Below are 57,671 nucleotides of genomic sequence, written 5' to 3' on the forward strand. Positions count from 1 at the left end.
GTTACTTGGCTAATTTAGAGAGTCGTCTTCTCTAGTAAGTTTTACCACACTAGCTAAAAATGAACCGGTTAAAAGCGAAATAAAATTATTCCAATAAATACTACCAAATCGTCTACGTGTACGGTTAACACTAGATACACCAGCTATCACAGTCATGCTCAAAGCTAAAAGTATTATCAATACAGGGTTGCTGAGAGTAAATACCCACTGCAATATATACCCCACTAGTAACAACTGCACCACCATTCGGAGCGAGGCTATCCCTAGACTTTGCTCTAGCCCCAACTGTAAGCCCAAGGAAAGCCCTATATTGATCACAATAAACAAAGTCGCTAAAGCCAGTTGTCCGTAACTAATCTGGATATAATTAGTTTCCATCAATCTTTTTCCTTCAAGGTAATTTGGCGGTTGGTAATGCGTGACAACTGGGTTGGGTCATGACTTGTCCAGAGATATGCCCGTTGTGGGTCTTCATTTTGCCAAGCTGCAACTAAAGCTTCTAAATTTTGGGCAGTTCCAGCATCCAGTGAGGCAGTAGGTTCATCCAGTAGTAGTACTTTTGGTGAAAGTTGCAAAGCTCGTAAAAAGGCGACAATCTGCGCCTCACCACCAGAAATAGCACTAATCGGACGCTGCAAAAAGTCAGCCGTTTTATGCAAAAGATGCAGATAGTCTAAAATCAACTTGCGGTTGTAAACTTGATGGTGGTGAACTGCTAATCGGTAAACTAGCTGGAGATTTGACTCTACAGTTCCTTCCAAAAGAGCTGGTCGTTGGTGCAAATAAATAACTTGAGAACGATAGCTGGGCATAAACCAGGAATTCATCAGCTGTCCCTGAAAAATGATTTGTCCTGCTTGTACTGGTTCAAGACCAGCTAAGGCTCGTAGCAGTAAGCTTTTCCCAGAGCCAGAAGCACCTACCACCGCTACTCGCTCCCCTGGAAATAATTGAAAACTCAGGTGACTCCAAACCCAGTATTTTTCAACGCTTCGACCCAAGTTTTGTACACAGAGAATCGGGTTATGGGAAGATAATTCTAGTTTATTATTTTGGCTTTGGGTAAATTGCTCTTTCATTTATGCAGGTTGCTTGGTTTGTAACCAACGAATTACTAGAAAACTGATCGTTCCATAAAAAGTTATCAATATTAAAAGCGTTATTTCTCCAAAGAACCATTTGAAATTTAATCCCTCACCTATCCAAAAAGTACCAAATGCCATTAGCATGATACCTGCACTTAGCTTAATTAAGATTTCTGGAACTTGAAGCAATTGTCCATGTAACAAAGTTACTACAGCAATTGTTAAGAAAAATGCTAAAATTGCTCCTAATAAAGATTCATTCCAAGCACTTGATGCTAAACCAAGAGTGGTGACAATAATGGCTACTTCTAATGCTTCAAGAGCAGCACTTTTAGTCATTAAAATAAAATTCAGGAAGTTGAAACCAGTTGTTTCCGTCTCTAAAAAAATACCTTCAGAGGTGAGTGGGTCACTAACCCATCCAGCACGTTTACCCTCAACTTGTCGCCAAACGGACTTTTTCACCCACCCGAAACCGAACCATAGTAGCAACAAGCCAATAAAAATTTGCAGTAATTCTAGGGGAATAGCTTGTAATTGAGTTCCTAATATTATCGCTGCTAGACTAACAACAGACAAACCTACGATTACTCCTAAACTCGCTTCTCGTGGATAACCAGAACGAGCGATCGCATAAGCAATTGCTGCTGTTTCGATAAATTCTACACTGGCACTGCCTAAAGCACTAACAAATACACCAATATTCATACTGCTTTTTTCCTAATCCTTGAATTTTGAGTGACATAATTCCAAATCAAACAGCCTGTAATTTACCCTTACGTCCTACTGGTACACACATTGGCGTTCCCAGAATCGGGTCAGGAATAATACGGCACTCTAACTCGAAAACCTCCTGAACCATTTGCTCACTCATCACTAGCTTTGGTTCTCCAGCAGCAAAAATTCGACCATCTTTGACAGCAATCAGATAATCAGCATAACGGCACGCCTGATTCAAGTCATGCAATACCATCACAATTGTCCTTCCCTGACTTTGGTTCAACTCATACAACAAATCTAAAACTTCTATCTGGTGCGCCAAATCCAAAAAAGTAGTCGGCTCATCCAAAAGCAAAATATCTGTATCTTGTGCTAATGCCATTGCAATCCAAGCACGTTGTCGTTGTCCACCAGACAAAGTATCTAATCCTCTATCTGCCAACTCCAGTAAATCTGTAATTAAGAGTGCCTGTTGCACTATTTTTTCATCTTTGGCTGACCATTGCTGCAACCAATTTTGATAAGGATAACGCCCTTGTGCTACCAAATCTCTGACTGTTAACCCTTCCGGCGCTACTGGTCCTTGGGGCAAAATACCCAACTGCTGCGCTACTTCCTTGGTGGAAAGCTTCAAAATTGAGGTGCCGTCAAGATATACTGTACCGTGATTTGGCTTGAGAAGTCTGGCCAGACCTCTTAACAAAGTTGATTTACCACAACCATTAGCACCAACTAAAGCACTAATTTGTCCGGCAGGAATGGCCAAATTTAAATCTTTAATAATTGGCACACCACCATAAGCTAAAGACAGACTTTTGGTTGATAATCCTTTCATAGTTGATACCATTTTGAATCTTGAAGAACACAGATCGCGTAGCATATCGTAGACAAGGCAGAAGGCAGGAGTGAGAAAATCTTTAATTTTGAATTTTGAATTTTGAATTGATTCGTCCCTTATTTTTTCTGGTTACGAATTAACAAATACAGAAAATAAGGCGCACCAATAGCAGCAGTTACGATCCCACAAGGAAGTTCGATAGATCCAAACAACGTTCTTCCTAGCAAGTCTGCGACCACAACAATCACACCCCCTAACAATGCAGAAGTAGGAATTAACCCTTCATGATTTGTACCTACCAACTGTCTGCCTAAATGAGGTGCAATTAAACCGACAAAACCAATCATTCCGGCAGTAGCGACTCCTGCACCTGCTAAAGCTACACCCACCAGCACTAGCAAACCACGTTGCCATTCCACGCGAGTACCTAAACCTTTAGCGACATCATCTCCTAAATTTAAGACGTTCAAATGTCTTGCCAATGTCAACGCCATTGGTACGAAAACAATCAACCAAGGTAAGAAGGAGAAGACTTGCTCCCAAGTGCGTCCGTAGACACTACCAGCCAACCAAACCAAAGCATTACTAACGTCATAAATATCCCCAAAGGTAATCATCAAGCTGGTGAATGCACTGGCGATCGCAGACAGCCCCACACCCATTAAAATTAGTAAAATCGGCGAACTACCGTTATTCCAAGCTAGGGAGTAAATTAAAACAGCCATTAATAAAGCACCTGCAAAGGCTGAAACAGGCAATGTATAAATCGGTGCTGATGGAAATAGGACAATTACTGTCACTGCTGCTAAACTCGCCCCAGCATTGATGCCAATAATACCAGGGTCAGCTAAGGGATTGCGTGTTAAACCTTGAAAGATAGTGCCAGAAATAGCAAAGGCCACTCCCACCATAAAAGCGACAAGGGTGCGGGGTAGCCGTAGGTTGTGAATCACGAATGTATGGTCTGGGTTGCCCGTATCTAAACCAAGTACAGTTTTGACGATATCCAAGGGCGAAATGGGATATTCTCCTCTGCCTACATTCATCACCATCGCCACTATAATCACCACTGCCAAACATAACAGCATTAGTGGCACACGTCTGTCTATGCGAAAAGATATCGCCTCGAAACGGATGACGAGCCAATCCAACTTCATTTCTTCACCTTTGACTTAGCCAAGTAGACAAAAAAGGGCGCACCAACCAGTGCTGTCATTACTCCCACAGGTAATTCCTGGGGCTTAAGTAATACACGCGCCGTAATATCTGCAACCAAAAGTAAAGTTGCACCTACCACTGCGGAGTAAGGCAAAATCCAACGGTAATCGGCTTTGATGAAAAATCTCACAATATGGGGAACAACTAAGCCGATAAAGCCGATTGGCCCGGCAATAGATACGGAACTTCCCGCCAGTAAAACAACGCTAATAGCCGTGATGATTTTCACCCAAGCTGTCTGTTGACCTAAGCCTTTTGCTATATCTTCACCGAGACTCATGGTAGTAATTTGTCTACCAAGGGCAAAAGCAACGATTAATCCAAGGGCGACGAAGGGCAGTGCTTGCAAGAACATATTGATATCGCGCCCAGCCAGTGACCCAGCTAACCAAAATCTAATTTCTTCTAAGGTGCGTTGACTGACGATCAGGATAGCAGTGGTGAGGGAAGAAATCAGAGCCGTGAGCGCAGCGCCTGCTACTGTGAGATTCAATGGTGTAGCCCCTCCTTTTCCTAGAGAACCAAGGAAGTAGACTAACATCGCTGTGGCTCCTGCACCCAAAAAGGCCACAATGGTTAAAACACTCAAAGACGAGCTGCCAAAAACAAAAATTGTGCCAACTACAGCCAATGCAGCCCCCGACTGAATACCCAAAATCCCTGGATCTGCTAAGGGGTTGCGCGTTAAACCTTGCATTAACGCCCCTGATACTGCCAAGGCTGATCCTACAAGGATAGCAATGAGCGATCGCGGTAATCTCACAGTTTGAATTACTAGATGTTCATAAGAACCATCAAAGGCTATAAAAGATGTCAAAACCTTGTCTAGAGATATTTCTGCTGCACCAAGCGTGACACTGTATACCAAGCAAATCAAAAGGATAACCAGTGCCAAAACCAGACCAGCAAAGAGTGATAATTGTGGCTTTTTCCATCCTCTAGGCGACATTGTGGACGCTTTTGTCATTCTATTTGTGTATTCTCTCAACAGTTAATTGTTTCTTAGCCATCAGATTGATAATTTTGATAAAATTAGGACTTACGCATTGACAAGAAATACCAAATATGGGGAAGTTTAAAAACTACATCTTTATCCTTTGTGTCGTCTAGTTTTACTAGGGCTATCAATACTTGGGGGTATCTCTGACTGTTCGACATCTTTACTAGGGTTATTTTTACTAGGGGTTATTTTTACTGTTCGACATCGTTACTAGGGCTGTTTTCGATATCCCCCAATAATGTGTTTTAGGCAGTCACTACCTTGGGTTGAGGTTTAGTGAATAACTCAGCTAAATGATGAGGTTGGCGATCGCGCCAGTTCCCCTTATGATACGCATACCCCGCGATTAACGGGAACGCCACAGTCGCCTCAGAAAATACCATCTGTTCAGTAGCTTTATCTACCTTCCCCCAAGAATGAGCCTCTTTGAGAGTAGAACCAGATAAAGCCCCATCCCGCTCATCGGCGACAGTGACTTGAATTGTATACTTGTGCATACTCGTATCAAATCCCAGCATTTCCGCAGCTACCACCGTATCCTGAGCGAAATTTTTTGGTACACCACCACCAATCATCACCAATCCAGTGTAGTTGGAAGCCAGTTTGCACTGCGTCAACTCCCGAAAGTCTCGCACTGAGTCAATGCTTAAATGCGATTCTGGAGAATTCCATTGGTGATGCACTAAGCCAAACCCAGCCGAACAGTCACTAAAAGCGGGGACAAAAATTGGTACAAGGTGTTGATAAGCAGCTTGCACTACAGATTGACCATAATTACCCCGGCGTTCTAAATAAACCGCCATCTGCTCAATAAATTCCCGTGAAGAATAGGGACGCTTCTCTAAATTCTCGGCGATTTCTGCAATGGTCATATCACACACCCGCAGTTGATCTTCATCAATGTAAGTGTCATATATGCGGTCTATCCGTTGCTGACGCAGTATCTCATCATCAGCAAAGGGGTCGCCGACATAATGACGATAACCCAACGCTTCAAAGAAATCTTGGTCAACAATATTTGCACCGGTAGATACAATCGCATCTACCATATTGTGAGTAATTAAATCGTGGACTATTCCCTTGAGTCCAGCACTAAATAAAGACCCAGCTAGACACAGAATAATCGTACATTCTTTGTCTTGCAGCATTGCGTCATAAATTTTTGCTGCCCGTCCCAAATTTCGACCTTGGAAAGCTGTTTTACCCATAGCTTCCACCAAGCCAACAACATCGAAAGCTTTGATGTCAATTGGTTGAACGGTCTGTTGCAAAAGTTCTTCACGATTCATGGTAGATTGTCCTTTTTATTGAAAATAAAAGTTATACGGTCTGCATAGCGACTACAAGGCAAGTCTTGCCAATGTACTAGGCGCTTCGCAGTGGTCGTACCAGGACAAACCAGGATCAGATTGCCGTCTTTTATTTAACTTGACGTGCAAATCCCAGATACTCATGAGTTGGATGAAACGATTGTTCAATTTTGCTATTAATAACTTCTCAAACACTACAAGCCACCCATGATACTCAATTTACGCCAAACTAACAAGTGGTTGTCAAAACTAGCTCAATTCTTTCCAATGCCCAATCTATTTCATCTTGGGAAATAACCAAGGGTGGAGCAAAGCGAATGACATTATCTCTAGTTTCTTTAGCTAATAACCCCTCTTTAGCTAAGGCTTTACAAAACCGTCTAGCACCACCAGCTTCGGGGTGCAATTCCATCCCAATTAATAAACCTTTGCCACGCACTTCCTTAATATGTGAACTCTCAATTGATTGTAATTTATCTAGAAAATATTCTCCCAGTTGTAAGGCTTTTTCTGGCAAATTTTCTTCTATAAGAACATCAAGTGCTGCAATTCCAATAGCAGCAGCTAAAGGATTTCCACCAAAGGTACTACCATGATCTCCTGGTTGAAATACACCCATCACTTCGTCAGTAGAAATAAACGCAGAAATGGGATAAAATCCACCAGACAAAGCTTTACCTACAGTTATACCATCTGGCTTAACATTCTCATATTGATGAGCAAACATTTTACCTGTTCTTCCCAACCCAGTTTGAATTTCATCAAAAACCAGTAATACATTATGATGGCGACAGATTTGTTCTGCTTGCTTTAAAAACCCGTTGGGAGGAACGATAATACCTCCCTCACCCTGAATTGGTTCTACCAAAAATGCAGCAGTGTTAGGAGTAATCGCTTTTTCTAATGCTTGGGCATCACCAAAAGGGATAACTTTAAACCCAGTAGTTAAAGGACCAAATCCATCTTGATATTGTTCTTCTGTAGAGAAACTGATTAAACTAATAGTGCGTCCAGAAAAATTATTACTACAAACAATAATTTCTGCTTGATTTTCTGGTACACCTTTTATTTTATAAGCCCATTTACGAATGGCTTTGATAGCCGTTTCCACAGCTTCGGCTCCCGAATTCATGGGTAGCACTTTTGGTAAACCAGAAATCTCAGAAAGCTTCTCATAAAATCTTCCCAATTGGTCATTGCGAAAAGCCCTGGAAGTTAGTGTAACTTTCTCGGCTTGCTCAATCATGGCTGCAAGGATTTTGGGATGACAATGACCTTGATTTAATGCTGAGTAAGCTGAAAGAAAATCTAGGTATTTTTTACCTTCTATATCCCATATCCACACTCCTTGCCCTTTAGTAATGACTACATCTAAAGGATGGTAATTATCAGCACCATATTGTTGTTCTATTTCAATATAATCCTGGGTATTCATAGTGTTGAGGTTGGGAATTCCCAGAGTTACGTTTGTTGCTTGCATATTTACTCCTGATAGCTTTGAGGGGTTGAAATAAAACTAGAAAATATCTGAAAGACTACCAATTGAATGAGACATTCAACAGGTATGAGCATAATTTGAAAAAATCCCGATCAGTTCTTCGTTTTATAGTTCCCAATTTCAGGGCGCTATTTACAATGAGAGCAATACTGCAACTCACTTTTCTTCGGTCTGCATATCAAAGATATACGCAACTTTGATACTGATGGATTTTTTCTAAATATCTAAATAGCCGATAATTATTGACCAGGCATTCCCTTTTTTCCAGATACGCAACTTGTGTAGGACTTCTGCCTACTTTTAGTGAAGAAAACCAGTTGCCCACTCTGTCTGAATGTAAAATTTTGCTGGCATAACAACCAAGGGTGTAAACTACAATCTTTTTAATAATACTTTTATTTATATCCGCAATTCACAGATAAAAAATAAAAGTTGATAAACAGGCGCTGGGTATTCTAACTTAGAGACTTTTGTCTCATTCACAGTTGTACCAAAGTGCCAGATTTATACTCTTATTTTTACCTTACTTCTGATAGATAGCCTACAGAAGTTAAAGGCATAACTTAGTATATCACTGTTTGACATGAGAGCAATTATAAAATCCATTCTTTGTCCAACTTTTTAGACAAATACCTGTTTTTTCCCACAAACTCATTTTGCTGTGTACTTTTCCATCTGGCATAATAGCATCAGTTATAATAACCCGATCAAGGTTGGTTGAAATTAGATATTTGGCTCCGTTCAAATTGGCTTTTGTGAGGTTAGCTTTAGTGAAATTCGTCTGATTTAGATTGGTCTGACTCAAATTAGCTAAAGTTAAATAAGCCGATGTGAAGTTAGCATAACTCAAATCTGCCTGAGTTAGATTTGCTAATATCAGAAAAGATTCTTTGAAGCAAGTTCCACGCAGATCAGCTTCATTCAAATTAACATCCATCAAAGAAGCCTTACTTAAGTCAGCCCAACTAAGGTTTACTCCTCTCAAATTCACCCCTCTCATGTATATTCCTTGAAGGTTTACCCCACAGAAATTACGTTGTCCTGCTGCATACCTCTGCAATACTTCTTCTGCTTCCATGCTTATATTCTCCTTTGTTAACTTTCTTTAGGTAGCAGAATGCTAACAAAGACATCTGAAATTAAACAATTTTAGATAAATTATAATAACGGTTTTGTAAGATTTTTACTTAGGGTTAATTTACTTAATTTCATAAATAAATTTTCCTCTAACTATCTCAGTTCTAATTATCCGATGACTTCTGTTTATTGAGATTTTTAGTAAGTTGTACAATCCAGTTTGGAGTCTCTGCATTTTCCCAACCAGCAGGCCGTTTTGAAATATACCAACCAATTGAACCAACAATTGTAGCTAGTAGAAAGCCACCAAGTATTATTGCCAGCAAAGAAATTTGGATATATCTTGTATATGTAGGATTAGTTGCTATCTCGATCAAGACTAACATTTAAGATTTCATCTCCTGTAAATACACTCACTCTAGCGATATCAAATTAAGAAATGCTGGTTAGTCTTCATTAGTAATGACTAAAAAGAAATTTCTTTTTTAATTCAAAATATTTGAGTAAAAAATCATGATTAATATTTTTTTTAATATTCTTAACTAGCTATAAAAAATTATCTTTTTACATTACTATCCAAACTATCAAATACAGATTAGCATTGAATTCCCAAACTCTCAATGCTGGGGTGGGGGATGAAAAGGTGAAAGATTATTTCAGCGCCTATGCCAGCAAAAAAATAAACAACCAGAAAAACCCAGCTATCACGTCTCACCTTCTTGAAACGCCAACTCCAACGAAAACGGTAGACACCCAGGATTAGTAGCTGCCCACTCGTTGGCTTCTGCAATTAAGGTTTTGTTACCTGAATCGAGATAAAATTGCATTTTTGCACTCTGCTCCAATCTTTCGCGTTCTTTGCCCCGAATTAGGCATCGCGCAATTAGGCAGTACTCTCTAGCTACACGCTTGGCGTGAGATGCTGCTTGGAGTCGCAACTTAGTCAGATTCTTCAGTTCTGACAAAGCGAGAGTTGCTGCTGAGTCGCCTGAAGATGTACTTTGATCGCTAACTTCAGCTTTTTGTGACGTTTCAGACAGCACAATTGCAGGTGTAGGCGCAGTCAGCGGAATACTGGCAGAATTGATTAATAAGTTTTTGTTATTGTAATTTTCAGCCGCGCTGGGGTTAGAAAGGTATTTAGAATACTTATCTGAATTACTTTGATTAACATTTTGAGTAAGTTGTATAATATTTGAAGAAACTGATGAATTATCAGAATTATTGAGAGATAAAGTTAACGACAAATCTTCTGGTTGTAATAAATTCAATTCTTCAGAATTAATATTAATTTCCTCACATTCATCTTGTACCTGTAGTACAAAAAATTCTCCTTCAGACTCAGCAACTTCTTCAAAACTTACGGCTGCCAACTGCCCTGTAGGGGCATCGGCAGCCGGAGGTAAACAGTTACAAAAAACCTTCATATAGTAAAAATGACCGTCACTTTGCTTTTGGCAAGGGTTTTCAACACTCTGTTTTGCAAATGAGTTTTCAAAACTATCAAATTGCCCGTCATTACTTGATTGATAAGGGTTTGAGCTATTTTCTGCCCACGGGTCTAAGATGTAGCGCGTGGGATGCCACAAATGCAAGTGCTTTTGTAGTGTCTCTTGTGAGATAGTTTTGTAAAAGCGGCGCTTGTACTCAGCACGTATTGCTTTACCCCGTTCAGTAGCCCCTACTGGCAACCCTCTATCCCACTCTATTGCCCTTACCACTAACTGGATGCGTTTTTGGGCTTGTTGGCTGCGTTCCCAGTTCTGTTGCTTACGACGGTCAAATGGGATTACGTTGTCTTTGGGTTTATCAATGCTGTTAATGCCTGCTATGGCTTCTGCAAATGTGTTGGCGAATGTACTCAATAGCCGTTCGGGATAACTAATATAGGCGCTGTACCATTTGTTGCGAATTGTGGATTCTACCCAATGCCGCACTCTAGCTTCGATTTCGTGTTGGTGTTGGCAATATTGGCTGTAGCCTGGGGCGTTAATTGCGGTAGTAAGGCAAAATTCGACTAACTTATCACTCTCTAAGTCTAAAAAGACGATTCCGTAGCCTACGAAGATTTGTAGGAGGGTGTTTGTTTGTCCTTTTCCTGTCCAGCCTGTGGTAATGATTTCTTCCCAGTTGGCACGCCACTGTACAACGTCAGCAGATTCTTGCTTGCGATATCTCTCTCGTGAAATTTGTTTTTTGGCTTTGTTCGCTACCCGTTTTAGTTTGGTTAAATCTTGCCGACTTGCCGCGCGATCGCAATAATCGAGGAAGATAGAAACTGAGTCACTAATTGGTTGTAGGTCATCATTAAGTAAAAATGACCCGCTACCCGGTTGCATGGGGCAGCGGATGGCTTTGTAGTTGGTTATTTGTTTGGCACTATATGGTTTGGTATTGGGGAAGATTTCTAGGTGTCCTTGGCGGAGGATAAAGCCTGCGTTTCTTAAGGTAATCTCTAAGGCGCAGGCTAGGGGAAAGGTGGGCAGGGGGGATGCGAAGCTTAGGATTAGGTGATAACCGCCACTAAAGCTGGACTGGAGGATGATGATATCGACTATACCGATGTCTTCTAGCGCTGCTTCGATGCGATTTATGGATTCAATGTTATGGTAGTCGCCTAAGAAATCTAAATCAATTGTGGCGTAACGGGTTGTGTTGTCAAAGCGCAGACCTACTAGTTTTGACTTGTCTTGGTGCAAGTTCCACAGTTGGGAAGGTTGGAGGTAATAATCGATGGTACGCCATGCTGGTTTTACACCTTCTACTAAAGAAGGGGCAACTATCGCCCCAAATGGATGCCAAAAGCGCTCTACGTAGCGTTTGCCCACGGATTCGGCAGGCAGGTGGGGTTTGATTTTCTTTTTTGAAGGCTGTGAAAGGCTTAATTGGGGCTTGTTCTCGACATCTGAAGAGAAATTTTCTTGGTACATGAGTGACTGTCCTGATGATTTTTGTGCATCAGGTAGTCTCGCTGTTGGTCAAAATGTGTTAGCCTAAATTTGAAATTTTATTTTGAATTAAGCGGTTGGTTATCCGCTTGTTGGAGGCGACTGGTAATCGTCTCGTGGTTGAAAGCAAACAGAGGTTTATACTTGTTTAGGCTTAGACATACGTAGGCTTAGGCTAAGATTTAGTCCAACACGCTTCACCAACAACAATGCGACTACCCAACTTTTTTTTGGTAATTATTTAAATGAGGCAGTTCGAGCGAAGTTGTCACTAAATCGACAAAATAGTTTTGGGATGACAATGCAAAGCTAGTAACACCCACCAGTGTCACCCCACATTGGCTCTTGTTAGTACAACTGGTGAAGATGAAATTACTCATACTCCACCACCGAGTTAAAAAACAAAAAACAGTCAAATATCTTGATACAAGTTCAGCACCCACAATAGTGAACTCGTATTGCAATTAGTATTGAGATGCTAATTTAGTAAGTAATGTTAAATTGTGGGACAAATTCTCTACTAAATTAGCAGCCCACAGCTACCTATGCAGCACAAATTTTATCCTTTTTTCTATTTGTAGATACTTCCATTGCTTTCATTTGGGTCTTATAATCTTCCCACGTTTTTTCAAATACGTCAGACTCATACATCCGCAATAAAACCTCTTCTTTATCAGTTAAATTTGGGAGTTTTAACAACTCCGCTAAAGATACCTGAACTGGGAAAACATCACTAAACTTTTGCATTAAGTGAAATATTCTCTTCCTCTGTGATGCAGATGGTTCATCCTGCAATTCTGCATCAATTTGTCGCGGACGTAGATTCACAATTTCTAAGCTCATATTCACTAAATTCCTCAATCCAAACACAACAAACTCATTAGTTATATCAATAACCCGTCCCACAATTTCCAATTCGGGCCGCAGTCTCTTCTTGAATTGATATACTTGGTCAAGCTGGAAACGTCGAAACGGATTGCGATCGCCATTCAGCATCCAAGCAATACCATCGCCTATACTACCTATCTCCGAAGCCTCCAGAAGGTCTATTACCTGGTTACAAATATCTTGATTGCAAACAAACTTGTATGCTGCATCAATACTTCGGTTAAATTCCATCTCCAGTGCAACAACTGCCTTAAATTTTTCCAGTTCTCGTAATTGAGAAATTAATTCAAAAACTTTCTTGCCCTTGTGATAACTACCAACACTTATATTTAGATTCTCCGAAACCTCCCGAATCACGGGTTTACCCTTCTTTAATTGAGACTTACTCTCATTTATCGAATGATTCAAATTTGAACACTTCGATTCATTCAAACGACGAGCGCTCTCCCTTTGTCTTTCTTTCGCTTGTGGACGAAGTACGCTCTCCCAGTACTGCCCCTCATGAAATTTCTGGTAATGAGTCTTCCCGCCTTCTCGGTGCAGATTAAAGTCAAGCACTAGTTTCAAATCTTCTTCAGGCGAAGCAGACTCAACAAATTCCACTTTCACAGAGGAAATTAAGAGCTTGCGAGCTATTTGCAATCGACACTTACCTGCCAAGACTACATTGACACCAGTACGTGCAGATACCTTCAAAGATTCAAGAATCCCTTTTTCCGAGATACTTTTTTCCAAAGCTGGACGTTCCTCATTCTCACCATATATTTCTATCAGCTTCGGATGAATAACCAACTCCGCAGGAGAAATATATACAATTGCCGGATTATGCACCTCAAACATTATTGATACTCCGGGTCACAAATTGTCAAAAAGATAAGTTCAATTTTGAAAAGTCTAAGTAGAAAGCAGACAAAGCTTAATCAGCAAAACTTGTAGCACTTTCATCCGTTGGGAAAAGTAACAAGTTGAAAAAATAATTAATTCTTGTAAATAGCAAAGGATTACCTACCAGAAAACCTCTCAAAGAGAATTTTCTCCCGCAGTAACTATTATTCCCAACCCATTGACAACTAATACGACTGAAGAGATATTTAACGGACTGGTATTCAGAAAAAAAGCATCTATCTAAAGAAAGATTTGTAAAACTGTGTAAACTCATGATATGATGGCTCTAGATAACTAAAATTGACAAAACAAAACTCCGTCCTGTTCTAGTAACAGGTGGGCTTGTTTTTTCCTCAAGGCCCTGTTTGCACCAGGGCCTTGAGTGAATCTTTAGGAAAAATGAACTCTACAAAAAAAGTATATCAGGCTTCATTCCATTTGGCAAAATTGTACAGTAAAGAGGGGTAAATTTTTAGATGCCTCGTCTTCAGATATTAAATCCTATTGAAAAACAAGCACTAGAGCACATAGCAGCGACCAGCAGCGATGAAGTTAGCATAAGAGCGAAAATTCTGCTGGGACTAAACGAAGGCACAAAATATGTAGCCTTAGCCCAAGAGATTGGCGTAACCGAAAACTCAATAGCAAAATGGAAAAAAAGATGGACATCAAGTACCATCTTGTCAGAAACCCAGGAGTCGGCGATCGCAAAAGCTAACGAGGTATTAGGTGTCAACGTCGGTAGACCTAAGAAGTGCAAAAGTACAGAAGCAAGCAAAATCGTCGAAATCAGCGAATGGAGCAAGAACCGAAAACCCAGTCGTTCAAAGCACCATTACCATACGCAGATAGCTGAGGAAGCTACTCGGAGGGGATTACCGACATTATCGCCAAGAAGTATAGGACGCATCTTAGAAGCCCAAACTTAATAAAAGGGATTATCAAGCAAGTACCATCCTATCTCAAAGAAGTACCCTCAAAATTTATTACCGTATAGGTGTAAATAAAAGGCACATCATTAGATTTTTAAAAGCTCTCAGGTTTTGTAAATACAAGCGGTTTTATGTCAGTTATTTTTGCAGGTTCTATACCCGAATTAGTTTCCTCCAATTCTTCAACAACACTTAAGAAAGCACCGCCCAAGGAAGCAAAAATAATTCCGGGAAAGCCCAATACAATAGCACCAATGCCGGTAGAGGCAATTTGTTCGGAGCGTTCTTTCTCAACAATTGGGAATCCGCCCCTAGCTAAGTACAATAAACCCAAACCAGAAAAAGTTGCTATAGCGCCCAAACCAATAGCAGTCAAAGACACCATTCCAAAAGCAGCATTAAAGTTCCTCAAGCAATTAAACGCAAATTTCTTCAACATAATTCATCCCTCCAAAATGCAGGTCACAAGGTTTTTAATTACTCTCGCCCCGGCAAGGATTGGGATTTGCTGAGAACTACACTACTAACCTACTCCTTACTCTATTAACAATTTCAAAACTATTTAATAGATTCGTCTTGGTTAATTTTCAGTATCGGCAGTAGTTTCATCCTCAATAGTGATAGCAAGAGTCGAACTTGCTTTATTGCTTAAACCAACATTCCACCCGGAGCGGATATCACCAAAAAACGATATCTATAAGCCATATATCTAATGTCCAAAAGTCCAAGTATTAGTTTCGTTTAATTCCAATTTTTCAAAATAATTAGCAAAACCTGAAAAATGTAAATATTCTAGCGGCATCCGAGATATTAATAGTAAAGAAAATTTTTCTAGTTGAGCTAACTGTTGTAATCGAAATAAGTCGCCGATAAAACTATCGCTAACAAAGTGCAATCTATCAAAATTATCTATCACCAGCAGCCTATTATAACCATCAGATAATTTGCTTATTATATTTTGCCAATCCTGCTGGTAGTAAAAGCTGAAGCTAATAGGAATAACGTTGAATAGATGATCCACACTAAAAGGATATTCAATATTGAGGTAAACAGACTCTAAGTTAATATCCTTAAGTAAACAGTTTTTAACAGTAAGAGTCTTACCAATATTTGGCTTGCCCCATAGGTTAATGTTTTTACCTGCATTTACCTGATCGATTAACTGACGGTAGTCTTTATAACGTAACATTATCGTCATCCTTTAAATCCAATATATCCATAAATTAAATTGACACTAAATATGTGATTTTTTGACTATGCTTCTCTAAGCTGTTTCGGGAAAATTGGTTAGATACAATAAAATTATCTAACAGAAAATCAGGTGATTGTGAAAGTCTCAACAGCACACCATCATTACCACTACTGCGATGATAATAATGAACTACAGGTGATTGGATAACTGTCAAGTTATCGTTACGGATTGCTTGTCCTGTAACCAGACCATCCATGATAAATTTGGCGGCAGCAGCTACGTTATCGCTATCTCGTCCAAAATTTTTGAGATACCAATGAAATTCAATCCAAACTGCACCATCTAAACAAAATTCACATTCTCTAACAAATTCACCAATTAAGTTTGTCCAGTACTTCTTAAGTCCAGCGCTGGCTTGCCAACCTGACCGTGCCTGGTTAATAATCTCGTTCATACTAGGAGGTAAAGGCATCGTTAATTCAAATATCATCTTCTTCACCCCCTTTCAAACTATTTAAGAATTCCTCAACAACGTTTCTAAATTTCTTGTATGACCTACCATCTTGACGAGATAAATTGAATACCGCTTTGACAATTTCATCAAGTTGATAGCCTTTTTGATGCAAATTCAAAATTGAGTTTCTTGCTTCCTCGTCAAGCTGCACCTTAAAGTTAAAACTGCCCTCAAAATCGGTCTTGGACTGTTTAGTTTTAGTAACAGCAGTAGCTTGAGATTTACCTATGTCCTTACTATTGCTCTCACCATACAAACTAGCGACAAATTCATCAAAGTCTAACCCAGATTTCCATGCTGTATAGGGGTCGTTCTGATTTTTGGCTTCTAGGAGTAACTGCTGAAAGTATTCAGGGTCTTCATCGTCAGCTACATAAAGCGCCTGGAGTCGCAGCACCTCAGTTGTCTTGTACAAGAAATCTCCGTATCCCAGTAAATAAACTGCACGTTTGTCTTTATCGTCCCCAAGGATAATACAACTGTCTTCAGGGCGAGTCGTAACAAAGGCTGTCTTCGCTGGAAAATTTGAGCGAATCAACGGGTCTATCACGTTCTTATCAGGTCGCTGGGTGTACAACAGTACATGAATCCCTGCACCACCAGCTTTTGCAAGCAACTTCATTAGCGCAGTCTCAATGCGATCGCAGTAGTTATCATCGGAAAGTAGATCAAAACACTCGTCAATTAGACAAATCACTCGCGGCATGACAAAATCAGGTGCAAACCGTAGATTGTAATGTGCGATCGTTTCAATACTGCTGTGGCGCTCAAATTCCTGGTAGCGCAATTCCATTTCTTCCACCAAGTAATTAAGCAAGTTAGCGGTAGACTCTGCATCACGTGCAACTGGCGCTACAAGATGAGGTAGCCCATCAAATTTACCAAATGTCACGCGCTTAACATCCGAAAGCGCCAACCGAACAACAGAAGGGGGATATCGCCGCACCAAATACAAGATTGCTGCTTTCTCAAACTGCGACTTTCCACCCCGCGTCCGCCCACCACCCAAGATATGAGTCACGTTATCGCTATAAAGAGGAATTTCGACATAAGTGCCATCAACATCAACACCACCGGGGATGGATACCGAATGAATGTCAGGTTCGCCCTCAAAAGTAAAATAATGGCGGAAATAAGCAAATTGTCTGTCTAATCGGGGTATGTCAAATACAACTCCCCCAGGTACTACACTCACCATTGGCGCAACTTTCAAGCCTAACTCTTCACCAAGCTGCTGTACTAAGTCATTACCGATGTCTTCTACTTTCTTGTAACTAACACCCCGTCCTAATTTTACCCTAATACGGTTAAAAGTAGGGCCATTTTTAGCATCAACATACTTAGCATTAATATTAAAATCCTCTAAGGTATCAACTAATAGTTTTCCTGCTTGCCCCATAGTTAAAATACTTGAACCAACAATCTCATTAGTAGCAATATCACTATCTAAATATTTAGGTTCTCTTAAAATAATTGAACCATCTACCGCCTGCTTTAAAGCTATCGGCTTATCCGTGGCACGCGCAACAAGCACTGCCGTTCGACAGCAATAGTTTTTAATGCAGTTATCTCTAGATTTATTAGCTAAATCAGTAAAGTAACTAATTGGTTTATTGTTTAAAAATAAATTATAAAGGTTCTCTCGAACTACTTCATATCCGATCTGCTTAAGATAAATATTTTTGATTGATTCAATATATTCAAATAAAGATTCAATAGGTGATATATTAACTATCTCAATCATTTTTTGATATACGTTATTTTGCTCCCACTGTGATGGCATTCGATTGAGATGAATATACTCAAGTGCATAACGTACAAATTCATACTGGTTTAAAGTACAGTGTTCTGCACATATTGATAATATTTCTTCATCCTTTGTACCTGCGATTACTGATTCGTATATTACCTGAAATAAAAAATCTAAATCAAATTCTATAACTTGACGTGATAATTTTGCTCTAAAGTCAATCTGCTTTAAAACAGTTTCAGCATAAAAAACCATTACGTCAGGTAAAGCTTCCCGTATACTCTCTATAATCTCTTCATTGCCCAAACTATCTTGTTTGGCCTGTACAATTGCAGTCCAAAGCTGTTGTTTTTGAAGTTCGGTATTACCATTAGTGTCATTGTATGGTGACAACATTACTGATTTTTACCTCCTAGAAATTTCAAATTTTTGTAATTGCTGCTGATAGTAAATTCTCAACTGCGCTAAAGATTTTGGGTTTTGATTGTACGAGTTGCAAATAAGACTGGCCCATACCCTACCTACTTTACATATCGCAGTATCAAACCTTCCTGCTTCAATGTCACTTAAGGCATTATTACGACGAATATATTCAATTGCCATCTTGTCCTGAGAAGCGGGGCTAAAATCCTTTAAGTTTAACTTTGGCTGAAGATCATACCAACTTTTATCCAACATTTGATAAGCACCAGCCGCAGTTGAACAAACATTTTTACCATTAATAGGAGCGCACTGTTTCTGTAACGGGTGTGTCGAAAAATCATTAAAAGTTCCGTTAAATACTAACTTCCGATAACTTTCTGTCTCACTAGTTCCTGTTTCTGCCCAACGAATTGTTGCTAAAAAAGCACTCAGCCGTGGTGAATCAGGATGTGGTGAGTAAGAACTTGTACTAACTCTTCCTCTTAAACTATTTAATGATGCTGAAGAAACACTAGTACTTTGAGAAATTGAGAAATAAATACCCAAAGTAATTAAGGAACTAGTTGATAGATGAATGGGTTGAAAACGGGATATAAATTGATGGCGAGGACTCAAAATAAACCCAGCCAAACCACCAACAATAAACCCAAATTTCCAACTATCAAGTGCTTTACCAAAACTACGCACCTGACAAATAGTATCCGCACCCTTTGATACCAATCCACATGGCAGTGAAGCTACTCCATAAGAAAATGCAACAGAGCAGGCTGCACCAACTACACCTGATATAAAAATCGGTACAATTTGCATTTCCTTTGCCAATAGCTAAATAACTTTCAACGGGTTGCTAAATACTCGTGTAAATAAGGACGGGGGTTCTGCGCTACACCATTAACGTGAACTTCAAAATGCAAATGCGGCCCCGTTGAAAAGCCCGTACTACCTACTGCTGCAATCATCTGCCCACGCACAACTTGTTGTCCTTGCTGTACATACAGCTGACTGGCATGACCGTACAGAGTAGATAAACTTCCTTGATGCTGAATAATAACTGCTTTGCCATAACCACCCTTGTCGCCGGCAAAAACCACTTGACCAGCATCAACCGCATAAATTGGTGTCCCCTTTGCTGCACCAAAATCAATCCCCACGTGAAACTTGCGATCGCCTGTAATCGGATGTGTCCGCCAACCAAACTCTGAGGTAACAGGAGTACCAGCCGCAGTAGGAAAGGCAATTCGACGATTATTTAAAACCTGATTACTACGAATAGTTTTTGGTAGTATTAGACCTTGGAGAGATTTAACTAACAGTTGAGATTCAATCCATCCAGAAACCTGGGGAATGACCATAGCTGCAATTACAACTGAGGTTGCGATCGCATATCTCCAATTTCCACTCGAACTAGTATCGACCGTCTCATCCAAATTAGTTACAGTCGAATTACTAACCTCCTTGCTACCGTCAGTTTCAAAGATTATTCGCATTCCCTCAACGCCTTTTCGCATTAGCAGGAGAAACCTGCCAACAACCAATCCTTGCAGTACTCAATACTTCCTCAAAATCATTCCTAGCCACACGGCAATCAGGAGAATTTAGGCCATCCCCAGATGTTGCAGGTTCCCTAACTTTAGGGGAATACCGTGTAGGAACAGGAGTAGAAAACGTATTCACGCCAGGTGCGGCAGTGGGTACAACAGCCGACGATGAAAACTGAAGCTTTTGTACCAATGCCACAGCATTACGCCAGTTATAAAACTGCAAATATCCCGGTTGTAAAATATCTGCAATCCATACCAGCAGTACGAACCAAAAAATTGCCTTTACCGTCATTATTCCAATTGCTTAACCACAGGCAGGGCAAAAGAGGGAACTTCCTTGGGTACAACTTCAATCTTCTTCCCAGACGCATACCCCGGCCCGGTATAACTGCCATTTAGGAAAAAATTCAACAGCATTATTAATAACCACACTCCCACACCAGCCACACCCACAGGAGATTTAATTACATCCGATAAAAAATATACTGGATACCAGCCAAATCTCCAGGGGTTTTGCGGATGCAGCCGATGTGCTTTCCAAGTCTCGATGTAGGGAATCTCTATCTGAGGAACCCTCGGCTTGTAAGCAGTAGGTGCATTGATATACCTAACTTCTACTGGCTGAGTCTCATAAGTAGTCATGGGAGAAACGTTAGGTTGCTGATTTACTATTCCTCCTTGTTGCTGTACCTGCTGCAACATGTTTTGCAAGCGGTTTGCAGGCACAATTGCTCCACCTTCAGAATAATCAACATCAAAGTTGCGGCGCTGATTTCTGCTCATAATATGACCTCAAATTAAGTAACTAGCTGGCGGGTTTATCATTTACCTGGGAGTTAGTATCTTCCCAGAAATCTTCATCCTGAAGTTGGGCGTAAAACTCCTCTGGAGATAACATTCCAGGTTGATTTTGCACTCCATCTTCAACAAATTGGCTACTGTGTACTCGCCCTAATCCAGAAACACTAGAACGAGGAGAAAATTGGACTACATTCTTGGCAGAAAACTCGTTATTGAATCTCATCCCAGAAGAAGGTGATACTGGGGGCATTAAAGAAGGCTGAATATCAGTATCAGAAGCACCAACATGAAGTTTTTGATTGCCGGGATTAGCCAAGTTATCAGACAGTTCATCTGTTTCTTCAACTGCATTGTTATAGTCAGAAATTCCCCAGCCCAAAAAACAAGCAAACCCAGCCAGAAATATAACTGCACTCATCCAATGCACTCCTGAATTTGGAGATGGCATCATCTCAACTGTTGTGCGAGTTGAACCTTCGAGGGTAGTACGAATAGGGGTACGTTTGACTGCCGCTACAACGTTGAGCGAACACAAAGCTATGCAAATTATCGCAGCAGCAAACTTGACATACATGACATCATCCCCTCGATTTATTAACAGGCTGTTTATTAGGAACTGGCTGAGGTAATTGCTTCTTCATTTGTTGGATATACATCCGCCTTTGCTCCTCCCGTTGGTGTATTCTCTCGCGGATGTCTGCCACCTGTGCCATCTGCTCTACTGGATCTAAATACCCCCGCGCTCGTAACAACTGTGCCTGTGCAAGAGAATATGGTTCTTGAGCATTCTTAATCTGAATTAGCATTTGATTCAGATCAACCGATGGTTGAGATTCCAAATTTTGAGCGTAATCAATTGCCTCTAATTTACCCAAAATCAAAACAGCAGCCGCCCCAGTTGGTATCTTCTCCTCAACTTTCGTACCATCGGTTTTGCGGTACCCCCAGTAAAAAGTATTATTTCCAGAAGCCGCTTCTAGTAAAACATCCAGCGAGTTGAATTTAACTATCTCCAGTGCCGGCATATAGTGAAGGCGGTAAAATCCAGATTTCTCATTAGCCTGCATTCTGGATATTTCACCCCGCAATTGCTGTCCCCACAATGCCGCCGCCAACTGTCGCCAGCCTGTAAGAGTAGGCGCACCCTCGACTGAGGAGTAACTGGAAAGATGGTCTATATTGTAGTCAGTACGGGAAAGCTTTTCTAAGTACACTTCCCGAATTTGGGCAACTTGCGCCTTTACCTGCTGTACCTCTGATATCTGATTACCCGGAACTTGTTGCTTCCATCCAACCATCAATGCAACCGCTCCGATAACAGACAGCGCACTAACAGTTGAACAAACCGTCCACAGGGTAACATTTACCTTTTTTTTTCTGCGACTTGGCTGTTTATTTCGCACAGGTGTAGGAGTAAACATAATTTACCCCTCATGTATTATCAACAACCAACTGCAACTGAGGGCGCTTGTTTAACTCGCGCGCGATCGCAATTCCCGCACCACCCACAACTATCCCAGTAAGTAGCAACAGAGGATGCAAGGCAAGAGTCGCCCCCACTCCCAATAATTGTCCCACCATCCCGGAAACACCCAGGTTCATCAACAAACCGCCTGCCGTGTTAACCAAAAAGTCAAATGCTGCACTCATACCTGCTCCCTGGCAATAATGCGACTAAAATTAGTAATTGCCTTGATTTTGAAAAGTTAATTAGGTTTTTTGTTCGTTCTTGGTAAACCAAATTATTACTAGTGCCAGAATCAAGCCAACTAATTCACCTATCCCCACACCAATCAAAATTGGTTGAAGACTTGGAATTTCCTGTCTCTCTTGAGTTGGGGGAACTGCTACCCACGTCCCAACCACAGTCCCAGCTACTACCGAAAGTAAATTTATACCAACTGCCTGAGTAGATGTTTTTCTCAAGTTGAGTAAACTCTCATCCCGTATTTGATAGCAGATGGGTAGCATTTGAGCTACTATTTCTTCGGAGATTGCCCGGTTTTCGGCTGCGAGGACTTCAACTGTCTCGGCTGTGGTGTCGATGTACCGACTAAAAGGGGATGAGTCTCTTGCCCCCAGTTCACTTTGCCGAAAAAATCGTTATCAATGCGCGAGTTAATTCGCTCTTGCGCTTCATCGTAACCAGGCGGAACGGAAGTATCACCTTCACCAAGTAAACTGCTGCCATGAAAAACAAATTCTTCGAGAGCAAGTGTCGAAGATTCAAGCACTACCTTATGGCGTAATTCCCCTAACTGAATACCCCTATCTGCATCTCGGTAAAGTATTCCTACAAAGCTGTCGGGTGAAGCTTGTTCTGGGTCTACGCCAAATCGCTGTTTGATGTACTCGCGTTTGTCGAACTTATGTTCGCCTACTTCTGATTTGCGATCGCGCATTGCAATCAAATGCTGGGCAGCTTCTTCAAGGGACATACCTTCACCAGAGGCTATCTCTTTGAGTTTAACTAGCTGCTGCTCAACAGTTTCGTCAAGTGTATCATTTGACTGCAAAGCTAAATCCAACAACCGACAGCAGGTACGTACTATATCAGGCGACACCTGCAAAGTCTCTGCCACTTTGTTGATATGCTTCATTTCGCTCAATCCTCCTAATAACTGCTTGCACAATTGGGTTATTTTTTTCTTCATCAGATATATGCTTAGTCAAAAAGTCATAAAGGCTTACGTCATTGACTTTTTGCAAATAAGCATCTAAGCCACCAGCAGGAATCACCTGCTGTAAATATTCTTCACAAGTCAACCGCCGAATCTTGATAGCGACGTAGAAAATGTCGGCAATCTCGACTGTTGCTGCATCAAAATATCCTCCCCGCTTTCGCGGTTTTACTATACCCGCATAGGGATACCAGCGTTGTAAAGCAGCGATCGAAATCCCGTATCTTTCGGCAAGTGTCTTTTGGGTATAGATAACGTTCTCACATATCATCAAACTCAATTCCAACTGAAAGACATCATCAATTGAAAGCAAATTAAGCTAGTCAATTACCAAATTACTTGTGAATTCTTTTTTAATTCACAACCTACTTAGATTTAGTACAAGTACAGTTCAACTAGAGTAAAACTAAAGTACAGTTAATCTCCTGCTAAACTTCACACTTGCATTTGTTACATATTGCCTATGGACAATGCAAGCACGTTTGCCTATATAAGTTCAATAATATTGAAAAATAACTAATCGAGTAAAAAGCACTATAACAGAAACATATACTCAATAGAGTTTAAATGGCTAGAAAAGAGAAATGGCTTCTGCTTGCTTATTTGGAGTTGAGATCACAAGCACCAATTTAAACTTGAAAATACTGCTGTAAAATTGGGTATAAAGAAGCAGCGATCGCCTCAAACTTATCACCATCTAAATAGGGACTAGAAATTTCCTCCCCTTCTTCGCTTAACCACTTCTGCATGAAGGGAGTATACTCAAGTGATAGAATTCCAGTCCGCCACCAGCCCGATAATGCTAGTTATCTCTTATACCAAAATAGGCGGTAATCAACGCTCTTGTTGCGGCAAAAGTCATTTATTGGATTGGAATAGGAGCGATTCTTAGGAGCGAAATTTTCGGTAAAATAACCTTTAAAATCAATTCTTAGAAAATCTTTTTTAATTTCTGCTGTTAATTTAAAGCGATAAGAATAGGTATTACGAGATAATTGTTGTAATGGAATTGAGTATTGGTCTACGATACCTGACATAAGCAGCGCTTGTTAGGCTTTTCTTTCCCTCATAGTTGATGTAACTGTATTCCTCTTGTAAAGATATTTTTTCAAAAATACTTAGATTTTTTAACGCTTTCACTTTTTCACTAAAAATTTCTACTTCTTCAAGATACTGTGTGCGAGCATCAGCATTATCTTCAAAATATTGAAAAAACTCCCAATCTGCAATAACAAATTCAAACTTACAAACGTTTAAATTGTATGTTTTCACCCATACTTGGCTGTATTGCTGCTCGTCTTTACCACAATAAGTTTTATAATAATCCCAAGCTTTTCTAACCTCATTTGCATACCGCTTCCGTGTTGAATTACTTATTATTTGCTCATCATTAATATTAATAATAACTAAAATGCACTTTGTTCCCTCTTCGTCTTTATACTCGCCAGCTACCACAGAGCGAATCACGGGAAAAAGCATTGTTGGTTTATTTAATACTTTCAATAAACGTTTAATTTCTCGCTCTATTTGTGGTTGTTTCGGCAAATATTTCTTCACTTTACACCCGTTGAGTTCGGGTTGAAATAAGTTAATATAATACCTTTCTCGTTCGTCCAAGCAGTTGATTGAAACCTCCTGCCAATAAATACGGTGCATAAGTTTGCGGTTGGAGCGGATTAATTGTGGGTATCTGTGGTGAGTTCTACTAGCCCACCGATTTTTTAGGTTGGCAGCTTGTCCGATATACCACACGCAGTCATTAATATCGGCAATGACATAAATTCCCGAACGTTCAGGCAAATGATGACGTTCGCTAAAAGTAACGTTAGACCAATCCTTCCAATTCATCACAATATTGCGGTAAGTAGGGTGTACTTACTTAAAATTCCCATTGCAGAGCTATAAAGTAAAACTACACTACGGCAAATCCTGTGACGACGATATTACCGCAATTAAATAATTAGATTTATACTTAACAAGGGTGTCCGCAGCATAATGAAGCACTGCATAAAGATTTGGGTTTGTTTTTGTTGGATGCGATCAGCCAAGCAGCGCAAAACACCCAGTAGCAACGCCCTCTTTTTAGGCAGTCATTGATTCAGATAATAAACCTGACATACTCAACACTTGCTCTGACCAATTACTGGCTACAGCAGCGATATTTCCACGTTCTGTTGGGCTTGCCCAAATATTTGACCAGTCTTGCTGCCACTCCCTTAACTGGCTTTGTAGTTGGTTTAATTCCCCTGCCTTCTCAGTATCTGTATCTGGAATAATCAACCCAACAAAAAATAGACTTTCTTCAATAAAAGCAGCAACTAAGCTTTGGTTAGCTGGATTTTGGCATCGGGATTTGATACGCGCCAAACTAGCCGCCAACTCTCCTAAGCGGTTTGCTTTAGGTTGGCGTAAAAAACTCGCTTCAATTGCTCTCCAATCAGGCATTATAGTCCTCCTAGCAATCGCCGGGTAATTAGAGCCACTCGTTCTCGAATTTCAGGAGATTGAATTTCCATTGTACGATTGTTTTGACTGGGACGGATGTTGATAATAGACTCAAAACCTACTTCTTGAGTGTAGGGAAACCAATCAGCACCCCAAATGTCTTTTTGTCTGCTACCATTTTTCAGCAAAACTTCTTCGCACTCATAATGAAGTTGACTGCCACCAGCAAGAATTTCTCTGTCTATATCGACTGCCAATTTTATAAATACTCCCCAGGTTTTGAGCATTTCGTCAAGTTGCTCTTTTGTCGCGCGTTCGCGGATCACCAAAATCAATTATTTAACCTCAGTCGCCAATATTAATTACCAACATTATTTCATCAATTGTCCTTGTGGACGGATTCATTTTCGTTGATTAGCTCGATTCAAATGAGTATTTTATCGGTTAAAAAATAACAACATCCCATGTGGATTATCTAAGGTTATATTTTTATCACTATTTTGATTCTCCGATTCATCACTTTGTAAATCTTGACTTGAAAGTGAGTATACGTCAGTTGCAACAAGCTGATATCCTTGACTAATTAAATAACCAACTAATTTATCAGGCATTACATGAGATGCACCATAACTTGGTAACAAATTATGTTCAATTTTATCCTTGTCTAAAATATTTAATTGCACAACACCTGTACGACAAAATATATCAAAGTCAATCGGCTTAACTAAGCCACTTGTAGTAATTTCAATTGAATTTGATTCCATTGTCAGTTGCTCTATACTCGCAAAATTCCGCGACCACGGGTTGCCCATTAAAAATAGCCTTATCGATATTGCCTCTGGCTGTACTTTCACAATATCTAGTAATGTTCTCGGAACGGCATCTGGTTGTAAGTAATCTGATACTCCATGAACTGAAACTAGTCGTAGGCTATTAGGAGCGTAAAGTTTTGTCAGTTTTAGTTCTGCTAGATTGCGATCGCAAAAATAATTTAACTGTAGGTTTGGGTATTGACTGCGTAAAGCTAAAAACTTTTCTGGCGGATTAGTAGCAATGTCGTAACAGTCGATTGTTGGAAGTTGGTAGCGCGTCAAGTCAACTCCCTCAAAACCAAAAAAAACTTCACGTTCGGCAAAACCTGCACCCAAGATAGCTGCACTGTCACCATTACCTGAAAGAATCGCTTCCCAAGTGAGGGGATAAACATTGGGGGTAAGCTCTAAAAGTCTAGCTCGACTAATCTCTAGAATATTGCCACTGCCCTTGTTTTCTAGGAATCTTACTGCCATAAAACCTCGCTATATTATGAAATAACCTTGGGACGACTGATTAGGGTGATATCTTTACCTTCGCCCAAACGGTACACTTCTGTGCGATCGCCAACATCAATTTCAAAAAACCGATAGCTTGTAGTAAACTGCGCCCACGGTGCCAAAGGATTAATTTTTGGGAGATTGGTTGTTGCTTGGTAGGTAATTTCAAACCCCGCTCCCCCATCTTGCTTGAACATCCGCAAAAAACATTCGTAGTCTCTAGCGTGCCAAAAATCAGTCGTTCGACGACGCACCACATCTTGGGAGTCAGAACTCATCGCCCGTGCTGCTGATGCGGACACGATTAATTGCAAATTGTCAGACATTCGCGTTAAGGCAAGTTTCTTGTCTGGATTTGAGAATATTTCATCAACAATTGGTCTAAGCTCAGGGTGTAAACAAGTTTCAGCAATGTAAAACCCTGAATACTTGCTGATAACATTCTCAAATTCCCGATCAACTAGTCTTTCGGAGTCACAATTAACCGACTTTCGTAGGCTTGCAAAAATCAAGTCTTCGTATAACTTCTGCTGCGATTCTGGCGTTGCTGCAATAATTTTAAATGCAGACCCACGCATCCCCTGAATTCCTATCAAAGCGCAGGTACAATCGAGGGATGCCGCCCACATTGCTAGAAATTTTCGATAGTTGGTATAAAGCATTAATGCTTCCTGGTAGTCAGGAGCTTTAATTTTGAGTAGATGCTTTACTGGATTGGGTTTAATTTCCCATCCAGGCTTGCATAGTAAAGCCCATAACGCAGAAGAATCTTCAATGGCATCCATGCATTTATGCCCCAAGCTTATTAATGACAATTATTGGTCTGTCCGTTCTTGTCAAACCTCATGCGGGATATCAAATCCTTAAGATGGGCTGGGTCTACACCAAACCTATGAGCAATGTCATACTCCTCATCTTCAGTTGGCGGTGCATTTAGTGTAAGTAAATGCTCCAAAAAAGGTTGCGACCCCCCTAAAGGCAAACCATCATCCGTAAAAGGTAATCTATGTTCGTGCATTGACTGCTCAAACACCGCAGGGCGGGTATTTTGTAGCCATGCTGCAACCTCACCAGGTTTTGGCGGCTCTATCCCCAGTCGATCGCATTCTTCTAATAACTCGTTTGATAATTGTGATTCTACTGCGGAGACGCTGTGCGAACGCACCACCAAATCCTGCAACCACTCCTGTAGCTTTCCTGTCTCTGGCAGTTGCCAACCCAGCGTCTGACAAGCAGCTGCAAATTCTTGTCCAACAACAGCTTCCCTATGCAAATTTTTCAGAAATGCAGCATACTCGTCTTCCGATAAGACATTAAGCTGCTGCTGAAAAAACTTTTGAATTTCTCGACTTAAGCGAAATATACGTGATGCCTGAAAATCATTGTCTTTCTTGATACCCTCAATATCACCCAAGCCAAGGGAGAGATTATCTACAAACCAAACCCCTACCTGGCCCACTTCTGGTACTGATAAACCCAAGGATTCGCACGCAAATATCAGTTCTATACCCAAAGAGGTATAACCAGAAAACATCTGCTCCAAACTACCCGGTTGAGGAATCGGCTTACCACTTTTTTGAGCTAGGTCAACTAAATCTAAACCCAAATCAACTAAACGCCTTAAAGCTTTCGCCAAAGTGCCACCCAATATCGGCAGTAAATCATCTACCTTTTGCCGCACACCGGGCGCAAGGGTAAAAGATACTCGGTCAGTATCCCCTCCAGAAAAGCGTTCGCGCTGATTTGACACACGTTTTTTGAACTTGGTTTATCGAGATTTCTCTTCAGTTTATAGAAACAACAGGGGTTTTAGTTATAAACCTTAAGTTTTATATCAAAACCTATATCGCTAGAACAAATAAACACCTCACCATCAATAAACTTTGTAATTTTAGTGATGCACTAATTTTGATTAGCGCATCACTATATATTAAGTAATATTAATTTAATGCATCACTAACTCGGCAAATCGGTAAACTTTACCTAAAAAGCACAAAAGAAGAGCTTGAGATAAATCGAGCTAACTCGGTAAAAATCGTCCAAGAGCTAATAAAGATGCAAAAGAACTACAAAATACTAGAAGTACTACCAAAACAAGGACTAGAACCAAGGCAATTTTTACGCCACTGTTTTGATATCGCTGAACTCAGTCCCCCAGAACTTCTCGAAGAAGAAACAGACTCGCAATACCGCAAAAAATGTATCACTGTACTGTGTGCAGTCTTAGGTGTACAAAGACCAACAGTTCGCAAGTGGGGAAGTGACCTCAACTTTGACGGGATGCCCAACTACTGCAAAGTTTCACTTGCTTACATTCATGCCGCCGAAATCGTGCCAAAGCAGCTAAAGAGCATCTTGAGAGGAGAATATAGCGCACCGGAAGTAGATGCTCAAACGTTTCTAGAAAAAATACTCCTTCAAGGGTTAACTGAACAACAAGTACTACAAACCGTGTCTCACGCCAATTTTCGCGCAACTTGTGTCAAAACTCTCACGCAAGTATTACATATTGGCACCAAGTCAGTCCAAGATTGGGGTCAGGATATGTCGTTTCACAAAATGCCCAAAATTCATAAACACACCTTGGGCTATGCCTTGGCTGCTATCTCCAAATCATCATCAGAAAATTGGGAAAAAGCGGCCTGACTTATTTAACTAGTCGAATTAGGAAACTTGGTCTTAGAGATTAAGACCGCGCATACAATATCATGACTACAACAACTTTTGCAAATAATTCATACGTCGAGCAGCATCAGGTAGACTCCAATCCTACCACCCACATAGAGCAAAGTACCCTAGAGTACCTCCATACGGCTTTCCTACTCTACGAGTACAAGCAGACTTACACCAAAAAAGAATATCGCGCACTGTTAGAAGAGTACGGCTGGGATAAGGGCAGTGCTGAGGAAAGGCGATCGCTCCGAATTGCCGAGAATTTTCAAGCATTTATCAGTTGCCCGGAACGCTTGGCGGTTTTACCAATATCGCTACTACTTCAGTTATGTTCCCATAACTACAAAATCCTAATTGATGAATTGAAAGATATTCCTATTGGTGGATTGACTTGTAGATTAGTGTTAGAAGTGATTGAGAAAAGAAGACTGTTTCTCAAAGCCATGAATCAAGAAAGAAAAGATGGCAACTGGCGAGCAACACCAGATGGAAATAGATATTACACCTTCGGCAAAATTATGGAGGATGACCACCAAACAGGAGTGTTTACCGAGAAGTTAATAGAGGAATTGGGATTGTCACCGCAGCGAATTGTCAGAATGGCGATCGCTGACTTATATGAAAAGCATCAAGCTGAGATAGCCAAGAATGAAATCGGCTCCTTTGAAGAACTAATCCCTTGTGAACAACTCACTGACACCATAGAAGAATTGATTCCTGCCAACGATGAAAATATCGTCAACCCAATAAATCTTGAGGTAATGCAGCGAGAACTTGAAACCTTGTGGCAAAGGGATACAGAAGAATATGACTGCGAAGAATACCTGGAAGAACCTGAAGAGTCAAACATTGACTTTGAAGAAGATGAGATTCAGGCAGTAGAAAGTACATTGGCTGGGATGTTCGGTACAAATGAAGTCCCAGCAACTGATGCAGAAGTCCTTGCAGACATATTGCGGAAAGCTTTAGATTATTCCTCAGTGCGCCGGGGGCTATGGCAATATCAACAAGCTAAAGAAGAAGCTTGGAGCCTCCTCTCGGATTCGGAAAGGAAATCTGTATGGCAGATGCTTCCAGAGGCAATCAAAAAGCTTAGTAATGCCAAACGTGAAGGGTTGATTGTCAATTTTTATGAGATGGAGTCAGGAGGGGTATATAAAGTCTTTACTACAGATTATCCACTAATAGAAGAAACAGTTAGTAATAGTCGGTTAGACAGATGGCTGGCAGATTTGAAAGTCAGGCAGAACTCCGATTGTAATTGATATGTCTTTAAAGCCAAGTGCAAGAAGTTAACATTAATTAGAATCTCAATGAACTCAACAGCAGCAAACAAAAAAATAGCTGTTAGCCTATTCTCCGGGGTGGGTGGATTTGACTTGGGATTTAATGCAGCAGGATTTGAAATAGCGATCGCCATTGATAACAATCCCATCGCCCTAGCAACATACCAACATAATTTCCCGCACGCCACAGTCTTGTGCAAAGACATTCGGGAAATGACAGGGGAAGAAATACGCGCCTGTATTCAGGCGAAGTATGTAGATTGGGACGGGGAAATTCATGCCGTTTTTGGTGGGCCACCATGCCAAGGATTTAGCGTTGCCGGACTGCAAAATGTTGAAGATGAACGCAACGGGTTGGTGGGAGAGTTTGTACGGCTGGTGTTGGAACTCAATCCCCTTGCGGCAATCATGGAGAATGTGCCGGGGATTGAAAATCAGAAGTTTGGCTGCATTACTGCTAACCTCCAAGCAGTGCTAGAAGAACATTATTTTCTCTCAAAGTGGAACCTGAACGCTTCAGATTATGGAGTTCCGCAAGCTAGAAAAAGGGTGTTTTTTGTTGCATCTAAGTTTGGAGAAATTATACCGCCGGAGCATCAACCTCAACATACAGTTAGAGATGCGATCGCAGACTTGTTGCCTCCCCTACTCCCCAAGCAAAACACTCAAGAATGGCATCCAGATTGGGTGAAGGGAGAATATGCTAAGTATCTTGAAAAAATATTCCCAAATCTTGGTATAGTAACTAACATTTGGACGGGATTCGCAGCGACAACACACGCACCAGAAGTAATTCAGCAATTTATCAACACTCCCCCAGGTGCAAGGGAAGCTAAATCCAAATCAAAAAAACTAGAATGGGATGGATTCTGCGTGACATTAAGAGCGGGAAGTGGCAACCGCACCGCATTACGTCCCCTCCATCCAGAACAGCCACGAGTTATTTCAGTTAGAGAAGCTGCTCGTTTGCACAGCTACCCCGATTGGTTTAATTTCAGCGAGGCAATACTCCACGCCCAAAGAGAAATCGGAAATTCGGTACCCCCATTGCTTGCATGTGCTGTGGGAATGCAAGTTAGGGAACATCTAGAATGCAATACCAGTTATCAAATTAATTGCCAAAATTGGCAAAACTGCCTATTTTTACCAATTTCTTGGAATTTTAAGAATATATTCGTTTTTCTCAATGAAATACTGTCTTTAAGCAGGTTAAGCAAAATCAGCAAAGAGCGATCGCCTCCCACATCTGAAAGAAAGCAAAATTTAGTGACTTGCCTGTAGGTCTGGCGGATAATAAACGATTATTTTAAGCGCGAATTTTGTGCGTCACTCTGGGGAAGAAGACCACCAAACAGGAGTACTCACACAGGAATTAATTAACGGATATGGGCTACTCCCCCAACAAATTCTTCGTGAAGCGATCGCAGACTATCACGCCAGAATCAAATTTAATCATTGACTACTATGAGTTAGAAACTGGCTGTTTTCAAGTATTTATCGCAGGTGAAGATAAGCCTGTAAGCGTTAGTAAATTAAATGTAATTACTTGGGTACAAGAGCAAGAAAGGCTCAACTGCGTAACGACATAAACCACCACAATCAGCTAACGCCTCAGCCTTAAAAATAATCCCAAAAAAGTATATATGGAATTGTCAGGAGAAATTCCCTCAATTCCTTGCTGCTACTTAATTGAGCTATCTCGTCCGCTGGGAAATGAGAAACATCAAGCTCGTTATTACTTAGGTTCATGCGCGAACCTCAAGAAAAGATTTCAGCAGCATCTACAAGGGTCTGGAGCAGCATTTACTCGTGCTGCGATCAAACGCGGCATTGAATTCAAAATTGTCTATGTATGGAAGACCTCAAGTAAACAAGAAGCCCGTCAGCTTGAAATTCAACTTAAGCGATATAAAAACCACGCACAATTATTAAGGAGAGTGCGAGATGTCAAAACGAATTCGACAAAAACTAGGTAGATACAATTTCAAACGCAGGTTACGTGGAAAAATTTTGCTATCAAAGGTTACAAGCTTTAGTTGCTATCAACAGAACCATCAATAAAAAACCTGTACAACTGCAAGGAAATTCATTCACAATAACAATATTCAACCACCATGTGTTATTACAGTACTCAAGATATCGGGTAGTGAAGAAAAATTTTTCTTGTCAAACAATGGATTGTTTAGCTATAAATATGCCATTGAAAATCACAAATTATTCTCACCGGAAATAGCGTCAGTTGCTAGTTAAATCAGCTATCACTTAAATCTACTATAGGACTCATATTTGATTTCTGAAAAAACTCAGTACACCCTTAAATCCCTTCTTTCCTGTTCCCCGTTCCCTGTTAAGAGTTCCTTCCCTACGCAAATATGTTCATTAATCAAATCGGATTCCTATATAGCCTGCCATATCTGGCAGGCTAAAAACTGTTGTAATCTTTATTAAAGATGCAAAGACTGGAGGTGTACCTAGAATTGTTACTGAATGAATAATTACAAATACCCAGTAACACTAAACTAAAACTGGAATTTTATAGGTCAAAATGCCAATTACAGTCATGTTATATTATCCTATTGATATTTAACTAACGAGTTAATTGTTTAATTAACCATGATATTTGTTGATTACTAATTTTTTCTTGCTGACATTTAATCTGTAATGGCTTTTCATCAGTAACCAAGATTCTCTCGAAGGTTTTGGCGTAGTGGAGGTTTAGAGCATCTTGAACGCTGAGTGTGCCGTCACGATATTTTCGAGCAGCATTAAACCAAGTAGATTCAGTTTGAATAGTTTGAAATCCAAATTTATTGATTATTTTTATAAAATCGGTATAATTTGGATGTTGAAACTCCGAAATCACCACATCCAGAACTTCAACAGAAGTTAGTTGGATAAATGCTGAGTGGCGATAAGCTTGTTGTAACTCAATCAGAGCAATAGTATCTAATAGAACAATCACATTGTATCCTCCTCACCTTGTTTTAACCATTCAGAGAGTTTTTCCCGTACAGTTAAAACATGTTCTCCTAAAATTTCGGCAGATCGAGATACAGTAAGTTTCTTTTCTATTAATGCTGTATAAACCAAGCGTTCCAAACGATTCAGCCTTTCTGGTAATGGTAGTTTCTCTGGCTCATCTTCTGGACCATATTTCTTGTTGAGTACGCCTAACTGTTGACCCTTTTGCTGCTTTGTAATTAATTCAGCTTGTTCTGCTCGATACAATATTGTGCGAAGACTGATGCCGTAACGTCGCTTGATATCTTTTAAGAGCGGTTCAGGAAGCCAGCGATTACGATAGGCATGAAGCTCTCGTAAGACAGCACCTCTAGGCATCAGTACTGCACCTGCTAAATGATTGGCAGCTTTTTCTCGTGGTTCAGTTGGACGAGAACGGGTTTGGGGTACTTTGTATTCACGACGATGAAAAATTAAGTGTGCCACTTCATGAAGGGCAGTAAAAAATTTTCTTTCTGTCGGATGGTCTTCATTGACAAAAATTACCGCACCCCAAGCCTCAGTATAGGCGGAGAAACCAGAAACTTTTGCTGGTAGCAAGTATGGGATAACTTTAAGACCTTTTGATTCTAATAAAGCTAATACGTCACCAATAGGTGTTAATTCTCCTACTCCTAACCAGTCTCTTACCTCTGTTGCTAACTCTTCTACAAGTGTTTCGTCATAACCTTCTAAGGGACGGAGTGCAGGTATTGCAGGAACCTCTCCTAGCAACGCTTCTACTTCAGCATAGTCAACAGCTTTTTGGGTTAAATGGTCTCGCACATAGGGGGTAAGCGCAGATGGTTCATCAGCTCGGAAAAGCAAATTAACTTCTAGTTGCCCAATCCCCTTTAGAGAGTCTGTTGGTTGATCAAGTAGAAGTTCTAGCGATACTCCTAAGACTCTAGCAATTTTAGAAATTTGTAGCAGTGATGGTTCGCGTTCGCCTCGTTCCCATGCCGCGATTGTTTGCCGAGTTACGCCTATCTGTTCTCCCAGTTGTTCCTGGGAAAATCCTGTTTGCTCTCTATAAATACGAATTGAGTTAACATTTTCCATTTGCAATTTGACGATTTATGATGTCTAAATGTTATATTGTGTTAGACTGAGTTAAATTTTTGACAAATAAACAGTTATGGCCATTACTACAAATACTGTTGAGATTGTCTGGTGCCAAGCTATGGTTGTGCCTCATTACGACCCTCGTGTTTGGCGTAAAGACCAATGCGGTGCTTGGATTAATAGATACGAATATGGCAATAGAAACTCCCCTTATGGCTGGGAAGTAGACCATATAACACCTGTTGCTTTGGGTGGTAGTGATGTATTATCAAATCTCCGTCCCCTTCAATGGAAGAATAACGCTAGTAGGCAAGCGGTTCGACTCGTCTGCTCGGTAATATCTGTAGGAAATCTTAATATGGTTACTTACTAGTAGACTGTTATGTTTCTGGATTACATGACAAATAGCGACAGATAGTTGGTGGAAAACAAAGTATTTTTGTTATTTATTTTTAACATTTATCAGGTGCAAATGTCGAAAAAAAGGAATTAATATGTAGTTTCTTAGTCAGAAATGAGTGGCGAAGGTAGCAGGAGAATGCCTAATTAGCAACAACTGATAGTCAGCAATAATTATGCTGTTACAGGATAATGAGTATTGATTGTTACACTACCCTCTGTTAAATGTTCTAAGTTTATTCAATAAATTTTAAATAGTAGAAGTAGTAATGGTATTTCCTAGAGTTAATCCAAACTTGCCTCCCAACTTTTATGAGCTTGATGAGTACACCTTTCAGGACTTGTGCTGTGATCTGCTCTCAGAACAACCTAGAATCGCTACTTGTGATGTTTATGGCACACGAGGACAACAGCAAGATGGAATTGACCTTTTAGCACATTGTGATGATGGAATTTACACTGAAGTGGGACAGTGTAAATGTTATAAAGATTTTCCACCTCGGAAGATTATTGATGCGTCAGATGAATTTTTTCAATACATCGACTACTGGCTAAACAAAAAGGTTCGGCGATTTATTCTATTTGTTGGCTGCGATCTCAGTCAAACTCAGCGACAAAAACAAATTGAGATTGAAAAGCAGCGCTTTGCCTGTTTTAACATTCAGTACGAGGTTTGGTCAGCAAGCACAATACGCCAAAAGTTAGCACCTCACCCTGAAATTGTTCTTCGTTACCTGCGATCGCAGGAGTGGGTAGAAAAAATTTGTGGTCGCGTACCTCAACCATACCCTCAATTTGCTGAGAACTCTAGAGCTACAGAGTTAACGTTTGGGGTTATTAGTTCAAAACTTGAGCGTCTATCTTCTGACTTATCTAAGACAAAAGCCAAACAACTAGAAGAGTACCGCGAACTTTATCGGCAAGGACATTTACAACGAGCCTACGCCTGCCTTGAAGCCCTTCGAGGCGATGAAAATTGGGATGTCTTCGATAAACCCTTGCAGGCACAGATTTTACAGTCCATGTCAGGGTATTTTCTCAGCGTAGAGCAGAATATTGAGAAAGCTAAAACATTAGCGGTAGAGGCACGCAGCCTTGATCCAGAAGGAGATAATTCTCTTTTACAAAGTTTGATTATTTATCACGCAAAGGGTGCAGAAGCTGCATTGAAGCAGATTGATAGCACCTCCAGTATAGACATTTTTAATCTCAAACTTGGGTTGTTGCTAGAAATACAACGCACAGATGAGGTTATTACAATGCTGGAAAACCTTCCTCCTGCTTTGGAACCGGATGCAGAAACTAACCGCATACACGCTTTAGCATTTTTAGACATAGGGGATATTACTGCTGCTCAAGTAAAGATTCAGCAAGCTTGTTATGAAAAACCAAATTGGGAAAAGATTCAGATATCTGAGGCTACGATCAATTACTACAGTGTACTCTCACCTGCTGTCCCTAAGCGTTTAATCAACTACCCTCAGCCTGTTGACTGGTCATTAATTAAGCGAGACGACGAAAGTTTAAAACGTCTACGCATGGCAGCAGATAAGTTTAACCACTTGGCATCTCAAACTGAGCGAGGAGAGAAAGAACGCCAGTATTGGCAAGTGTGGTATTTAGCTTGTTTAGCTAACGACCCAGACCGTCAGTCAGAAGCTCAAGACTTATGCCGTACCCTTCTTGCTGAAGACCCAACTAATCCACAAGCAATTGTTTGGGGAACTGTTCGCAATTATGAAATTGATTTAGTTGCCAGTCAGCAAGTATTGGAAGTATTTGTGGAAAAGTCAGGCAACGATATTGAGCGTATTGCGGCTCTGTTTGGAATATATATTTATTTTGGGATTACCAAGCAAGCCTTAGAGTTACTAAATCGTAACAGAGAGAAATTTGAGCAAACTGGAAACCAAGAATTATGGCTTTTTTGGCATATTCAAGCTTTAGCAATAAATGGAGAGTTTGATACTGCGTTTCAAGAAGCCGAAAGCTGTAGCAATCTCAGTTTTCGTCGCAGTATTCAAGAAGGCATCCGTAGAGAAAAAGCGCGGATGAGCGGTGAATGGCAGGAATTTGCTGAATATCTAGATAAAAGCTGGCAGGAAAGCCGTAATGGTCAATATTTATGGGAATCTTGTCAGTTGCAAGCTAGTTTACAAAACTGGGCTTATGTAGCCGATAAGGCAGATGATTTAGTAAACACAGTAGGAACAGCAGATGCTCTGGGTCTGGCAGCACAATGTGCTTCACAGGCTGGTCGCTATGAGCAATGCTTTCAACTTTTGAATAAGCATCAACGGCTTTTCCCTGGTGGGAACTTACCTTCATATTTGCGTCGCTTCAGAGCCTATTGTCAAGCCAAACTAGGGTTGATTTCACAAGCCGTCGCTGAGGCAGAGGATTTAGTGCGATCGCAAGAGACGGTTGAAAACTTAGTAACCTTGATAGGACTTCAGCGAGATCAAGGAAATCTTCGAGGAGTAGCGATTACAGCTTTCCGACTATTAAGGCATGAAAATGTTCACCCAAACGCCCTGTTGCAGGTAGCAAGGTGGTTATTATCAGAAGATCCTGAATTGTCACGTCAGTTATGGCAGCAGGCAATTACTGCAACAATTGAACCCGAAATTTTAGGGGAAGTGATTACATTAGGATACAACTTGGGATTAGATCGTGAAGTCCAACCTTTTGCACAACGGGCAAGAATTCTTGCCATCAGCAAAGAAGGCCCGTTTCATGCTGTAGAAGTGCATGAACTTCTTGAACTACAAAGAGAATGGGCAGAAAATGCGGCTTCAATGAATCACAAATATGACAATGCTGAAGCTTTTATCCATTTAATTGTCCAAGCGCGTAGATTGGCACTCACTAGCATTTTCCGAGTTCTTCTCAATGAAAATGCTAACAAACCTAATCCCCATATTCAGCCAGCAGTATTGATCCGCTATGGGGCCCGTCCCTTTCCAGAAGAATTTGCAGACTCCAGCAATCAATGGCGACTACACCTAGACATATCAGCCTTTTTGCTAGCTGCTCACCTTGGTATTTTGGATGTAGTGGAACGACGATTTAGTCCAATTCGGATTTCTGCAAGACTACCAATTGCTCTTTTGCAAGAGTGTGAGTATTTCCTACAGCATCAACCTTCTCGGCTGGCAAATCACCGCGAAATCATACGACTGTGCCAATCAGGACAATTACGAGAAATATCTCAGTCTCCAACACCAGAATTTAATGAATTAATCGAACAATTGGGTGAACAATCAACTATTTTGCTGGAGCAAGCTCGTGCAGAAAACGGGTTTGTGGTTGAGTTCTTGCCGTTAGAGCGACTAGATATCAAGGGCATCAGTCAGCTCGTTGTACTTGATGAAGCAGATCAGCAACGAATGATCAACTGTCGTGCGTTGGTCGAAGTGTTGAAAGAAGAAGGGATTTTATCCAGTAACTCATATGAAACGGCATTGAATGATCTTGGGGATCAAAGGTATCAAGATTTGCCACCAAAGTTACCAGCACGAAATGACTTGATATTTGTTAACTCTGAGTTAGCTAATCTCTTAGCTGGGTCAGATTTACTAGCGAGAGTCTGTCGCCATTTTCGAGTTTTTGTAACACATCATTGTATTCGTGAAGCACAGGCAGCAATCAATGCCAGCCAGCATTCATCTGAAGTTATAAGATGGCTGAGAGGGCTTATTCAGCGTGTTTCAACTGGATTAGAGCAAGGAAAATATGAAGCGATCGTAGTTGCAAATCCTGACTCCGAACAAGAGCTTGAGTTGCTGCATTCATGGAAAGAGAATGGATTAACAGTATACGACTTATTTAGATATACGCCTCAGCCAGGAGATGTTATTTGGATTGACGATCGCTTCTTCAGCAAATACCCGTATCGAGATAACATTGTGCCAATCATTGGTGTTTTAGAGATTTTAGAAGTCTTACGGGTAAAAGGGGATTTAAGCGAAATAAGTTATTACAAGAAAATCTTACAACTCCGTGCTGGTAACATTCGGTATATTCCTATTACCAGTAAAGAAATTATTTATCATTTGAAGCAAGCACAAATACAGAATGGAAGAATTCGGGAAACGGAAGAACTAACAGTCATACGTCGCTACGTCGCCTCTTGTTTATTAGATTCGCATAGGCTTCAACGTCCTCCGATGCCTAAAGGCTCACCTAGTCCTGACGGTGAAATGATGTTTGTCTTTGAGTGCTTCCGCGCAACACAAGATTCAATTGGCGAAATTTGGGTAGATACCAATCTTTCAGAAGAAATAGCTATTGCTTACTCTGATTGGATTTTAGAAAATTTATATACTGGTACTTTTGGTGTTCGACATCTATTGCCCAATGTTGATCTAAATAATGATGGGCTTGATTTTATCAGCCAAGACATTAGCAGTCTCTACTTTCAAGGTCTTAAATTTTGGGAAATTGAAATTAACGATATCCATGAGACTCCCAATCGCCGTCAGCAGTATTTTGAGTGGCTTGAGCAACGAATAATAGAGAGACGTTTTAGAGCCAACCCAGAGTTGAGTACTTCTGTGGCGCAATTAATCAAGAACATTATTCTTTATCTGGGGCGAGAGCAAGAAGGGGACGAATCACTGCAAGACTTGAACCAAAGAATGTTGCAGCAGTTTTACCGGGATCTTCCAGAAGTGCTAAAGGATGAACTAAACACCGATCCTGAATTGATGGCTTATCTTCAGATTCAAATGGTTGAATATATCAATCTCATATTGCCAGATTCGCCCACCCCTCTCGTATTTCCGGCATTAGAATTTTTACCAGCGATCGCAACAGCGATTAATGACCAAGATACTATAATTACAGCATTACAGCCACAAACAGCTTTTAAAATTCAGGCAGTTCAGAGTAATTCTTCCATTCAACTCCGCTTTATCAATGAAGCAGACTCAATAATTTATGTGTGGCAAGACGATGTAATGCTTCTGGCATCAGATAATCCTAATGTACGCGAACAAGTTTTGCGATCGCATCATTTCTGGTTTGACTGTGATAATTCTAGATTTGAAAAGGTGATTGGCGAAATTCTATCCACCACAGACCTCCGCAGACGTATTGACCAAGCAAATGTATGGCGTAATCAATCAGCAGCAGTTTTTTACTTATCATTTGAGCAGAAATTACGTCACGCTCATACCTTTAGAATTGATGAGTTAATCCCTTCATCAGGTGCTGGTCTGCTACGACATTTTCATCTTGAACTATGTGCAGCAGAAAATTTTAACTTTCATGAAAAATTAAACAGGGCAGCAGAATCCTTATTGCTTACCGAAGGACTTGAGATTTGCCTAGAACGTCTTGCTTGTCTTCCGGTGAAACTTCCTATGCAAGTAAGAGAAGCATTTAGCCAGTTACCATCAACCGAGAGACAAGCTTTGCTACATAGGCTTGTACCTCAATTAGCATCTCCGGTATGCAAACTACATCTGATTGATTTAGCACTGCTTTGTCCCGACTCAGTTGGCTTAGTTCAAAATATCCTTGACGAACTTTTTGATGAACTGGGTGAAATTCACTTCCGATTATTTAAAGCGATTCTTAATCTCTTGGGTAGTGAGTTTAGTTACTGGAGTGAGACGAGAGAATGGGTATCGTCTATTCAACTAGCAATGATTTGGGCACATGCAAGTAAACTGCATAATCTGCTCTACCATCCCACAATGCAATTAGAAGAGTTGACTCAAGTCTTAGAAAGGAATACTAGGTTTCTCCCAATGAGTGCCGACATTCTTGATCGCAATCCAGAATTCTGGAATGATGTTCTCCACCCTCGGCGACTTAGCAGGATGAATCTGGTAGTTCATGGACTGGCAGCAATCTTAGTAGAGCATGATTCAGAGTTTCTCAAAGCAGTAGAAGTTCCAGCAAAGATAGCTGCCTTTGCTGTTAAAACTGTTGAAGGTCAGCAATACCTTGCTACAAAATTATTTCATGATGACTCATCTCTGGCTCAAAATAACTTGGGATCTCTACTAGGCGGAGAACGCAGCGACTACTTAACTCCTTTACTTGGAACAGACTTAGGACATCAAGTTGCATCTAATAATTTAAAAGCATTGGTAGAAAATGCTATTGATACTCTTTCTAGTGAGCCTCTATCTAAAAATGAATGGCTATTGATTATTGGAATAATTCTAGACTTACCAATCTACAAAGATTTAACAGATAAACTTAACACTCTAGTGAAAAATCTCAATGTAGTTGAAATTTATAAGAACGAACCATCTACTGCAATGTTTGCCCTGATTGTAGCGTCAGATCATGCAGTCAATACTGGAAATGAAAGTTTATGCTCACGATTAGAACAAGACTTAATTCAGATAGCCAGTTTAATTAATATTCAAGAAAAGATAGAACAGGTAGATGATGGGATTTATGCCAATGTATTAGAAATTGCTCTCAAACTTGCTATAAGACCAAACGATCCACGCAGGACAAGCCGCTCCCTAAATATTCTACTGGACAAACTTTTCCTTACTTGGTTACGTTTTGCGAGTAGGCGCGTTAATGGATTATTCACTGTAACTCAAGATTTACCTGCTAATCAACTACATGGATGCTGGAAAACTATCTTACTTTTTCGAGCTTTATGTACTGATTGATGCGGATACAAAATATTTTTAAGTATTTACTATTACCAAAATGATATGTAAGACTCATTTCGATAATTTTAGAGATGTAACCCAGTCATTCTATTACCTTTTGTAAAAAAGAATATTAACCTTTTGTTATTTAGATTCAGATTAGAAATTAATGTGCATTTAGCCCACTGATAATTATGTTCAAATCATCAAAAACAGAGACAAATAATACAATACAAGCGAAAAAAATTCTTACTCGCATAGCAGTAGGACTAGTAGAACAACAAGAACAAATCACTAAAAAAAGTGTCCCTCCTATCACTAGTCCTAACGAACATATTAAATCTGGGCTTGAACAATTATCTGTCTTGTGCATCAGCTACAAAACCATGCCACCTTTGCATCATAAAGAGGTGGTAAATTGGCTACACCAACCTGTAGAAGATTGGACTGGAGTCGGTGAATTAATGGCTGATGCTAATCTTTTCGGCTCACTTTTATTTCTGGGACAACCTACAGATTTAGCTTATGAGTTAAGTGAAAGAATGCGCTCAGGCAATCCTGAGATAGAAATTCAAGACATTCCTTTCAAAGAAATTCTGGAATACTGTTCTGAAAATAAGTTAGATGAGCAATACATAAAAGCTAGGCTATTTCTAGTACAAAATCCTCATTTAGAGTGGGGAACCAAAATTATTAACAGCGATTTAGATTGGGAACCTGAAATTCGTTCCTTATTATGTGCCACTTATGAACGTATCCCCCTAACTTGTCGGGTTAAACAAAATGGGGTTGAACAGATAGCACTATGTCCAAGATGTGGATGGACTTTGGAGTGGCAAGGCTCTTCACGCCGTCGTGCAGTTTGTTACAGCGATTTGTGTTCCCGACTTGTTAATCTAAACGCTCCCGAAAAGTGGATTCCATACCGTCCAGAATCAATGCGAACTATTCGCGGTATCCAGGCTTCTGTAGTAGCTCCAGAACGGTCATTAATCCAATTAAGAGATACTCTAGTCAATCTAGGCATAGATTGCTCCCTTTGGCCCAGTGTAGATAATTATGATTTAATGATTAAATTTCCAGATGGGAAAGTTTGGGCAGTAGATATGAAAGACCAAGCAAATGCTAGAGAACTGGCTTGTTCTTTAAAACCTTTCAAACAATTTCCTGCATGGAATAAAGCTTTTTATATTTTTCCGGATTACAGATACAAAGGTAAATATAAAAAAGTATTTCAAGCTGTTTGGGATGTGAGATGTCAAGAAAACTCTGCTCTCAGAGATATAGGTATTTTCTCGCTGAAACAGTTTGTTGGTCAAGTTAAAAATTTTAAATCTTCTGAGGAGCAAAAATGAGAGATTGGCAAGATTGGTTAAAAGAGATTAGTAAAGAACTCCTCCGATTAGGACAAGATGATTTAATTCCTGTTACCTTTACCAAAACAGAAAGTAAAAGATTCTTTGAGGTTGAATTAGTAATAACTCTCCACGCCGAAATTTATCAAAATGCAAGCAACAGTAATATTAAAGAAGCCTGGAGTTTATTAACAAACTTCATTCCGACCGAATTAATGAACAACCAGAAGCTGATAGAAGCTTGCACCAGAGTACGTCATAGAGTCCGGTATATTCGCACAGCAACAGCTTGGAACAAATCCCTTCTGTGGTATAGTCAACAACCTCTAAGCATCAGGCTCTTTGACGTATCTTTAGAGTCAGGAACATACACCAGGCAACCTGTAGTTAATTATGTTCCGCTGCGTGTAGAAACTATCAACAAGGCATTAAATGAACCAGCCGAGCATAAGCCCATATCGCGAAATTGGGCGAAATCAGAAAAAGAATATTGCTTTTATATTAATTCAGAAGCAGTTTCAGTAGTTATTCCCACTAAACTAATTGAAGGAATTAAGGAGTGCTTATCTAACATTAGCACCACTGCAATACCAGTTAGTGAGCAACCAAGACGCCCATCTCCTTTATCTCCTTTGACAATAAGATTATGCGATTTAAGGGAATCAGCAAGAAAACTTGAAGAAAAACTACCAGGACGAAAATGGCTTGAAAGATGGGAGCAGTTAAATTCATCTCTATCTTTAATAGGAGAAAACTTAGAGCCTACTGATGAATTAACAATAAATGGGATTTTTCACTTATTAGGACCTACGGGTTCTGGCAAAAGTACTATTATCTATTTGTCGGTACATGATTTGTGTGAAAAATATGCAATATCCGACAAAAATTTCCGTATCTGCATTATTGTTAATACGGTGACTGATGCCATCAATATGGCAGCTGATTTCGTAAAGATGGGCTTATCAGCTGCTCCAATATTGGGAAAAGCCAGAGGTTCTCATCAGTATCAATATGGAATGGCTCACGCCAACAAGCTACAACCAGAAGATTTATACCAACCTTACGACCCAGTAGAAGACACTAAGAATGCAGAATTATTAGACAATCCTGCTCTTCCTTGGCTAACAGGAAAATGTATCCTTTCCGGACTACTGGGTGAGGGTTCCATTCCGGCAGGTCAAGAACCCTGCCATAGTTTAGTAAGCCCAGAAGACATCAAAAAACAAGAAAAAAATTCCTCAGACAAAGTTACATATCATAGTTGCCCATTTCTTCCCATCTGTCCGGTTCACCAAGCAAACCATGATTTAATCAATGCCTCTGTCTGGGTGGCTACTTCTGCTGCTTTTATTTACACGGCGATGCCTCCGGAATTAGTAGGAACTGAAATGCGGGTACTAGAAGCTGCCTATCATTACTGCTCCTTACTAATTGTAGACGAAGTAGATAGAGTACAAGTATCAATAGAAGACGACTTTGCTCCCTCTAACGATTTAGCAGGTTCTCAAACAGCCATACTTGATTTCATCGAACATACTTTAGCTGAGAAAGCTTTTTATTCAGGAAGAACACAACTTAATGACCCTCGTTACCACGAACTCAGAGGAGTTGCTAGGGAAGCCTCGCGATTATCAGACGCAATATTTGTCCGACTATTTGAAAAAATACATTTACGGAAATGGATAGGAGAGTGGCCTCTTTATAATTCTTTAATTTACTATCAGTTGATTGAGAATATACGCTCATTAGCACCCTCTGATTTCCCGGAAGCAGAGTTATCAGGGGTTTTATCCTTTTTAGAAGATGAATTTAAAAACTACTATCTACTCCGTTACTCATCAAATGAGTTAGAGGATAGTGAAATCAGTGAAAATGATTTAGAAAAGTTAGTCAGTGATGTCCGAAATGATAAAGGGGAAAATTTAATTAAAAAACTGAGAATTTGGCTACAACAACGTTTACCTTGGGACTTTCCTCAATCACCACAAACACAACAGATATTAGAAAGATTAGAATTTAGTGTGTTGCTAACAGCAATGGATCGACACGTAAACGAACTGGTTCGTTACTGGCTCTTAGCGACAGCGGAACTAGGCAAAGGACTTTCTTTAAGCCAAAACCCTCCAGATGAATACATAGATTTAAATGTAGAATCACCCCTCGGTCATCTGTTAGGATATCAATTCGTAGACCAAACAGAGGAGAAAACTCCAAAGGGCTTACTAAGATATTTAGCTTGCTTCGGTTTGGGGCGTTATTTGCTATTGAAGTTTCCATACTTGTATGTAAATTTAACTGGCGACTATGGGCCTCACACACTAATAACTAGTGCCACCTCTTGGTCGCCTGGAAGTCCCCAATTCAATATTGGGATTAAACCCCGTGCAATTCTATCTCCACCCCCTGAAGCAGTGGAAGCGCTGTCTAACAGCCATTTTGAATTCATCCGAGTTCCAGATCGTACAGGAGAAGCAATAATAGTTAGCGGACGCTCTGGGAGAGGACGAAAAGATAGTCTACTGCAACTTACTCAGTATCTAGCTTTTGGCAGTGGTGGTAAAGACCGGATAACACAAGAGTTAGAGTACTGGGATTCTCTTGGCACACCAAGAGCTGTCATTCTAATTACAGGCAGTTACCCAGAAGCACAGTTAGTCGCTAAGGAATTGCAAGAATCCAGTAGGTGGAGAAATCGGGTAGATTGTCTTCAATCAGACAGAGACGAAAAAATTGCTGAATGGCTCCTACGAAGAGGACAAGTTGAACAATTTTCAACAAGAGGGCGTGATTTATTGGTAGCACCTTTGGGAGCCGTACAACGCGGATATAACATTTTGTCACCAATAACCAACAAAGCCTACTTGGGCAGTGTATTTTTTTTAGTACGCCCTTACCCAGTGCCAACAGATTTCGGTAGGCAAATTAGAGCGATAAACCGTTTGGTATTTGATGATATTTTACAAGGAAGTAATATTTTACCGTCTAGCTTAGGAGAAACGGCAGCAGAAGCGATCGCTAAATTGCGAAGCCTGTCTTACAAAAACTGGCATCGACGACTCAGAGCTTCACATCATGGCTCGGCTTCCATTGATGTTGATTTTTGGCATGAACTTCTTTGGGATCAAGCTGTTTCTATAGTACAAGCTTTGGGCAGAGCTACCAGAGGAAATGTTCCTACAAGAGTCTTCTTCTGTGACTCAGCATTTTATCCACAAGGTGCAGAACGTAGTCTCCTGAAAGGATGGGTAGAAATTTTTGGAGAGTACCTTTCTCCTAATAGCAATAAACCCCAGGTAGAACAACAATTAGCCAGAATTTTATATGGGTCAATTTATGACCGTCTAAAAGCTCTGGTAGAACATTTAGAACATAATAGCAACGGACGGTAAATAAAATGACTCAAGCACAAGAACAATTACCTCCCATTGACAGGCTACAGACTTTAGCTTGGTTATTCAATGATAATTTTGACCCTTTAGTCATGGGAGAAGTGTATGGATTAAGACTGCCGGTAACTTGGATAGACATTATAAAAGGTCTAGCAGATGTAGACCATACTCCTCCCATACTCAGTCTCTATGCAGCTTTAAGAGGTTGTGCCTCTGACATTCTCTACATTTTTCCTAACTCCTTTTCTCGCGTTCCAGAAATTAGACCAGAGTATTGGATAATTGTTCATGCTTATAGTGGTTTAATTGATTTAAACCAATTTTGGGCAATTATACAAAATTGGTTGTCAGTCAACTATGACCTGAAAGTAGTCAAATCCGTCCTAGCTGAGATAGAGTCAGGTCGTGCCGAATTAAATTGGGAACTCATAAATTTAAAAAATGCTCCCTTTGATGTTCTAGAAGTGGTCTTGCCTGAACTCATAGCACGCTGGTTAACTAGAAAGGGATTTCAGTTAGGTTTAAGGAATGCTAATGGTCATGAAGAATATTGGCCTTTAGTGGTGTCTCCATCTACTGGCAAAGAGGCTTATCTAGTTACCTGGCCTCCTATCAACTATTCACCTTCCAATAATGCTGAACAAGTAGCTAGGTATTCATATTACTTAAAGTTTTATATCGCTCCTCCTAACGGCAAAACTCCCTACTTGTTGCTATTTCAAGCAGGTATTAGACGCTATATTTCTAAACCTATGACTGCTTGGGACAATCCGGGAAATCAACCACTTCCCGGTGCCAGACAAAAAATATTCCTGCCGAAAGGAGAAGACAGCAGCGTTTATGTAGCAATGGAAAATTTAGGATGGCTCAAGCCAAATTCAGATCCAAGTGTAGAACGAGAAACTACTCTAATCAACCTCAAGTTAATGCGACATGACTCAGTTATTTGGAAAGCTAGAATTGACAAAATTTTGACGATGATAGCTCCTCATATCGATATTCCAGAACCAATGCAGTTTTTAAGTGACCCTGCAAAATATGCACCACAATATTTACTATCACACAGAACGCGACTAGGTTCTCACCCAGTAGGAGTTGGGCTAGAACCAGCTGATAGATTTGAGTTATTTGAAAGATTAACAACAGCTTTACCGCCTGGAGTAGTGGCAGCGCCAATCATCAATAAAATAGACTTTAGTCATTGCAGAAAACGGCGACTTTCTAAACCTAAAGAAACATCTACCATCAGTGAGCAAGTTTACCGAATTAGGATTTCATCTAATTCAGTAAACACTTTGTTAGAGGTGTTGCGAGAATTTTTAGAAAGTAAACAAGTACAAGGAACTGTTAAAGAAATAGACAATGAAACTTACAATTTTACCAACTGTTTAGGAGAAAGTTATTTATTGAAAGTAGACAAAATTCCCTTGCCTAATGAATGGCTTTCTCCTTTATCTTTAGGTGGTTCTTATTCTGGTCAAGCCAAAGCAGCCGCCAGCAAAAACAGAGCTAGACTAATCGAACGCCAACTGGTAACGCAGCCTAAACCTAGTAACGAAAAACGAGGTATTCTTATCGAGTTAGTTGATTACCGGAAATTCGACAAGCAAAGGAGGTTAACTGACCCAAAAACAGCAATTCGTTGGGGACACGCTTATGCAAGTTGGGTAAGTCAATTTTTACAACCAGAAACGGAATATATCAATCCAGAAGACTTTGCTCCTATAGATTCTAATGATGAAAAACAAGTTAAAACTTATGAAAGTAAAAAAAACAAGTTAAATACACAAAAAAAAGCTTACAAAGCAAGGTGCTTAAATGCAATTTTAGATTTAATGCGTCAGTTAAACTTTCCTTTAGGTATACCCTTTTATACGGGATTTTATCAAACATCACTGCCTCATAATTTAGATATCATTGCTATCAGAATCATTCGCCTCAACGCTCGAAATAAAGGAGAAACAAAGGTAGTTATCCCTATACTTATCAAAATCCCTTCAGAAAATAATTCATCTCAAATGCAGGTGTGTTTACCAGGGGATTATGGCCCGACTTGGATGCCATATGATGAAAGTTTATTCACGGTAGCCATGTTTGAGCAGAAGTATAACTCAAACTATACCTCAGAGCAGATAAAAAACTTTGTGGGGCGAGCTTTTGCAGATTTAGAAATAAAAAATCCAACTCTACTATTATTGGATGAACAAAATCTTCGCCAAGACCTTCCTTTACTTTTAAAACTTGTGTCAGGAGACGACGCAAAAGACCCAAATAATCTTTGGCATCAAAATAAACTTCTTTCTTGCCAAAATCCGCAACTTCTGCGTGTAGCTAGACTACGATATTCCAGTGATGGTTTGGTAGCTCACGTTTGTCCTATATCTGGCTTTAACAGGTATAGTGGCATTTATCATAACCCGGATTTTAGCTCTGCCTTTTACTCAATAGGTCGTTCCCCTCAATCTGCAAAAAGACCCGCAAATTCAAGGCAACGTGATAGAGTATCAAAACCAGGATGGAACCAATCTGCGCTAGAAATTTCTTGGTTATCTCTCCAATCAGAAGATAAGCCAGAAGAATGGACATTAATAGTACATAGACTGCGAGAAGCCTCTCCATTTATCGATGCAGAGATAGTAACTTTATTGCCACAACCAGTTCATTCAGGTCATCAAATTTCTGAATATATATCACGATCAAATGTGGAGGAAGACTTCGATGATTTTGAGGATGATTTGTTAGATGAATCTCTAACTGAGCAAGCCCCAGAATATATCCAATTGAGCTTATTTTAGACTTGATATTCTGGTTAAGAGTTACTTGTATCGACTATATGGATGTAAAAATTCAAACTAGTAATCGAAGCTAGTAAAGCAATAGCCAGAGGTTTACGCAAGCGTTTGATTGGGGCATTTTCCATTTTTATTGGTTGCGTACAATGTGGCTCTAAACCCACTGGTGTACAGACCCCTTCAAGTCGAAAATAACACAAAAGATTAAAAGATTGTGCGGTCAGGCGGAAAGGGAATTAAGACCACCTCCGTTGAACTAGCGCAGATCCAGCCGCCGACCTTTGCTCTGGAGTAGAGTTAGGGTCACGTAGAACTTTACCAGCGTTGCTAGCAGCTTTTTGGCTGGTGCGTCTTGGGCGGAATTGTTGGGTAATCATATTCTTGTCCGTTGTAGTTTAGTTAGTAACTCCAACTTAAACAAGGAGTAAAAATAGACTTCAGTATAGGTAAACAGCAAATAGCCCACGCAAAAGCGAGTCCTTAACCTTTCGGTTATCTGCACTCAAATTCGCATGGGCTATCTACTGAAACTATTATAACCCGTATTTTTAAATTTGGGTAAATTAGTGAAAAATGTTGTCAAATTTAGTTAGATGCCAATAAAAACTACGGTTTACAAATAAGCTTAATTGTAGTTTGATACTAAGCTACTCATAATTCAAATCAGATTTGAACTCCCAAAGCCCTATCTAATCTACTTTTCACCCTTAGCGTACAATGCAACCCGTTTTGGCACTGTAACCTCAATTGCAACAATTTTAGACATAAATTACAAAATATAATCTTTAAGCGCGAGCTTCTTCCCACTAGAAGAATAATTGAGAATGTATCGCTTTGATGCAGAAACCACCCATGCCGAAAAACTGGATTATTAAAGTAGACAACTATTTCCATGCAAACCCCAATTGCATCATCGCCACCGCCCATGTGGACACGTTTCCCACAAACCTACCCCTAGAACCCAACATCCGAGAACCTAACCGCAAAAGTGCGACATACCGACAAATCTTTGACTCTGTGACGACTCAACCAGAAAAATTCTTCTCTCGTCACAGTGGAATCGTTCTGTCAGCCAATAAAGTTAAACCTAGCAAAAACAAAACCGAACTGGAGCTAGAAGTTTTAGAAGCTAGCGAGGGGGGTAGCGATGGCATTATCAATGGAGGTCACACAGTTTTAGCATTTGAGCAAGCTAAAAATTACAAATATGACCTCAGCCTTGCCAGAGTCAAAGTTACCATCCACATTGGACTCCAGGAAGAGGAAGCTAAAGATATCGCTCTCGCCTCAAATACCACTTCTCCTGTAGATTCTCGCTCCAAAGTCAACGCTAGGGGAGATTACAAATTTATCAAGCAGTATTTAGCCCAGTTAGAACAGAAAGAAGATAGAAAATTTAGAATAGCCTATTACCAAAACCAAAGCGGCGCTCCTAGAAATGCCCAGTGTAATGTTAACCACTTGTTCAAGCTGATCAACTGCCTCGACAGAAATAGATACAATCCCGACGGCAATAAACGAAGCAAGCACCCTACAGGTACGAACACCCCAAGTCAAATCACAGACACTGAGAGAGAAAGATTAACTCTTTTACTGCCTCTACTTCCCAAAGCTCTGTGGATTGAGCAAAGACTGTACGAAATCATCCAAGAACATATCAGCAACCCCAGAAGAAAGGGTGTCAACGATTTAGCATCAATTGATACACGCAAAAGTACCCTTCTCCCCGACAGCAAGTACTCGTTTGGGTTTGGTGCGCCAACTGACCTCGCACTACCCATAATTGCATCCTATCGGGTATTCCTAGACCAAGACTATAACTGGATTATTCCTTTTGACGAATTCGCCGAAAACTTTCTCCAACACCTGTGGGGTAACTATTACCGTAAATACTTGATATCGGAGAAAACAGCAGGAAATACAGTGGGGACTAAAATTTGTCGCAATCAAGAAATTTGGGAAAGTCTGTATATTTCGGCCCAAAGTTATTTAAACCAGCATTTGGTGAAAATTGTCAATTCCAGCAAGCATGAAGAATTAACGCTGACACCAAGCTAAAATGTCCACTTAACAATTAATTGTCATCTAAAAAGAGATTATAGGCGTTTTCTAGAATGCCAGTCTCTAGGCAAAGCCTAATTGTGCTGCGATCGCCCACCGTAGGCGCTTTGTGCCATCGCAGCGCAAGGGATTTTCAAAACACAGGTTCTGTGGGTTGGTAATTACCGTCTACCCCTAAAACCTGTAGCCTTTACTAGAAAAGGATTTTCGGATTTAAATAACAAATTAGACTTGACACGATGGATTTTACGGCGTACCAAGGTAGGTAAATTGCGCTTTCACGAGAATTAAACCTCGTCCAAGTTGAAAACTGGAGTTTTTCAAGAGGGAACTCTTAACAGGCGAAAGTATAGGATTTGGGAGTAAAACCCGATTAAGAAAAACTATGGGTTTCAAAGTAGACGCAGTTTATCTGCACTTTATTGGTGCGATGGGCTTACGCCCCGCCTTCTCGCGATGACCTCCGGTCGGTCGGAGACCATCACATCAATAAACAGTTGCTCCCGTTCAGATGCTGCGGCTTGGGAAGAAGCTAACAGCACCAGCTTCCGGAACAAACACGGGCGGTGAATTAATTTCAGGATGTCTATGACAAGAGTAGTTTTGGATACTGTGCCTGATGAAGGCCCTTGCTCTTGAGTATCAGAAAACCGACTCGTGCGTTCACACAAGTTAACATTTCAATTAATTTGGCAAAACCCTTTTTGTTAGTAGTGAGTAGAGTAGCAAGGAGGAGTAGCAAGGAGGAGTAGAATGAGACTAAAAATGTCTGGGAACAAACGTTATCGGACATTTTTTTGGGGCGGATAAACCCGCTTCATCCCGCGTATTATTTTGAGGCTGTGTGATGACGTTATCACGTACAGACGCAGGTGTAGATACAGAAGAATTAGGGGTGGCGCTCGCTCAGTTATCACCGGAACAACTAGCGGTGATCAAAGCAACAGTCGAAGCGGTGGTACAGGCAACTGGCACACCCAAAATCACTGGGGCGGAAACCACCAGCGAATTGTTTTCTAGTTGGCTCACAAGTAGGGAGTCAGAGCAAACTGTGCGGGCATACCGAAATGACGTGATGCACTTTGTTCAGTGGCGACTAGGCATTGACTATCCAGACTTAGATAATTTAAACCTGCACACCACCACCAAAGAAGATGTAGACAATTACAAAGCCCACCTACTTAAAAAAGAGAAAACAGGGGAAATTGCTCGTGCTTCCGTCCGCCGTCGCCTTGCTTCCCTTAAAAGCTTTCTGCGCTACGCTTGCGATGTAGGCTACTTGCGGGCCAACCCTGCAATGTTGTTGAAAGTACCTCCGGAGCGCAAAAAGATTAAGGAGCGCACCCTGACTGAGACTGAGATTGAAATCCTATTCGATGCAGCTGCACAAGTTGTAGAACAAGCCCCCACTCCTCACAAAAAGATACAAGCGCAACGCAACCAACTAATTCTGGAGCTTTTTTACTACGGTGCTATTCGGGTAGGTGAGAGTGGTTTAACCTGGGCTACCATGCATTCAAATCAGTCCGGGCTACCTTACATTAAAGTGGTAGGCAAAGGAGACAAGGAGCGCGATGTTCCCATACCAATAGAACTTTACCAATACCTTTTGGCTAATCGACAACATACTAAAGACAAAACCGAGCCGCTTTTCACAAGCCAAAAAACGGGTGAACCCATTTGCGATCGCCACATCCGCCGCATCATCAAATCCATTGCCGAAGTAGCAGGGTTAAGTCGCATCCCCTCCCCACACTGGTTGCGGCACAGTCACGCCACCCATGCTGCTAAAAACACGCCTATTCACATCATCACTAAAACACTGGGCCACTCGTCAGGGAAAATCACGATAGACAACTATCTACACGTAGGTGAAGATGAAGCTAGCTCTCTTAACCTCAAACGATATCGCTGAGGCTTTGTGAGACATGCCCCGATTAGAAATTAGCGGCGATCGCCACGTAGCCCATCGCGCCACTACCCCAGAAATGTGAACGCTTGCGTCACCTGAGCGGATGATACAGTTCGTCAAGAGCATTCCATTCCCAACCCACGCTCATTGGATCGCGGTTACGAGACCAACTCAAAAATTCTTTGGCGCTCTTGTTTTCTCTTTCAGCAATCAGGCTTTGGGGGCTAACACCGAGTCTTGGGGCAAGACTTTCGTTTGTCCTGGGTTGTAATTCAACTTGTGTTTGTTGGTATGGGTGCACTTGTCTTCGCGGTTTGTTGTTGCCCAATCTCCCAGAGGCGATTGCCCGTTCGATTAGCTCCAGCTTTTTGGTGATAGCTTCAAGTTTTGTTTCCACCGAGGAGCCTTGATCGGCAAGATGGGATTCCAGTTTCTCCAGCTTTTTCTCTAGCTGTTTGACTGATTTACTGCCTGCCGTTACATCGATATCATTATTGATATCAAATTTTATTAGTAATTCCTCTAAGGCTTGCAGCAAGGCAATTGTATGACCCTGCCTGTGTAGTTTTGATAGTCGCCGAACCACCTTAATTAGTGGAACGGGCACACGAATCATCTCGCTTGGTGGGGACTTTTGGTCAGGCATTTGATATCATTTTTGATATCGATATATTGTAAAAGGTTTGGCGCAAAGCTGTAATTTACTGAGTATTAATTGTGTCCATATTTTGAAAGATTGTTACATTTAGAAACAATCTGCTGTAGAGGAATAATAAAGTTCAACAATTTCTGTTAGGTGCTTTACCCCGCTCCAGGCATCCGTCCATAAATCGCTTGCCTGTACGCCGCGCACACGCTACGTTATTACTAGAGCGATCGCCACCGGCTCATGGCGGTTACGCCATCGCACTTGCTATTTAGACCTGGCGTGTTGACCTTCAAAGGTAGCGTTGACGCACTTCCCCTCGCTGTCCGTATACTCATTACTCCCTAGTGCCGATACATAAGCGCACTATCCGAAAGAGATCGTCCCAGTTTAAGAAGTGAACTTAAGACATCACCTCATATTTGGTTGAAATTCTAGCGTCCCTTTGCGTTGATTAGTTTCATAGGTGGGCTAGGTTTCATAGGTGGGCTAGAACCAACAGAGTGTTCTGATTATTCTGTAACTAGCTAAAATTTTAACCATGTAGGGGTAGAGCTAGCAATGTAGGGAAATGGCCGAACTATATAAGGCTGGAATCATTGAGGTAACAGAAGCAGAAGATGAAGATGAAGATTTATTTGACGTTGCGGTGCATTTTGACGGCGATATTTTTCTTCCCAACGTCGTTTTTGCAGGCAAAGACCACGCATTGCGGCAAGCTAAAAAGCTCTATGATTGGCTAGAAGGTAATCCAAAAGAAATCAAGGGAGAGCAACTGCGTTGGCAATCATACACAGTTAATCGTGAATCTCTAAGAGAGTATCCAGCCTGCTATTTACCTTACTACTATTCAAGGTATGAACAAAGTTTAGAAGTTTTAATTTTTGAGCGAGACCAAGAAGCCATTGCTTATGGTTGGTTGAGCGCTGAACCTTTACCTTACTATATGGATAAAGAAGATGGTTTGGTAGTTCTTGGAGATATTTCAGATGATGCTGTGCTTGCTGGTTGGCATAAAGCTATTGATATACGCATTCATATTTACTCTTTTATCTACCAGTCAAATAGCAGTCACAAGCTTTAATAATCAGTTGACAATTAGGAGCTTTAGGTGCAGCGAAAAATCGAGTTAAAAAGGGGTGTTGATAATACATCTGTTGAAGCCTATTTGGTAGATTTAGTCCAAAGACATGTTGATGATTATGTCAATTATTGGGTAGAAAGCTTAAGGTTATTTAGTCAAGAAGATAAATACTGGGATTGGATATTCAAATTAAGATATATTGCCAATCAAGAAAATCTTGAAGGTTACGCAGTTGAGTGCGAAAACAAAACTCAAGGATTAATGATAATAGAAACGCAAATGCACGGTTCTCGGTTAAATATTGGTAAGAGGCTAGTTTATGTTGATGGTATTGCCACTGCCCCCACTAACCGAATCGAGATTCAGCGTCCGCCTCAATTCAAAGGTGTTGGTCAAGCACTATTAAATTTCGCAAGAATTAGAAGTGTTGAGTTAGGGTATGAAGGTAGAATTGGGTTGCATTCCTTACCAAGGTCTGAAGGATTTTACGAAAAACAAAATATGTTGAACTGCGGTTCGGAAGAAGAATATGATAATTTAGTCTACTTTGAGTATGGTGTATTGAGACGAAAATAAGGGCTGAACCGGGTAAAAATTTATGAATCATCAACAGCAAAAGGATAATTCTGAGGCAAACGAGTCAATAACAACCCAAGAAGCTATAGATTTACTTTTTGGTAAAGGATGGCTCGAAGAGGCTGTTTGCATCGAAGATGAAGCAAATTGTACGATTGGCGCTGGTTTGGATTGGGGTAATGCATTACCACCTTTAATGCTCAACCTTCCTTTATTTGGTCGCTTATCAACGCTGCGTGTATCTCTCAACCGCGAAGTCAGGCTAATAATTGAAACATGGGATTTAGGTATAGGTACAACTTCTGCAACAGAGACTGCAAGGGCACGCATTAAAGAGCGGTTGCTATCTCCTACACCTGAGTTAATACCTCACTTGGAAGCTACTTTGTTGCAAGATGATTTATACGGTGAAGAGTTTATATCTAACCGCGAAGCTCTCAAATCGCTACTTGCAGTAGTTCTTACTGATTCTGATAGAGAAGAAATTGCAGAGAAGGCTGCTAATTCAATACGCACACAAGTTATGTCACAGGTGAATTTTTCCGGAAAACTTTCTGCGTAAATATAATCACAATAATATCGCGTCAAATTAAATCGAAATTAGTTTTCTGCAACCCAAAAGGAACTGATTGATGACTGGTAAAAACCGCAGTCGCTATTCTTCAAACTGGGATAATATCGCACTTGAGGTCAAATCCAAATCAGACTGGAAATGCACGCGCTGCGGTATGCAATGCTTACGTCCAACTGATAAAAGAGATGGGTGCGATTCGTAGAGAACGCAGCATTAAAACGTTAGTGGTTCACCACCGCAATTATACGCCCGAGGACAATCGAGCAGAAAATCTCGCGGCTTTATGCAGTGGCTTATGTAGAATCCACGTTGTAAAAGCCTTGATGTGACTGACTTCGGTTAAATTCTTCTACAACGTAACCCATGACAACTCTTTCTATAAGTAGTTCAAAAAACTCTGGATTGGCTTTATGGGTAGGGAGGTTTCAGGGTCGAAGACATAGCTAAATCGTTCCTTTCTGTGAGGGTATCTCGCCCATTGAACCTTGGTCATTTTCTACGTTGTGGAAATTAATTTGTTTCTACCCTAACGCAAGAATTAGGGCTGTTGTTGTTGTTTTTTCTACGTTGTAGAATAGATTTTTGTTGTCTATATAAACAGCTTGTCATATGCTATTTCATACACGCAGACGGGGAAATGTATCACCAGGACAACTATCTTTGTGGTAGAAAAGCCAGTAGTTTAAGACAAATTAATAGTAGATAGTTATGATAAAGGTAAAAGATAAATATTATCTTTATAAGTCAACATCACAACATTTGCTGACGCAACAACTTCGTTGAAAAATTGAAGTTGTATAGACATGAAAACTACTACGAGTTCTAACCCAAAAACTAACCAAAAATTAGTAAAATATACACAGCAAATTCAACAAACAAGCACCTTCATAAGCGAAGCAGATTACTACGACTACGAAGCAGAATTAGCACAAGAAAAATCAGACTACTATCACTTGCAGTACGGATACTAAATTCAATCTCCTTTCAAGCATCAACTCTTCTTAGTCAACAACTAGTAGCAACTAACTGCTAGTTGTTTTTTATATCAAAAGTAAATTATGACTTCAGCAATTGAACGCGAAATCAACCAACTCACTCTCAAAGAATTAAGCCTAGATGCTGCTAAACTTTGGTCACAGATAGAAGAAGCAGGCGAGTTAGGCGAACAGGGTAA

The 57,671-nt window shown here is 40.5% G+C and carries 54 protein-coding genes and 1 pseudogene (1 of these 55 running past the window's edge); 19 read left to right on the forward strand and 36 right to left on the reverse strand.

What is annotated here, in order from left to right; genetic code table 11:
- Positions 1–9: 9 nt before the first annotated feature.
- The 12 genes from RM049_RS20325 to RM049_RS20380 form a co-directional block, all read right to left on the reverse strand.
- Complete coding sequence (locus RM049_RS20325) at positions 10–378, reverse strand: ABC transporter permease (protein WP_322705443.1); 369 nt, start codon at positions 376–378, stop codon at positions 10–12.
- On the reverse strand, positions 378–1,079 hold the full coding sequence (locus tag RM049_RS20330) for an ABC transporter ATP-binding protein (RefSeq protein WP_322705444.1): 702 nt from the start codon (positions 1,077–1,079) through the stop codon (positions 378–380). Before RM049_RS20330 ends, RM049_RS20325 begins: the two co-directional genes overlap by 1 nt.
- On the reverse strand, positions 1,080–1,793 hold the full coding sequence (locus tag RM049_RS20335; RefSeq protein ID WP_322705445.1) for a hypothetical protein: 714 nt from the start codon (positions 1,791–1,793) through the stop codon (positions 1,080–1,082). It lies immediately after the preceding gene.
- Between the two features lie 46 nt (positions 1,794–1,839).
- Positions 1,840–2,640 (reverse strand): ABC transporter ATP-binding protein, encoded by an 801-nt coding sequence (locus tag RM049_RS20340; protein WP_322705446.1) that lies wholly within the window; start codon positions 2,638–2,640, stop codon positions 1,840–1,842.
- Positions 2,641–2,759: 119 nt separating this feature from the next.
- Positions 2,760–3,800: an iron ABC transporter permease gene (locus tag RM049_RS20345; protein WP_322705447.1), complete on the reverse strand. Its 1,041-nt coding sequence runs from the start codon at positions 3,798–3,800 to the stop codon at positions 2,760–2,762.
- Positions 3,797–4,828, reverse strand: a complete 1,032-nt coding sequence (locus tag RM049_RS20350; RefSeq protein ID WP_322705448.1) for an iron ABC transporter permease — start codon at positions 4,826–4,828, stop codon at positions 3,797–3,799. The genes RM049_RS20345 and RM049_RS20350 overlap by 4 nt, the downstream gene beginning before the upstream one ends.
- Before the next feature lie 278 nt (positions 4,829–5,106).
- A complete protein-coding gene (locus RM049_RS20355) occupies positions 5,107–6,150 on the reverse strand; it encodes a 1,9-bis(guanidino)-5-aza-nonane synthase (RefSeq protein ID WP_322705449.1) in 1,044 nt (347 codons plus the stop codon).
- 250 nt (positions 6,151–6,400) lie between these two features.
- Complete coding sequence (rocD, locus tag RM049_RS20360; protein ID WP_322705450.1) at positions 6,401–7,651, reverse strand: ornithine--oxo-acid transaminase; 1,251 nt, start codon at positions 7,649–7,651, stop codon at positions 6,401–6,403.
- 589 nt (positions 7,652–8,240) lie between these two features.
- Positions 8,241–8,747, reverse strand: a complete 507-nt coding sequence (locus RM049_RS20365; protein WP_322705451.1) for a pentapeptide repeat-containing protein — start codon at positions 8,745–8,747, stop codon at positions 8,241–8,243.
- Positions 8,748–8,910: 163 nt separating this feature from the next.
- The gene (psb35, locus tag RM049_RS20370; protein WP_322705452.1) at positions 8,911–9,132 is read right to left on the reverse strand and encodes a photosystem II assembly protein Psb35; all 222 of its coding nucleotides are present in this window, start codon (positions 9,130–9,132) and stop codon (positions 8,911–8,913) included.
- A gap of 318 nt (positions 9,133–9,450) precedes the next feature.
- Complete coding sequence (locus RM049_RS20375; protein ID WP_322705453.1) at positions 9,451–11,676, reverse strand: hypothetical protein; 2,226 nt, start codon at positions 11,674–11,676, stop codon at positions 9,451–9,453.
- A 561-nt stretch (positions 11,677–12,237) separates the two neighbouring features.
- Positions 12,238–13,422 carry a hypothetical protein gene (locus tag RM049_RS20380; protein ID WP_322705454.1) on the reverse strand — a complete coding sequence of 395 codons (1,185 nt, stop codon included), beginning with the start codon at positions 13,420–13,422 and terminating at the stop codon, positions 12,238–12,240.
- A 521-nt stretch (positions 13,423–13,943) separates the two neighbouring features.
- Between RM049_RS20380 and RM049_RS20385 the strand changes: the two genes are divergently transcribed.
- Entirely contained in the window at positions 13,944–14,396 is a 453-nt protein-coding gene (locus tag RM049_RS20385; RefSeq protein WP_322705455.1) for a helix-turn-helix domain-containing protein, read from the forward strand.
- Positions 14,397–14,493: 97 nt separating this feature from the next.
- Here RM049_RS20385 and RM049_RS20390 read toward each other — a convergent pair whose 3' ends face one another.
- The 20 genes from RM049_RS20390 to RM049_RS20485 all read right to left on the reverse strand — a co-directional run bounded on the left by RM049_RS20390 (position 14,494) and on the right by RM049_RS20485 (position 28,809).
- Positions 14,494–14,838: a hypothetical protein gene (locus tag RM049_RS20390; protein WP_322705456.1), complete on the reverse strand. Its 345-nt coding sequence runs from the start codon at positions 14,836–14,838 to the stop codon at positions 14,494–14,496.
- A gap of 270 nt (positions 14,839–15,108) precedes the next feature.
- A complete protein-coding gene (locus tag RM049_RS20395; RefSeq protein WP_322705457.1) occupies positions 15,109–15,588 on the reverse strand; it encodes an ATP-binding protein in 480 nt (159 codons plus the stop codon).
- 34 nt (positions 15,589–15,622) lie between these two features.
- A complete protein-coding gene (locus RM049_RS20400) occupies positions 15,623–16,081 on the reverse strand; it encodes a hypothetical protein (RefSeq protein WP_322705458.1) in 459 nt (152 codons plus the stop codon).
- A complete protein-coding gene (locus RM049_RS20405; RefSeq protein WP_322705459.1) occupies positions 16,071–18,251 on the reverse strand; it encodes a DNA translocase FtsK in 2,181 nt (726 codons plus the stop codon). Before RM049_RS20405 ends, RM049_RS20400 begins: the two co-directional genes overlap by 11 nt.
- 9 nt (positions 18,252–18,260) lie before the next feature.
- Positions 18,261–19,088, reverse strand: coding sequence for a lysozyme (locus tag RM049_RS20410; RefSeq protein ID WP_322705460.1), 828 nt, complete (start codon positions 19,086–19,088; stop codon positions 18,261–18,263).
- Between the two features lie 26 nt (positions 19,089–19,114).
- Positions 19,115–19,765: a M23 family metallopeptidase gene (locus tag RM049_RS20415; protein ID WP_322705461.1), complete on the reverse strand. Its 651-nt coding sequence runs from the start codon at positions 19,763–19,765 to the stop codon at positions 19,115–19,117.
- A gap of 4 nt (positions 19,766–19,769) precedes the next feature.
- Positions 19,770–20,111 (reverse strand): hypothetical protein, encoded by a 342-nt coding sequence (locus RM049_RS20420; RefSeq protein ID WP_322705462.1) that lies wholly within the window; start codon positions 20,109–20,111, stop codon positions 19,770–19,772.
- On the reverse strand, positions 20,111–20,602 hold the full coding sequence (locus tag RM049_RS20425) for a hypothetical protein (RefSeq protein WP_185579984.1): 492 nt from the start codon (positions 20,600–20,602) through the stop codon (positions 20,111–20,113). The genes RM049_RS20420 and RM049_RS20425 overlap by 1 nt, the downstream gene beginning before the upstream one ends.
- 22 nt (positions 20,603–20,624) lie before the next feature.
- The gene (locus RM049_RS20430) at positions 20,625–21,194 is read right to left on the reverse strand and encodes a hypothetical protein (protein WP_322705463.1); all 570 of its coding nucleotides are present in this window, start codon (positions 21,192–21,194) and stop codon (positions 20,625–20,627) included.
- Positions 21,195–21,198: 4 nt separating this feature from the next.
- Positions 21,199–22,041 (reverse strand): phage terminase large subunit family protein, encoded by an 843-nt coding sequence (locus tag RM049_RS20435; protein WP_322705464.1) that lies wholly within the window; start codon positions 22,039–22,041, stop codon positions 21,199–21,201.
- 10 nt (positions 22,042–22,051) lie between these two features.
- On the reverse strand, positions 22,052–22,270 hold the full coding sequence (locus RM049_RS20440; protein WP_011316696.1) for a hypothetical protein: 219 nt from the start codon (positions 22,268–22,270) through the stop codon (positions 22,052–22,054).
- A 60-nt stretch (positions 22,271–22,330) separates the two neighbouring features.
- Positions 22,331–22,591: a hypothetical protein gene (locus RM049_RS20445; RefSeq protein ID WP_322705465.1), complete on the reverse strand. Its 261-nt coding sequence runs from the start codon at positions 22,589–22,591 to the stop codon at positions 22,331–22,333.
- A gap of 8 nt (positions 22,592–22,599) precedes the next feature.
- Positions 22,600–23,151: a hypothetical protein gene (locus tag RM049_RS20450; protein WP_322705515.1), complete on the reverse strand. Its 552-nt coding sequence runs from the start codon at positions 23,149–23,151 to the stop codon at positions 22,600–22,602.
- Positions 23,152–23,173: 22 nt separating this feature from the next.
- On the reverse strand, positions 23,174–23,572 hold the full coding sequence (locus RM049_RS20455) for a hypothetical protein (RefSeq protein ID WP_322705516.1): 399 nt from the start codon (positions 23,570–23,572) through the stop codon (positions 23,174–23,176).
- Positions 23,573–24,285: 713 nt separating this feature from the next.
- Positions 24,286–25,149 (reverse strand): GIY-YIG nuclease family protein, encoded by an 864-nt coding sequence (locus tag RM049_RS20460; RefSeq protein ID WP_322705466.1) that lies wholly within the window; start codon positions 25,147–25,149, stop codon positions 24,286–24,288.
- A gap of 234 nt (positions 25,150–25,383) precedes the next feature.
- Entirely contained in the window at positions 25,384–25,746 is a 363-nt protein-coding gene (locus RM049_RS20465; RefSeq protein WP_322705467.1) for a hypothetical protein, read from the reverse strand.
- Positions 25,746–26,081 carry a DUF5674 family protein gene (locus RM049_RS20470; RefSeq protein ID WP_322705468.1) on the reverse strand — a complete coding sequence of 112 codons (336 nt, stop codon included), beginning with the start codon at positions 26,079–26,081 and terminating at the stop codon, positions 25,746–25,748. The genes RM049_RS20465 and RM049_RS20470 overlap by 1 nt, the downstream gene beginning before the upstream one ends.
- Positions 26,082–26,183: 102 nt before the next feature.
- Positions 26,184–27,035, reverse strand: a complete 852-nt coding sequence (locus tag RM049_RS20475; protein WP_322705469.1) for a hypothetical protein — start codon at positions 27,033–27,035, stop codon at positions 26,184–26,186.
- A 14-nt stretch (positions 27,036–27,049) separates the two neighbouring features.
- Positions 27,050–27,844, reverse strand: coding sequence for a hypothetical protein (locus RM049_RS20480; RefSeq protein ID WP_322705470.1), 795 nt, complete (start codon positions 27,842–27,844; stop codon positions 27,050–27,052).
- A gap of 20 nt (positions 27,845–27,864) precedes the next feature.
- Positions 27,865–28,809 (reverse strand): hypothetical protein, encoded by a 945-nt coding sequence (locus RM049_RS20485; protein ID WP_322705471.1) that lies wholly within the window; start codon positions 28,807–28,809, stop codon positions 27,865–27,867.
- 305 nt (positions 28,810–29,114) lie between these two features.
- On the opposite strand from RM049_RS20485, the gene RM049_RS20490 reads away from it, so the two are divergent.
- The 6 genes and pseudogenes from RM049_RS20490 to RM049_RS39350 all read left to right on the forward strand — a co-directional run.
- Positions 29,115–29,705: a hypothetical protein gene (locus tag RM049_RS20490; protein ID WP_322705472.1), complete on the forward strand. Its 591-nt coding sequence runs from the start codon at positions 29,115–29,117 to the stop codon at positions 29,703–29,705.
- Between the two features lie 62 nt (positions 29,706–29,767).
- Positions 29,768–30,997, forward strand: coding sequence for a hypothetical protein (locus tag RM049_RS20495; protein ID WP_322705473.1), 1,230 nt, complete (start codon positions 29,768–29,770; stop codon positions 30,995–30,997).
- Between the two features lie 48 nt (positions 30,998–31,045).
- A complete protein-coding gene (locus RM049_RS20500; RefSeq protein WP_322705474.1) occupies positions 31,046–32,299 on the forward strand; it encodes a DNA cytosine methyltransferase in 1,254 nt (417 codons plus the stop codon).
- A 104-nt stretch (positions 32,300–32,403) separates the two neighbouring features.
- Complete coding sequence (locus RM049_RS20505) at positions 32,404–32,607, forward strand: hypothetical protein (RefSeq protein ID WP_322705475.1); 204 nt, start codon at positions 32,404–32,406, stop codon at positions 32,605–32,607.
- 54 nt (positions 32,608–32,661) lie between these two features.
- Complete coding sequence (locus RM049_RS20510; protein ID WP_322705476.1) at positions 32,662–32,994, forward strand: GIY-YIG nuclease family protein; 333 nt, start codon at positions 32,662–32,664, stop codon at positions 32,992–32,994.
- 97 nt (positions 32,995–33,091) lie between these two features.
- Positions 33,092–33,268 (forward strand): annotated as a pseudogene (locus RM049_RS39350) (DUF3155 domain-containing protein); the annotation flags it as partial.
- Positions 33,269–33,605: 337 nt separating this feature from the next.
- On the opposite strand, the gene RM049_RS20515 reads toward RM049_RS39350, so the two are convergent.
- Positions 33,606–33,980: a hypothetical protein gene (locus tag RM049_RS20515; RefSeq protein ID WP_265277333.1), complete on the reverse strand. Its 375-nt coding sequence runs from the start codon at positions 33,978–33,980 to the stop codon at positions 33,606–33,608.
- Entirely contained in the window at positions 33,977–35,080 is a 1,104-nt protein-coding gene (locus tag RM049_RS20520) for an XRE family transcriptional regulator (protein WP_322705477.1), read from the reverse strand. The genes RM049_RS20515 and RM049_RS20520 overlap by 4 nt, the downstream gene beginning before the upstream one ends.
- Positions 35,081–35,156: 76 nt before the next feature.
- Between RM049_RS20520 and RM049_RS20525 the strand changes: the two genes are divergently transcribed.
- The 5 genes from RM049_RS20525 to RM049_RS20545 all read left to right on the forward strand — a co-directional run bounded on the left by RM049_RS20525 (position 35,157) and on the right by RM049_RS20545 (position 49,647).
- Positions 35,157–35,456, forward strand: coding sequence for an HNH endonuclease signature motif containing protein (locus RM049_RS20525; RefSeq protein ID WP_265277335.1), 300 nt, complete (start codon positions 35,157–35,159; stop codon positions 35,454–35,456).
- A gap of 295 nt (positions 35,457–35,751) precedes the next feature.
- Positions 35,752–42,126 (forward strand): hypothetical protein, encoded by a 6,375-nt coding sequence (locus tag RM049_RS20530; protein ID WP_322705478.1) that lies wholly within the window; start codon positions 35,752–35,754, stop codon positions 42,124–42,126.
- A 176-nt stretch (positions 42,127–42,302) separates the two neighbouring features.
- Positions 42,303–43,463 (forward strand): hypothetical protein, encoded by a 1,161-nt coding sequence (locus RM049_RS20535; RefSeq protein WP_322705479.1) that lies wholly within the window; start codon positions 42,303–42,305, stop codon positions 43,461–43,463.
- Positions 43,460–46,852 carry a hypothetical protein gene (locus RM049_RS20540; RefSeq protein ID WP_322705480.1) on the forward strand — a complete coding sequence of 1,131 codons (3,393 nt, stop codon included), beginning with the start codon at positions 43,460–43,462 and terminating at the stop codon, positions 46,850–46,852. The genes RM049_RS20535 and RM049_RS20540 overlap by 4 nt, the downstream gene beginning before the upstream one ends.
- Before the next feature lie 5 nt (positions 46,853–46,857).
- Positions 46,858–49,647 (forward strand): pPIWI_RE module domain-containing protein, encoded by a 2,790-nt coding sequence (locus RM049_RS20545; protein WP_322705481.1) that lies wholly within the window; start codon positions 46,858–46,860, stop codon positions 49,645–49,647.
- Positions 49,648–49,880: 233 nt separating this feature from the next.
- On the opposite strand, the gene RM049_RS20550 is transcribed toward RM049_RS20545, so the two are convergent.
- The gene (locus tag RM049_RS20550) at positions 49,881–50,021 is read right to left on the reverse strand and encodes a hypothetical protein (protein ID WP_289794568.1); all 141 of its coding nucleotides are present in this window, start codon (positions 50,019–50,021) and stop codon (positions 49,881–49,883) included.
- Between the two features lie 475 nt (positions 50,022–50,496).
- Here RM049_RS20550 and RM049_RS20555 point away from each other — a divergent pair, with 475 nt between their 5' ends.
- A complete protein-coding gene (locus RM049_RS20555; protein WP_322705517.1) occupies positions 50,497–51,702 on the forward strand; it encodes an AIPR family protein in 1,206 nt (401 codons plus the stop codon).
- 850 nt (positions 51,703–52,552) lie between these two features.
- Positions 52,553–53,620 carry a tyrosine-type recombinase/integrase gene (locus RM049_RS20560; RefSeq protein WP_094351907.1) on the forward strand — a complete coding sequence of 356 codons (1,068 nt, stop codon included), beginning with the start codon at positions 52,553–52,555 and terminating at the stop codon, positions 53,618–53,620.
- Positions 53,621–53,708: 88 nt separating this feature from the next.
- Here the strand turns inward: RM049_RS20560 and RM049_RS20565 are convergent, their stop codons facing one another.
- Positions 53,709–54,263 (reverse strand): hypothetical protein, encoded by a 555-nt coding sequence (locus tag RM049_RS20565; protein ID WP_322705482.1) that lies wholly within the window; start codon positions 54,261–54,263, stop codon positions 53,709–53,711.
- A 571-nt stretch (positions 54,264–54,834) separates the two neighbouring features.
- On the opposite strand from RM049_RS20565, the gene RM049_RS20570 reads away from it, so the two are divergent.
- The 5 genes from RM049_RS20570 to RM049_RS20590 form a co-directional block, all read left to right on the forward strand.
- Positions 54,835–55,347: a hypothetical protein gene (locus tag RM049_RS20570; protein WP_322705483.1), complete on the forward strand. Its 513-nt coding sequence runs from the start codon at positions 54,835–54,837 to the stop codon at positions 55,345–55,347.
- A 27-nt stretch (positions 55,348–55,374) separates the two neighbouring features.
- Positions 55,375–55,923, forward strand: a complete 549-nt coding sequence (locus RM049_RS20575; RefSeq protein WP_322705484.1) for a GNAT family N-acetyltransferase — start codon at positions 55,375–55,377, stop codon at positions 55,921–55,923.
- A gap of 22 nt (positions 55,924–55,945) precedes the next feature.
- Entirely contained in the window at positions 55,946–56,485 is a 540-nt protein-coding gene (locus RM049_RS20580; protein ID WP_322705485.1) for a hypothetical protein, read from the forward strand.
- An 815-nt stretch (positions 56,486–57,300) separates the two neighbouring features.
- Positions 57,301–57,468 (forward strand): hypothetical protein, encoded by a 168-nt coding sequence (locus tag RM049_RS20585; protein WP_322705486.1) that lies wholly within the window; start codon positions 57,301–57,303, stop codon positions 57,466–57,468.
- 87 nt (positions 57,469–57,555) lie between these two features.
- A protein-coding gene (locus RM049_RS20590) for a siphovirus Gp157 family protein (protein WP_322705487.1) crosses the window boundary here: on the forward strand, positions 57,556–57,671 show its 5' portion. 496 nt of this gene lie beyond the right edge of the window; the window shows 116 of its 612 coding nt (coding positions 1–116); its start codon is at positions 57,556–57,558; the stop codon falls past the right edge of the window.

Source organism: Nostoc sp. DedQUE04, assembly GCF_034530995.1.
GTDB lineage: Bacteria > Cyanobacteriota > Cyanobacteriia > Cyanobacteriales > Nostocaceae > Nostoc.

Bases quoted from the DNA above. Each gene is read 5' to 3' on its own strand.
- RM049_RS20325 (WP_322705443.1), bottom strand. From the start codon at position 378: ATGGAAACTAATTATATCCAGATTAGTTACGGACAACTGGCTTTAGCG.
- RM049_RS20330 (WP_322705444.1), bottom strand. From the start codon at position 1,079: ATGAAAGAGCAATTTACCCAAAGCCAAAATAATAAACTAGAATTATCT.
- RM049_RS20335 (WP_322705445.1), bottom strand. From the start codon at position 1,793: ATGAATATTGGTGTATTTGTTAGTGCTTTAGGCAGTGCCAGTGTAGAA.
- RM049_RS20340 (WP_322705446.1), bottom strand. From the start codon at position 2,640: ATGAAAGGATTATCAACCAAAAGTCTGTCTTTAGCTTATGGTGGTGTG.
- RM049_RS20345 (WP_322705447.1), bottom strand. From the start codon at position 3,800: ATGAAGTTGGATTGGCTCGTCATCCGTTTCGAGGCGATATCTTTTCGC.
- RM049_RS20350 (WP_322705448.1), bottom strand. From the start codon at position 4,828: ATGACAAAAGCGTCCACAATGTCGCCTAGAGGATGGAAAAAGCCACAA.
- RM049_RS20355 (WP_322705449.1), bottom strand. From the start codon at position 6,150: ATGAATCGTGAAGAACTTTTGCAACAGACCGTTCAACCAATTGACATC.
- rocD (WP_322705450.1), bottom strand. From the start codon at position 7,651: ATGCAAGCAACAAACGTAACTCTGGGAATTCCCAACCTCAACACTATG.
- RM049_RS20365 (WP_322705451.1), bottom strand. From the start codon at position 8,747: ATGGAAGCAGAAGAAGTATTGCAGAGGTATGCAGCAGGACAACGTAAT.
- psb35 (WP_322705452.1), bottom strand. From the start codon at position 9,132: ATGTTAGTCTTGATCGAGATAGCAACTAATCCTACATATACAAGATAT.
- RM049_RS20375 (WP_322705453.1), bottom strand. From the start codon at position 11,676: ATGTACCAAGAAAATTTCTCTTCAGATGTCGAGAACAAGCCCCAATTA.
- RM049_RS20380 (WP_322705454.1), bottom strand. From the start codon at position 13,422: ATGTTTGAGGTGCATAATCCGGCAATTGTATATATTTCTCCTGCGGAG.
- RM049_RS20385 (WP_322705455.1), top strand. From the start codon at position 13,944: ATGCCTCGTCTTCAGATATTAAATCCTATTGAAAAACAAGCACTAGAG.
- RM049_RS20390 (WP_322705456.1), bottom strand. From the start codon at position 14,838: ATGTTGAAGAAATTTGCGTTTAATTGCTTGAGGAACTTTAATGCTGCT.
- RM049_RS20395 (WP_322705457.1), bottom strand. From the start codon at position 15,588: ATGTTACGTTATAAAGACTACCGTCAGTTAATCGATCAGGTAAATGCA.
- RM049_RS20400 (WP_322705458.1), bottom strand. From the start codon at position 16,081: ATGATATTTGAATTAACGATGCCTTTACCTCCTAGTATGAACGAGATT.
- RM049_RS20405 (WP_322705459.1), bottom strand. From the start codon at position 18,251: ATGTTGTCACCATACAATGACACTAATGGTAATACCGAACTTCAAAAA.
- RM049_RS20410 (WP_322705460.1), bottom strand. From the start codon at position 19,088: ATGCAAATTGTACCGATTTTTATATCAGGTGTAGTTGGTGCAGCCTGC.
- RM049_RS20415 (WP_322705461.1), bottom strand. From the start codon at position 19,765: ATGCGAATAATCTTTGAAACTGACGGTAGCAAGGAGGTTAGTAATTCG.
- RM049_RS20420 (WP_322705462.1), bottom strand. From the start codon at position 20,111: ATGACGGTAAAGGCAATTTTTTGGTTCGTACTGCTGGTATGGATTGCA.
- RM049_RS20425 (WP_185579984.1), bottom strand. From the start codon at position 20,602: ATGAGCAGAAATCAGCGCCGCAACTTTGATGTTGATTATTCTGAAGGT.
- RM049_RS20430 (WP_322705463.1), bottom strand. From the start codon at position 21,194: ATGTATGTCAAGTTTGCTGCTGCGATAATTTGCATAGCTTTGTGTTCG.
- RM049_RS20435 (WP_322705464.1), bottom strand. From the start codon at position 22,041: ATGTTTACTCCTACACCTGTGCGAAATAAACAGCCAAGTCGCAGAAAA.
- RM049_RS20440 (WP_011316696.1), bottom strand. From the start codon at position 22,270: ATGAGTGCAGCATTTGACTTTTTGGTTAACACGGCAGGCGGTTTGTTG.
- RM049_RS20445 (WP_322705465.1), bottom strand. From the start codon at position 22,591: ATGCTACCCATCTGCTATCAAATACGGGATGAGAGTTTACTCAACTTG.
- RM049_RS20455 (WP_322705516.1), bottom strand. From the start codon at position 23,572: ATGATATGTGAGAACGTTATCTATACCCAAAAGACACTTGCCGAAAGA.
- RM049_RS20460 (WP_322705466.1), bottom strand. From the start codon at position 25,149: ATGAATTGGAAGGATTGGTCTAACGTTACTTTTAGCGAACGTCATCAT.
- RM049_RS20465 (WP_322705467.1), bottom strand. From the start codon at position 25,746: ATGCCTGATTGGAGAGCAATTGAAGCGAGTTTTTTACGCCAACCTAAA.
- RM049_RS20475 (WP_322705469.1), bottom strand. From the start codon at position 27,035: ATGGCAGTAAGATTCCTAGAAAACAAGGGCAGTGGCAATATTCTAGAG.
- RM049_RS20480 (WP_322705470.1), bottom strand. From the start codon at position 27,844: ATGGATGCCATTGAAGATTCTTCTGCGTTATGGGCTTTACTATGCAAG.
- RM049_RS20490 (WP_322705472.1), top strand. From the start codon at position 29,115: ATGCAAAAGAACTACAAAATACTAGAAGTACTACCAAAACAAGGACTA.
- RM049_RS20495 (WP_322705473.1), top strand. From the start codon at position 29,768: ATGACTACAACAACTTTTGCAAATAATTCATACGTCGAGCAGCATCAG.
- RM049_RS20500 (WP_322705474.1), top strand. From the start codon at position 31,046: ATGAACTCAACAGCAGCAAACAAAAAAATAGCTGTTAGCCTATTCTCC.
- RM049_RS20505 (WP_322705475.1), top strand. From the start codon at position 32,404: ATGGGCTACTCCCCCAACAAATTCTTCGTGAAGCGATCGCAGACTATC.
- RM049_RS20510 (WP_322705476.1), top strand. From the start codon at position 32,662: ATGGAATTGTCAGGAGAAATTCCCTCAATTCCTTGCTGCTACTTAATT.
- RM049_RS20520 (WP_322705477.1), bottom strand. From the start codon at position 35,080: ATGGAAAATGTTAACTCAATTCGTATTTATAGAGAGCAAACAGGATTT.
- RM049_RS20525 (WP_265277335.1), top strand. From the start codon at position 35,157: ATGGCCATTACTACAAATACTGTTGAGATTGTCTGGTGCCAAGCTATG.
- RM049_RS20530 (WP_322705478.1), top strand. From the start codon at position 35,752: ATGGTATTTCCTAGAGTTAATCCAAACTTGCCTCCCAACTTTTATGAG.
- RM049_RS20535 (WP_322705479.1), top strand. From the start codon at position 42,303: ATGTTCAAATCATCAAAAACAGAGACAAATAATACAATACAAGCGAAA.
- RM049_RS20540 (WP_322705480.1), top strand. From the start codon at position 43,460: ATGAGAGATTGGCAAGATTGGTTAAAAGAGATTAGTAAAGAACTCCTC.
- RM049_RS20545 (WP_322705481.1), top strand. From the start codon at position 46,858: ATGACTCAAGCACAAGAACAATTACCTCCCATTGACAGGCTACAGACT.
- RM049_RS20550 (WP_289794568.1), bottom strand. From the start codon at position 50,021: ATGATTACCCAACAATTCCGCCCAAGACGCACCAGCCAAAAAGCTGCT.
- RM049_RS20555 (WP_322705517.1), top strand. From the start codon at position 50,497: ATGCCGAAAAACTGGATTATTAAAGTAGACAACTATTTCCATGCAAAC.
- RM049_RS20560 (WP_094351907.1), top strand. From the start codon at position 52,553: ATGACGTTATCACGTACAGACGCAGGTGTAGATACAGAAGAATTAGGG.
- RM049_RS20565 (WP_322705482.1), bottom strand. From the start codon at position 54,263: ATGCCTGACCAAAAGTCCCCACCAAGCGAGATGATTCGTGTGCCCGTT.
- RM049_RS20570 (WP_322705483.1), top strand. From the start codon at position 54,835: ATGGCCGAACTATATAAGGCTGGAATCATTGAGGTAACAGAAGCAGAA.
- RM049_RS20580 (WP_322705485.1), top strand. From the start codon at position 55,946: ATGAATCATCAACAGCAAAAGGATAATTCTGAGGCAAACGAGTCAATA.
- RM049_RS20585 (WP_322705486.1), top strand. From the start codon at position 57,301: ATGAAAACTACTACGAGTTCTAACCCAAAAACTAACCAAAAATTAGTA.